Annotated in this window: 55 protein-coding genes and 1 pseudogene (2 of these 56 only partly in view); 31 read left to right on the top strand and 25 right to left on the bottom strand. The window is 65.0% G+C overall.

The genetic code is table 11. From position 1 onward, the window contains the following. A protein-coding gene (locus ACOOF5_RS15725) for an NAD(P)-dependent oxidoreductase (RefSeq protein WP_420440823.1) crosses the window boundary here: on the bottom strand, positions 1–47 show its beginning. It extends 226 nt beyond the left edge of the window; only the first 47 of its 273 coding nucleotides appear in the window; the start codon lies at positions 45–47; its stop codon lies beyond the left edge, outside the window. A gap of 59 nt (positions 48–106) precedes the next feature. On the opposite strand from ACOOF5_RS15725, the gene ACOOF5_RS15720 reads away from it, so the two are divergent. Then, complete coding sequence (locus ACOOF5_RS15720; RefSeq protein WP_420440821.1) at positions 107–379, top strand: ribbon-helix-helix protein, CopG family; 273 nt, start codon at positions 107–109, stop codon at positions 377–379. A gap of 42 nt (positions 380–421) precedes the next feature. On the opposite strand, the gene ACOOF5_RS15715 is transcribed toward ACOOF5_RS15720, so the two are convergent. Genes ACOOF5_RS15715 through ACOOF5_RS15700 form a run of 4 tightly spaced genes read right to left on the bottom strand, consistent with a single transcriptional unit; the run spans position 422 to position 3,597 of the window. Further along, positions 422–1,087, bottom strand: a complete 666-nt coding sequence (locus ACOOF5_RS15715; protein WP_420440819.1) for a maleylpyruvate isomerase N-terminal domain-containing protein — start codon at positions 1,085–1,087, stop codon at positions 422–424. Then, a complete protein-coding gene (locus tag ACOOF5_RS15710) occupies positions 1,084–1,812 on the bottom strand; it encodes a hypothetical protein (protein ID WP_420440817.1) in 729 nt (242 codons plus the stop codon). Before ACOOF5_RS15710 ends, ACOOF5_RS15715 begins: the two co-directional genes overlap by 4 nt. After that, on the bottom strand, positions 1,809–3,158 hold the full coding sequence (locus tag ACOOF5_RS15705) for an LLM class flavin-dependent oxidoreductase (RefSeq protein ID WP_420440815.1): 1,350 nt from the start codon (positions 3,156–3,158) through the stop codon (positions 1,809–1,811). The genes ACOOF5_RS15710 and ACOOF5_RS15705 overlap by 4 nt, the downstream gene beginning before the upstream one ends. 22 nt (positions 3,159–3,180) lie before the next feature. Then, positions 3,181–3,597, bottom strand: coding sequence for an ester cyclase (locus ACOOF5_RS15700; protein WP_420440813.1), 417 nt, complete (start codon positions 3,595–3,597; stop codon positions 3,181–3,183). A gap of 195 nt (positions 3,598–3,792) precedes the next feature. Between ACOOF5_RS15700 and ACOOF5_RS15695 the strand changes: the two genes are divergently transcribed. Then, a complete protein-coding gene (locus ACOOF5_RS15695; RefSeq protein WP_420440811.1) occupies positions 3,793–3,972 on the top strand; it encodes a hypothetical protein in 180 nt (59 codons plus the stop codon). A gap of 261 nt (positions 3,973–4,233) precedes the next feature. Here the strand turns inward: ACOOF5_RS15695 and ACOOF5_RS15690 are convergent, their stop codons facing one another. The 7 genes from ACOOF5_RS15690 to ACOOF5_RS15660 all read right to left on the bottom strand — a co-directional run bounded on the left by ACOOF5_RS15690 (position 4,234) and on the right by ACOOF5_RS15660 (position 9,954). After that, a complete protein-coding gene (locus ACOOF5_RS15690; RefSeq protein ID WP_420440809.1) occupies positions 4,234–4,641 on the bottom strand; it encodes a pyridoxamine 5'-phosphate oxidase family protein in 408 nt (135 codons plus the stop codon). A 35-nt stretch (positions 4,642–4,676) separates the two neighbouring features. Further along, the gene (locus ACOOF5_RS15685; RefSeq protein ID WP_420440807.1) at positions 4,677–5,558 is read right to left on the bottom strand and encodes a fumarylacetoacetate hydrolase family protein; all 882 of its coding nucleotides are present in this window, start codon (positions 5,556–5,558) and stop codon (positions 4,677–4,679) included. Between the two features lie 10 nt (positions 5,559–5,568). Further along, entirely contained in the window at positions 5,569–6,156 is a 588-nt protein-coding gene (locus ACOOF5_RS15680; RefSeq protein WP_420440805.1) for a carboxymuconolactone decarboxylase family protein, read from the bottom strand. Positions 6,157–6,251: 95 nt separating this feature from the next. After that, complete coding sequence (locus tag ACOOF5_RS15675; protein ID WP_420440803.1) at positions 6,252–7,154, bottom strand: LLM class flavin-dependent oxidoreductase; 903 nt, start codon at positions 7,152–7,154, stop codon at positions 6,252–6,254. 9 nt (positions 7,155–7,163) lie between these two features. Beyond that, positions 7,164–7,862: a VOC family protein gene (locus ACOOF5_RS15670; RefSeq protein ID WP_420440801.1), complete on the bottom strand. Its 699-nt coding sequence runs from the start codon at positions 7,860–7,862 to the stop codon at positions 7,164–7,166. Then, positions 7,859–8,692, bottom strand: coding sequence for an alpha/beta hydrolase (locus tag ACOOF5_RS15665; protein ID WP_420440799.1), 834 nt, complete (start codon positions 8,690–8,692; stop codon positions 7,859–7,861). The genes ACOOF5_RS15670 and ACOOF5_RS15665 overlap by 4 nt, the downstream gene beginning before the upstream one ends. Before the next feature lie 59 nt (positions 8,693–8,751). Further along, complete coding sequence (locus ACOOF5_RS15660) at positions 8,752–9,954, bottom strand: acyl-CoA dehydrogenase family protein (RefSeq protein ID WP_420440797.1); 1,203 nt, start codon at positions 9,952–9,954, stop codon at positions 8,752–8,754. Positions 9,955–10,082: 128 nt separating this feature from the next. Here ACOOF5_RS15660 and ACOOF5_RS15655 point away from each other — a divergent pair, with 128 nt between their 5' ends. From ACOOF5_RS15655 to ACOOF5_RS15630, 6 genes are all read left to right on the top strand, one after another. Then, entirely contained in the window at positions 10,083–10,781 is a 699-nt protein-coding gene (locus tag ACOOF5_RS15655; protein ID WP_420440795.1) for a GntR family transcriptional regulator, read from the top strand. Positions 10,782–10,972: 191 nt separating this feature from the next. Continuing rightward, positions 10,973–11,917, top strand: coding sequence for an ABC transporter permease (locus ACOOF5_RS15650; RefSeq protein WP_419838808.1), 945 nt, complete (start codon positions 10,973–10,975; stop codon positions 11,915–11,917). Beyond that, positions 11,914–13,830: a dipeptide/oligopeptide/nickel ABC transporter permease/ATP-binding protein gene (locus ACOOF5_RS15645; protein WP_420440793.1), complete on the top strand. Its 1,917-nt coding sequence runs from the start codon at positions 11,914–11,916 to the stop codon at positions 13,828–13,830. Before ACOOF5_RS15650 ends, ACOOF5_RS15645 begins: the two co-directional genes overlap by 4 nt. Next, the gene (locus ACOOF5_RS15640; protein WP_420440791.1) at positions 13,827–14,678 is read left to right on the top strand and encodes an ATP-binding cassette domain-containing protein; all 852 of its coding nucleotides are present in this window, start codon (positions 13,827–13,829) and stop codon (positions 14,676–14,678) included. Before ACOOF5_RS15645 ends, ACOOF5_RS15640 begins: the two co-directional genes overlap by 4 nt. A 32-nt stretch (positions 14,679–14,710) precedes the next feature. After that, positions 14,711–15,619, top strand: a complete 909-nt coding sequence (locus tag ACOOF5_RS15635; RefSeq protein WP_420440789.1) for an alpha/beta fold hydrolase — start codon at positions 14,711–14,713, stop codon at positions 15,617–15,619. Between the two features lie 49 nt (positions 15,620–15,668). Next, the gene (locus ACOOF5_RS15630; protein ID WP_420440788.1) at positions 15,669–16,430 is read left to right on the top strand and encodes a maleylpyruvate isomerase N-terminal domain-containing protein; all 762 of its coding nucleotides are present in this window, start codon (positions 15,669–15,671) and stop codon (positions 16,428–16,430) included. On the opposite strand, the gene cysC is transcribed toward ACOOF5_RS15630, so the two are convergent. From cysC to cysD, 3 genes are all read right to left on the bottom strand, one after another. Continuing rightward, a complete protein-coding gene (gene cysC / locus ACOOF5_RS15625) occupies positions 16,427–17,050 on the bottom strand; it encodes an adenylyl-sulfate kinase (protein ID WP_420440786.1) in 624 nt (207 codons plus the stop codon). The two genes, ACOOF5_RS15630 and cysC, sit on opposite strands and share 4 nt — an antisense overlap. 124 nt (positions 17,051–17,174) lie before the next feature. Then, positions 17,175–19,100, bottom strand: a complete 1,926-nt coding sequence (gene cysN / locus ACOOF5_RS15620; protein ID WP_420440784.1) for a sulfate adenylyltransferase subunit CysN — start codon at positions 19,098–19,100, stop codon at positions 17,175–17,177. Positions 19,101–19,120: 20 nt separating this feature from the next. Beyond that, positions 19,121–20,032 (bottom strand): sulfate adenylyltransferase subunit CysD, encoded by a 912-nt coding sequence (gene cysD, locus ACOOF5_RS15615; RefSeq protein ID WP_420441013.1) that lies wholly within the window; start codon positions 20,030–20,032, stop codon positions 19,121–19,123. A gap of 245 nt (positions 20,033–20,277) precedes the next feature. Here cysD and ACOOF5_RS15610 point away from each other — a divergent pair, with 245 nt between their 5' ends. From ACOOF5_RS15610 to ACOOF5_RS15575, 8 genes are all read left to right on the top strand, one after another. Continuing rightward, a complete protein-coding gene (locus ACOOF5_RS15610; RefSeq protein ID WP_420441011.1) occupies positions 20,278–20,529 on the top strand; it encodes a ribbon-helix-helix protein, CopG family in 252 nt (83 codons plus the stop codon). After that, positions 20,516–20,824 carry a type II toxin-antitoxin system PemK/MazF family toxin gene (locus tag ACOOF5_RS15605; RefSeq protein ID WP_420440782.1) on the top strand — a complete coding sequence of 103 codons (309 nt, stop codon included), beginning with the start codon at positions 20,516–20,518 and terminating at the stop codon, positions 20,822–20,824. Before ACOOF5_RS15610 ends, ACOOF5_RS15605 begins: the two co-directional genes overlap by 14 nt. Before the next feature lie 32 nt (positions 20,825–20,856). Beyond that, complete coding sequence (locus tag ACOOF5_RS15600; RefSeq protein WP_420440780.1) at positions 20,857–21,246, top strand: hypothetical protein; 390 nt, start codon at positions 20,857–20,859, stop codon at positions 21,244–21,246. 15 nt (positions 21,247–21,261) lie between these two features. Then, complete coding sequence (locus tag ACOOF5_RS15595; protein ID WP_420440778.1) at positions 21,262–22,392, top strand: methyltransferase domain-containing protein; 1,131 nt, start codon at positions 21,262–21,264, stop codon at positions 22,390–22,392. A gap of 95 nt (positions 22,393–22,487) precedes the next feature. Next, entirely contained in the window at positions 22,488–22,910 is a 423-nt protein-coding gene (locus tag ACOOF5_RS15590; RefSeq protein WP_420440776.1) for a DUF1330 domain-containing protein, read from the top strand. Between the two features lie 152 nt (positions 22,911–23,062). Then, the gene (locus tag ACOOF5_RS15585) at positions 23,063–25,183 is read left to right on the top strand and encodes a heavy metal translocating P-type ATPase (RefSeq protein ID WP_420440774.1); all 2,121 of its coding nucleotides are present in this window, start codon (positions 23,063–23,065) and stop codon (positions 25,181–25,183) included. A 59-nt stretch (positions 25,184–25,242) separates the two neighbouring features. Next, positions 25,243–26,328, top strand: coding sequence for a Zn-dependent alcohol dehydrogenase (locus ACOOF5_RS15580; RefSeq protein ID WP_420440772.1), 1,086 nt, complete (start codon positions 25,243–25,245; stop codon positions 26,326–26,328). A gap of 250 nt (positions 26,329–26,578) precedes the next feature. Then, positions 26,579–27,022: an SRPBCC family protein gene (locus tag ACOOF5_RS15575; RefSeq protein ID WP_420440770.1), complete on the top strand. Its 444-nt coding sequence runs from the start codon at positions 26,579–26,581 to the stop codon at positions 27,020–27,022. Between the two features lie 15 nt (positions 27,023–27,037). Here the strand turns inward: ACOOF5_RS15575 and ACOOF5_RS15570 are convergent, their stop codons facing one another. Continuing rightward, positions 27,038–27,649 carry a dimethylsulfonioproprionate lyase family protein gene (locus tag ACOOF5_RS15570; protein ID WP_420440768.1) on the bottom strand — a complete coding sequence of 204 codons (612 nt, stop codon included), beginning with the start codon at positions 27,647–27,649 and terminating at the stop codon, positions 27,038–27,040. Between the two features lie 91 nt (positions 27,650–27,740). Between ACOOF5_RS15570 and ACOOF5_RS15565 the strand changes: the two genes are divergently transcribed. Both ACOOF5_RS15565 and ACOOF5_RS15560 read left to right on the top strand, forming a co-directional pair. Further along, a complete protein-coding gene (locus ACOOF5_RS15565; RefSeq protein WP_420440766.1) occupies positions 27,741–27,935 on the top strand; it encodes a hypothetical protein in 195 nt (64 codons plus the stop codon). Beyond that, entirely contained in the window at positions 27,919–28,263 is a 345-nt protein-coding gene (locus ACOOF5_RS15560) for a type II toxin-antitoxin system PemK/MazF family toxin (protein ID WP_420440764.1), read from the top strand. The genes ACOOF5_RS15565 and ACOOF5_RS15560 overlap by 17 nt, the downstream gene beginning before the upstream one ends. A gap of 32 nt (positions 28,264–28,295) precedes the next feature. Here ACOOF5_RS15560 and ACOOF5_RS15555 read toward each other — a convergent pair whose 3' ends face one another. Further along, the gene (locus ACOOF5_RS15555; protein WP_420440762.1) at positions 28,296–29,099 is read right to left on the bottom strand and encodes an alpha/beta fold hydrolase; all 804 of its coding nucleotides are present in this window, start codon (positions 29,097–29,099) and stop codon (positions 28,296–28,298) included. Positions 29,100–29,255: 156 nt separating this feature from the next. Between ACOOF5_RS15555 and ACOOF5_RS15550 the strand changes: the two genes are divergently transcribed. From ACOOF5_RS15550 to ACOOF5_RS15540, 3 genes are all read left to right on the top strand, one after another. After that, the gene (locus ACOOF5_RS15550) at positions 29,256–29,708 is read left to right on the top strand and encodes a Fur family transcriptional regulator (protein ID WP_420440760.1); all 453 of its coding nucleotides are present in this window, start codon (positions 29,256–29,258) and stop codon (positions 29,706–29,708) included. Beyond that, positions 29,705–31,921: a catalase/peroxidase HPI gene (katG, locus tag ACOOF5_RS15545; protein ID WP_420440758.1), complete on the top strand. Its 2,217-nt coding sequence runs from the start codon at positions 29,705–29,707 to the stop codon at positions 31,919–31,921. The genes ACOOF5_RS15550 and katG overlap by 4 nt, the downstream gene beginning before the upstream one ends. A gap of 156 nt (positions 31,922–32,077) precedes the next feature. Next, positions 32,078–33,115: an LLM class flavin-dependent oxidoreductase gene (locus ACOOF5_RS15540; protein WP_420440756.1), complete on the top strand. Its 1,038-nt coding sequence runs from the start codon at positions 32,078–32,080 to the stop codon at positions 33,113–33,115. A gap of 72 nt (positions 33,116–33,187) precedes the next feature. On the opposite strand, the pseudogene ACOOF5_RS15535 reads toward ACOOF5_RS15540, so the two are convergent. Next, positions 33,188–34,078, bottom strand: a pseudogene (locus tag ACOOF5_RS15535) (redoxin domain-containing protein); the annotation flags it as partial. Positions 34,079–34,090: 12 nt separating this feature from the next. After that, positions 34,091–34,348 carry a hypothetical protein gene (locus ACOOF5_RS15530; RefSeq protein WP_420440754.1) on the bottom strand — a complete coding sequence of 86 codons (258 nt, stop codon included), beginning with the start codon at positions 34,346–34,348 and terminating at the stop codon, positions 34,091–34,093. A gap of 188 nt (positions 34,349–34,536) precedes the next feature. On the opposite strand from ACOOF5_RS15530, the gene ACOOF5_RS15525 reads away from it, so the two are divergent. Next, a complete protein-coding gene (locus ACOOF5_RS15525) occupies positions 34,537–36,804 on the top strand; it encodes a xanthine dehydrogenase family protein molybdopterin-binding subunit (protein WP_420440752.1) in 2,268 nt (755 codons plus the stop codon). Here ACOOF5_RS15525 and ACOOF5_RS15520 read toward each other — a convergent pair. Both ACOOF5_RS15520 and ACOOF5_RS15515 read right to left on the bottom strand, forming a co-directional pair. Then, positions 36,801–38,024: an LLM class flavin-dependent oxidoreductase gene (locus ACOOF5_RS15520; RefSeq protein ID WP_420440750.1), complete on the bottom strand. Its 1,224-nt coding sequence runs from the start codon at positions 38,022–38,024 to the stop codon at positions 36,801–36,803. The two genes, ACOOF5_RS15525 and ACOOF5_RS15520, sit on opposite strands and share 4 nt — an antisense overlap. Before the next feature lie 178 nt (positions 38,025–38,202). Continuing rightward, complete coding sequence (locus tag ACOOF5_RS15515) at positions 38,203–39,390, bottom strand: CaiB/BaiF CoA transferase family protein (RefSeq protein ID WP_420440748.1); 1,188 nt, start codon at positions 39,388–39,390, stop codon at positions 38,203–38,205. A gap of 329 nt (positions 39,391–39,719) precedes the next feature. On the opposite strand from ACOOF5_RS15515, the gene ACOOF5_RS15510 reads away from it, so the two are divergent. Together ACOOF5_RS15510 and ACOOF5_RS15505 are read left to right on the top strand one after the other, a co-directional pair. Further along, a complete protein-coding gene (locus ACOOF5_RS15510; protein ID WP_420440746.1) occupies positions 39,720–41,195 on the top strand; it encodes a 4-hydroxyphenylacetate 3-hydroxylase family protein in 1,476 nt (491 codons plus the stop codon). A gap of 46 nt (positions 41,196–41,241) precedes the next feature. Continuing rightward, positions 41,242–42,123, top strand: a complete 882-nt coding sequence (locus tag ACOOF5_RS15505; protein WP_420440744.1) for a TIGR03619 family F420-dependent LLM class oxidoreductase — start codon at positions 41,242–41,244, stop codon at positions 42,121–42,123. 17 nt (positions 42,124–42,140) lie between these two features. Here the strand turns inward: ACOOF5_RS15505 and ACOOF5_RS15500 are convergent, their stop codons facing one another. Continuing rightward, positions 42,141–42,779 carry a TetR/AcrR family transcriptional regulator gene (locus tag ACOOF5_RS15500; RefSeq protein WP_420440742.1) on the bottom strand — a complete coding sequence of 213 codons (639 nt, stop codon included), beginning with the start codon at positions 42,777–42,779 and terminating at the stop codon, positions 42,141–42,143. Between the two features lie 202 nt (positions 42,780–42,981). On the opposite strand from ACOOF5_RS15500, the gene ACOOF5_RS15495 reads away from it, so the two are divergent. Together ACOOF5_RS15495 and ACOOF5_RS15490 are read left to right on the top strand one after the other, a co-directional pair. After that, entirely contained in the window at positions 42,982–43,749 is a 768-nt protein-coding gene (locus tag ACOOF5_RS15495) for a helix-turn-helix domain-containing protein (RefSeq protein WP_420440740.1), read from the top strand. Positions 43,750–43,808: 59 nt separating this feature from the next. After that, the gene (locus ACOOF5_RS15490) at positions 43,809–44,648 is read left to right on the top strand and encodes a TauD/TfdA dioxygenase family protein (RefSeq protein ID WP_420440738.1); all 840 of its coding nucleotides are present in this window, start codon (positions 43,809–43,811) and stop codon (positions 44,646–44,648) included. A 306-nt stretch (positions 44,649–44,954) separates the two neighbouring features. On the opposite strand, the gene ACOOF5_RS15485 is transcribed toward ACOOF5_RS15490, so the two are convergent. The 3 genes from ACOOF5_RS15485 to ACOOF5_RS15475 form a co-directional block, all read right to left on the bottom strand. Then, positions 44,955–46,856, bottom strand: coding sequence for an alkyl/aryl-sulfatase (locus tag ACOOF5_RS15485; RefSeq protein WP_420440736.1), 1,902 nt, complete (start codon positions 46,854–46,856; stop codon positions 44,955–44,957). A gap of 17 nt (positions 46,857–46,873) precedes the next feature. Then, the gene (locus tag ACOOF5_RS15480) at positions 46,874–48,112 is read right to left on the bottom strand and encodes a cytochrome P450 (RefSeq protein ID WP_420440734.1); all 1,239 of its coding nucleotides are present in this window, start codon (positions 48,110–48,112) and stop codon (positions 46,874–46,876) included. Between the two features lie 122 nt (positions 48,113–48,234). Further along, positions 48,235–49,416 carry a TetR/AcrR family transcriptional regulator gene (locus ACOOF5_RS15475; RefSeq protein ID WP_420440732.1) on the bottom strand — a complete coding sequence of 394 codons (1,182 nt, stop codon included), beginning with the start codon at positions 49,414–49,416 and terminating at the stop codon, positions 48,235–48,237. A 50-nt stretch (positions 49,417–49,466) separates the two neighbouring features. Between ACOOF5_RS15475 and ACOOF5_RS15470 the strand changes: the two genes are divergently transcribed. The 5 genes from ACOOF5_RS15470 to ACOOF5_RS15450 all read left to right on the top strand — a co-directional run. Continuing rightward, positions 49,467–50,312 (top strand): TauD/TfdA dioxygenase family protein, encoded by an 846-nt coding sequence (locus tag ACOOF5_RS15470; RefSeq protein WP_420440730.1) that lies wholly within the window; start codon positions 49,467–49,469, stop codon positions 50,310–50,312. A 29-nt stretch (positions 50,313–50,341) separates the two neighbouring features. After that, positions 50,342–51,553, top strand: a complete 1,212-nt coding sequence (locus ACOOF5_RS15465) for a cytochrome P450 (RefSeq protein WP_420440728.1) — start codon at positions 50,342–50,344, stop codon at positions 51,551–51,553. A gap of 238 nt (positions 51,554–51,791) precedes the next feature. Next, the gene (locus ACOOF5_RS15460; RefSeq protein ID WP_420440726.1) at positions 51,792–53,462 is read left to right on the top strand and encodes an ABC transporter substrate-binding protein; all 1,671 of its coding nucleotides are present in this window, start codon (positions 51,792–51,794) and stop codon (positions 53,460–53,462) included. Between the two features lie 141 nt (positions 53,463–53,603). Beyond that, positions 53,604–54,548 carry an ABC transporter permease gene (locus ACOOF5_RS15455; RefSeq protein WP_420440724.1) on the top strand — a complete coding sequence of 315 codons (945 nt, stop codon included), beginning with the start codon at positions 53,604–53,606 and terminating at the stop codon, positions 54,546–54,548. Further along, on the top strand, positions 54,545–56,219 hold the 5' portion of the coding sequence (locus ACOOF5_RS15450) for a dipeptide/oligopeptide/nickel ABC transporter permease/ATP-binding protein (RefSeq protein ID WP_420440722.1). The gene runs 380 nt beyond the window's last position; 1,675 of the gene's 2,055 nt are visible here — the first part of the coding sequence; the start codon lies at positions 54,545–54,547; the stop codon falls past the right edge of the window. The genes ACOOF5_RS15455 and ACOOF5_RS15450 overlap by 4 nt, the downstream gene beginning before the upstream one ends.

The raw sequence follows: 56,219 nt of genomic DNA, 5'->3' as shown, positions 1-56,219 counted from the left end.
CATGTGGAGTTCCACCGTTCCCCGAGGCGGTTGAACTCGTGATCCACGCCATGCACTTGCGATCCGTGTTCTGCGACCTGCTCGCGAAAGGGGACGACCCGTCACCATGACCACGCGCACGACCAAGGCCGGAAGGACCCTCACCGAGGCCGACCTCGATGCCATCGCCGACGAAGTCGAGTCGACCGAGTACGACGTAGAGGCGCTCAAGACTCGCAAGCGTGGCCGTCCTGCCATGGGTTCGGGTCCCGCTGATGTTGTACCGGTACGGATCGATCCTGAGCTGAAGGCGGCAATCGAAGACCGGGCCGAAGCGGATCACACCACCACCAGCGAGATCATCCGGGCGGCTCTCCGCGAATTCCTCGATGTCGCCTGACTCCGAGCGGGGGTGCCGCCTTGGGCGGGCACTCAGCCGTCGCTAGAGGACGGGGAAGACTGCGGTGTCGCCAGAGCGTTCGGCTCGGGTCAGGGCATAGAGGACGCTCCAGTCGCCGTTGAGGCCTCGGGCGATGTCGATGCAGATCTCGATGATGATGGCTGGGCCGAGCGGGTCGGTGTTCGGGCGGTTCTGGCCGGTGCTGACGGCGAGATCGTCGAGATGGAGAAGCACCTCGATCAGCCTGGTACGGCAGAAGTCGTCGAGGGTGAGGAGTCGGCCCCCCAACGCGGCGACGAGGCGGTCGACGGGTTCGTCGGCCAGCCGTGATTCCAGGTCGGCGACCAGTTGGCGGCACTTGTCCACGGTTGCTTGGTGCCCGATGGCCGACTCGGCGGCGGAGACGTCCTTGATCTGTTCGTGGACGGGGGAGTCGACCGCAGCGTGGAAGTAGGTGACTGCGGTGAGGAGGTCGCCGTCAGGGCCCCGGTCGGGTGAGGTGCGGTCGAGATAGGCGATCGTCGCGCCGGCAGCGCGTACGAGGTGGGCGCAGAGTGCTCCGACGGTCATGCCTTCGAGAGCCGAGGGCTGGTCCCACTGTTCGGCTGTGGCTGGGGTGTCGATGAGGTCGGCTGATCGGGCGACGGCTTCGACGACGAGGGCCCGGACGGCCGCTGAGTCGATCGACGGGTTGGCTGCTGACGTCATGGGTTGATCTCGATTCGTTTCATAGATGGCCCGTTGGCGTCGGTATCGCCCCAGTACTCGGGCAGGCGGAGATAGCCCACTCGGGGCAGTTCAACATTGAGGGCGATGCCTTGGCGGGTCTTGAGTCGTTGGATGGTGCGGATGTGGGTGAGCAGCTCGTAGAAGACCATCCACAGCGAGCCTTCGAGGTCGTAGCGGAGGTAGCCGGGCCGGTCCGGGTCGGCGCCCGCTCCCCGGGGGAGCGTGGTGATGACGTAGGACCAGAACTCGGTTCCCCGGATGCTGGTCGTGTCGGAGCGGAGTTGCTCGATCGTGTTCTCGCCTACCACCCGTTCCTGCCAGCCGATGCCGATCTCCATCTTCGCGATGAGGTCGGGGACCTCCCAGTAGAGGTCCTCATCGAGCATCCGGTCGTACTTCATGTTCGGTCCGAGATGGTGGTGTTCCCACACGACCGGTTCGGGTTCGTCGCCATCGGGCCAGAGCAGGTGGCTGCATCTGCGGTGGGTGAACACCAGTGCGTCCCACGCCATGTGGGAGACCTGACGGCGGATCGACCACCACATCCACTCCTTGTCCGGGCTTGTGTCGTCGAAGTCGAGTTGATCCCCCGAAAGGCCATCGGTCTCAGCTCGCACCCACCCGACAATGCGGCGGTAGGGCGGCATGGCTCCGACCGTCGGATCATCGGGCATCTCGACGATGTCATGGTCGACCACTGTCATCGGGGTCTCCTCCGGGGGTGGGTGGGGTGCAGGTGACGCTGGCCGGCGCCGAAGAAATTCTCCCGAAAGGTCGAGCCCTCGTAGCCGGTGCGGAACCGGCCACGCCTTTGGAGCTCGGGCACCAGCAAGTCGACCACTTGGGTGAACCCCCAGGGGACCGGCGCCGTCGTCACATTGAACCCGTCGACGTCGGTGGTCTCGATGAATGCCTCCATCTGATCGGCGACGCTGGCCGGCGAACCCACGAATCCCAGCCCGCCGGCAGTTTCCGAGAGCCGTCGGGCGACATCGCCGACAGTCCAGATTCGCTCGGGGTCTTCCAGCTTCCAGCGCTCGACCTGGGTGCGGATCGCGTTTGCCTCGATGTCATCGATCGGTGTGTCGGGCGGGTGACCGCCCAAGTCGATGCCTGTCCAGCCGCCGTACAGAGCGAGGTAGCCGTCGACGGAGAACAGCCGTGACCACTCGTCGCGCATCTCCCGGGCTTCGGCATCGGTCTCAGCAACCACGACCCGCGCTACCTGCAGGGCCCTGATCTGTTCGGGATCGCGGCCTGCCGCTGCGGCCCGTTCGCGCAGCGATGCCACCACTGCAGCACCGCGGTCGTTGCCCGGCACCGACATGAAGACGACCTCGCCCGTGTTCGCCGCGAACTCCACACCGCGTGCCGAGTTGCCCGCCTGATACAGCACGGGAGTGCGCTGGGGGGAGGGCTCGACCATGTGGGGGCCTTCGACAGTGAACCATTCGCCGGCGTGGTTGATCTCGTGCACTTTGGCCGGGTCGGTGAACGTGTCGGCCTCGGCATCGAGAACGACGGCGCCGTCTTCCCAGCTCTGCTCCCACAGCTTCAGGCAGACATCGACGTACTCGTCGGCCCGGTCGTAGCGGGCGTCGTGGGGCAGGATCTCGCCGAGCCCTTGACGCTCGGCATCTGACAGGTACGAGGTCACGATGTTCCAGCCGACACGGCCGCCGGTGAGGTGGTCGAGGGTCGAGAACAGCCGAGCCGTGTGGTACGGAGCGTGGTGGCTGGTCGACATGGTCACGGCGAAACCGAGGTGCTCGGTGCACGCCGCCAACGCGGGGATCAGCAGGGTGGGGTCGATGCCGGGAATCTGGACCGCGCCGCGCAAGCCAGCCTCGCGACTCGCCCCATAGACGTCGTAGGTGCCCAGCACGTCGGCGAAGAAGATCCCGTCGAAGCAGCCCCGCTCCAGAGTGCGCACGAGGTCCTGCCACCAGCGAAGCGTCCGGTACCCCCACGACGTCTCATCGGAAGGGTGCTTCCACATCCCCTTGATCTGATGGTTCGGAGATGCCTGGATGAAGGCGCTCAGATGCATCTCGCCGGCGGTTCCGGTGGTGTCAGGCCCAGCCGAGCTGTTGCAGTGCGACGACCGAGTGCCAGATCTTGGTCATGTGGGAGATCTTGTCGCCCTCGAAGCGCATGTCGTACACGTAGTCCGAGCTGACCGACTTGCCTGTCGGCGGCACCGGTCCGCCCTCGCCGGTGTGGGTGGCGTTGAACACGGCGTAAGCCAGGACGCTGTTGTGCTCTTCGTCGACGGCCCACGACTTCAGGTCGTACGAGCCGTCTTCGAGAATCGTCAGCGTGGCCTTCATCCACTCGGCGTACGAGCGCAGGTCGGTGATGTCGCCGATCGCTTCGGACTGAGCGGCGAAGGACGCGTCGGGCGTGCAGTACTGGGCACAACCGTCCCAGCCCTGACCGGTCTCGCACGCGTCGAAAAATGCGGCGGCCGTCTCGTTCATCTGTGACATCTGGTGTCCCCCTCAGTCGCAGGCTCTGTGGCCCAAGCGAAGCCTGTCAGACAGGGTCGGGCATGTCCATGCTGCGCTGCGAGCGCTTCAGCTCAGCTGTGTGCGAGCAGGCGGAGTCGACGCCGGTCACCGTACTGCGGTTCGCCGCCGATTTGGCTACCCGGCGACGTGGCAGGTTCGGAGTACCGTGGGTTCATGATGCGACGGGTGTGGACCGCAGCGGAGCTTGAGGCGATGGCCCCTTCTGAGGTTGACGCCATTTTCGAAGACAGCATCATCTGGGACGTTGTTGATGCCCCGCAAGACCTGCTGGCCCGGTCCCGTGAGCGGGTAACGCGTCGGATCGACGAAACTGAGTCGACTCAGCAAAATTGAATGATCGTCGCGAGGTCAGGGCCGGGACTACCGGGTTCTGGTATCCAGCGGTGTGCTCGTGCGGGCGTTAGGCGTGGTCGGTCAGCTTGCACCTGATGGTGCGATCAAGTTGGTCTCGATTGACATCGATCTCGACTGGCACTAGCTGTGCGGTCCAACACCATCCGAAGCGAAGAGGGTGCGACGATGCCGGGCCGCCTGGATCATCTTGCAAGAGTCGCGGTGGGCGCATTCGGGATTGCGCGGACCTGGACACTGCGGCTACTCGTGGAAGATGGCGCTCGTCGGTGTGATGCGGATGACGGTGCGCTTCTGCTCATTCAGCATTGGCACGATGCCCGACGGATCGGGCCGTTCCTTGCCCATCAGCCGGGCGAAGACATCGGCCGTGAGCTCGGCACGCAGCGGGTCCTCCGAGATGGCCTCGGCGGTGCCGTAGACCACCAGATGGACCCGGCCATCGGGCACGCACAAACTCACCGACGGCTGGCGCACGGAGTTGTGCCACTTGGCCGTGAAGCTCTTGGCCGAGATCACGATGCGGCCTTCGTCGTCGACGACATAGCCGATCATTGATTGCTGAGGCGAACCGTCGGTTCGACCCGTCGCCAAGATGGCCCAAACGCGTTCCGCGAGGAAGGCGGTCTGCTGTTCATCAAGCACGGTCATGCGTCGTAGCTCCTTTTTGAATGCTGGACCGCACGTCAGCGCGGCGGGAAATTCGGGGTCGGGTGCCCGTGGTCGGATATCCGCACGCAGCGGTTGGTCATGGTGCCGACGCCCTCGACCGTTGTCGTGATGACGTCACCGTCAGCAAGGAACAACCCCTGAACAGCGCCGATGCCCTCGGGCGTGCCCGAGAAGATCAGGTCGCCGGTCTGCAGCGTCGTGATGCGCGACAAGTAAGAGACCAGCGTCGGAATCGAGAACATCAGGCTGGCCGTCGTGTCGTTCTGGCGTTCCTCGCCATTGATGTGGGTGGAGACACGCACTGAGTCGAGATCGGCGAACGAGTCTGTCGAGACCAGCACCGGTCCAATCGGACCAAAGGTGTCGAACGACTTGCCGAGATCGAAGTGCGGCGGCTTCGACGCCATCTGCATTCCACGGTCGGAAACATCCTGGCCGGCGGTGAGCCCGAGTACATGATTCCAGGCATCGGCTTCGTCGATGTCTTTGCCACCAGGGCCGATGACGACGACAATCTCTCCCTCGTAGTCGACGCGCTCGCTGCGCAGCTCAACGTCGTCGTTGGGCCCGACGATGCACGAGGGGAACTTGGTGAACACCAGCGGTGCCTCGGGCACCGTCATGTTGGATTCGGCAGCGTGGGATCGGTAGTTGAGCCCGATCCCGTAGGAGTTGCGTGGCGTCGGCACTGGAGCGTGCAGAACGGCGTCGGCAAGCGAACCGGTCGGTTGATGAGCACTGAGCCCGGTCGTCAGCTCAGCGAGCTGGCCGGCGGATTCGAGCGCTCCCATCGGATCACTTCCCAGCGACCCTTGCGAGACGGCCTCGAGGTCGTAGTACTCGTCGCCTGCCACGAGTGCAACGCGACCGGAAATGTTGGCGAGCGTGAAAGGCATCTGCCGCTCCCTAGGCGTGTCGGCCGATTTGCCAGCCGAGGCCGCTCAGGTGTTCGCTGCCGAACTCGCTGGGCTCTGATTCGAGCTGCGTGGCCATGGTGTCGTTCCAGCGGTTGAGGTAGCCGAACAGCGCGCACACAGCCACAATTGCGACGATCTGCTCCTCGCTGTAGTGCTTGCGGCACTCCTCAAAATCTTCGGCGGTGGCGGCATTCGGGCTCGAACCGGAGTGGAAAGCCAGCCGCAGCGCGGCCCGCTCGGCATCGGTGAAGAGGTCCGACGTCTCGAACTCCCACACGGCGGCGATCTTCGCGGTGTCGGTCCCCTGGTTGGCGGCAGTTGCGCCAGTGTGCGCTTGGCAATAGCGGCAGCCGTTCGCGGCGCTTGCGGCGTGAGAGACGAGGTTCTTCAGCTCGCCGTCAATGACCGGGTTCTGGAGAACGGCGCCGCCGAGTGCCAAGAATCCGCCCAGGATTTCGGGCACGTGTCCCATCGTGAAGAGCGATGTGGGAATGAATCCCATGTTCTCGCCGACTGTGCTGAAGATCTCCTCGAACTGGGGGAGGTCTTCGCGAGCAAGTGGTTGGACGTTTGGCATGTTCGCTCCTTTGCCGGATGCAACTTAGGTCAGAAATTTCGAAATATCAATCAGAAAGCGATATTGGTGGAGATTGTCACCCTAGGCGCCTCGGCTCATGCGAGTTCGGCCTTGACCTCGCCGCAAAGTTCGATCGTCTCGAGTGCGTCGGACTGCTCAACCATCATGCAGCGCAAGTTGGCTTCGCCGAATCCTTGTTCCTTGAGCAATCCGAGCTGTTCGACCACTTGTGCGACACTGCCGTAGGCGACGGCACCTCGTTCCATGCCGCGGTAGCCGCGCTCCATCAGCTTGTCGCCGATCTGATTGGCTCTCGCTGCGTCACGGAGCACCAGCACGTCCTTGCGAACAGCGGCGCGAGGCGTTGTGCCGGCGGCGCGGCAATAGGCCGTGTACTCGCGGAGAAGGCGTCCGGCTGTCTCCACGGTGGCGCGAGCGTCGGCGTACCACGCAGCGCCTTGCTCAGCCGCTCGACGAAGCGCCCGCGGCGCACTTCCGGCGATCCACAAGTCAATTCCATGGGGTGGCAGGGGAGCGATGCGGCCCTCGGAAACAGCGAATCGCTCGCTGCTGACGGTCTCGCCCGCCCACAGCGTTGTGAGGATTCGCAAGGCCTCGTCGAGATCGTCACCCCTCGTGCTGAGGGATTTGCCCATCGCTGCCGACTGGGCGGCGCCGTCGCCGATTGCGGCCTGCACTACGAACGGGACGTCGCTCATCGTGGCCAGGGTTGCCACCTGCTCGGCAAGCAGCACCGGATGCCAGAGCGGAATGAGGAAGAGGCACCCGATTGGTCTGGTGGGATCCCATTCGGCCATCAGCCGGCCGATCATCGGAACGTTCTGGTAGTAGGGGAACGGCGTCGCGTGGTGATCGCCGACCGTCAGCGAGTCGAGCCCGGCTTGACTCACGGCTCGGCCGCGTTCGAGGATGATCTGGAACCCGGCCTTGTGGTCGCGTACGGGCTGCCCCGTGCCCAGCGAGAAACCGATACGCATGGTCGCCTCCTAGGCCGGTCCGGACTCGGTCCGCACTGGCGGCGTGGTCTCGCTGAGCCGCTCCCACGCCACCTCATCGGGGATTGCCATGGTCGCATCGTGGCGCTCCACGGGGAGCAACGTGGCGTTCGGCCAGGCGTCCCGATTCGGCTGGGCGACGCCGCCGCCCTGCGACGCGTACGGCTCAGGATTCTTCAGTGCATCCAACTCAGCATCGGAAATGCCGCAGAGATCGACCACTTCGGGGTCGATCCACTGGTTGGCGGGAATGTCCGAACCGGTGGTCACCTCGAGGGCGAGGCCTTCGGGTCCGCCGAAGTAGATGGACTGCAGCATCCCATGATCGATTGGACCCATGACCTGAACGCCCTTGGCGCGAATGCGATCCCGCAACGCGAGGAGGTCGTCGAACGAGTCGGCATGTAGCGCGACATGTTGCATGGTGCCCGCCGTGACCGGCCCGGCGGCGTTCCCCGCGTGGGTGACGCCCAGCGTGATCTCCCCGGCGTTGTCTGGGTGCTGGACGAATGCGATATAGCTCTCACCGGAGAGCTCGACGAAGCCGTGGAAGGTGTCCTCCACGCCGTGCATCCAGTACAGGGCCTTGACGGCACAGCCCATGACGTCGGACCAGAAGGTGAGCTGTGTCTTCATGTCGCGGGTCGACAGTGCGAGATGATTGACCCCAGTGGGGTGAAGAACGGTCATCGGGTTTCTCCGTTGATCAGTCGTCGGCACCAGGCGGTGACGACATCGGTGTACTCGTGGGTGTGGAAGAGCATGAGTTGGTGCTTGCCCTGCGGCTTCATGTAGAACTCCACGGGGCCCGCGGTGGCATCCACCACTCGCTGAGCAACATCAGGCGGGAATGTGGGGTCATCCTCACCGACGGTGAACAGGATCGGTTTGGCGTTCTCAGACAGCGGAACCGCCGGGTCGTATCGAAACAGCGAACCCCACGACGACATGTCGTAGAACCACGTGTTGTAGGGGTCGGCTTTCTTCTGCTCAGCCGCGCCGACGTAGCCGTAGTCGGTGTCGAAGTTGAAGAATCGATCGATGTGCAGCACGAACTTGTCGCCCATGAGCGCGCTGAGCTTGGCGAATGCTTCGGTGCGGAACACGTTGTCCGGCTTCATCATCGGGCACGACGGAATCATGAAGCCCATGAGCACCGAACCCGGGAAGATGCCCGAAGCGGCCATCGCGCAGTAGGCCGCAGCAGCACCGAGCGACGATCCTTTGATGATGACCGGCAGCCCGGTGGTGTCGCTGATGTGCTCGCCGTAGGCAACTGCTGCGTCGACCCACTGCTCGAAAGTCCATTGACCCGGACGCTGGGAGATGCAAGAACGTCCGTGGCCGGGAGCGTCCATGCACCACACCTCGGCGCCCTGGGCTGAGTAGTGGGCGCCGAAGTTGTCGTAGATGCCGCCGTGAGAGGCGATGCCGTGCATCACCAGGAGCGCATGATCGGCGTTGTCTCCAGGGAATCGATACGAGAACACTTCCCCGAGCACATGTTCTTCTCGACGCATGGGGTTGGACCCTTTCGCTGGGTTGCCTAGTCGTTCAGGTTCGAGGGGGAGCCGGGTTGCTAGAAGCTGGGAGTGTCGGGTTCGAGACCGAGCAGGATCCGGCCGTACAACGCTCGGGCGGTCTCGAGCGCGAGGCCGCCGTGCATGCTCATGGCCTGGAGATTCGCCAGCGCCATGCCGATCGGGTTCGACGCCCGCAGACCCGATCCCCCCGTCGCCCTGAACAGGGCTGCGATTGCGTCCCCGCAGAGCGAGACGGCCTCGGCGGAGTCAGCCCTGACGCGGACTCGCTCAACAACCGACAGGGGAGTGTTGGAGCGTGCCGCCTCGTCCATCAGGTCGGCCGAACGGTACAGGTGGAAATGGGCCTGATCGATCTTCGCCGCGGCCTCAGCCATCAGCACGTGCGTGGTCGGGAATTCTCGCTGGACGTGTTCGGTGTAGGCGATCACCTTCGTGCCGATCAGATCGGGGAAGCTGCGCAGCGCGGCACGCGACATGCCGAGCGCACCGCCGGCAAGGGCCAAGATGAGCACCCCGAACGCTGCGAGCCCCGGCTGCCATCCGTCGTGCAGCTCTCGACCGGGCGAGTGGCCTGCGATCAACGCCGGGAGCGACAAGAAGCGGTGAGCGGGAATCGGATGGTCTTGGACGGTGACCGAGCAGGAACCGGTTCCGGAGAGCCCGCTGACATGCCAGTCGTCCTTGAACGTGAGCTCGTCGCTGGGAATCAGGAGGTCGCCAGCGTCGACGACCGCCCCGTTGTCGACGACTTCGGCGCCGATGAACAGCCACTGGGCGTGTTCGCTGCCCGATGCGAAGGGCCAGAACCCGCTGAGGCGATAGCTGCCGTCGACTTGCCGTTCTGCAGTGCCTCGTGGTGCGATCACGGCAGAAATCAGGGTGTCGGGGTCTTTGCCGTAGGTCTCGTCTTGGGCCTGTGCCGCGAAGTGCGACAGCATCCAGGAGTGGGCGTGCGTCACGCCCGCCACCCAAGCCGTCGATCCGCATCCCTCGGCCAGCGTGGAGATGACATCGAGGTGTGTACGCATTGGCATCTCAAAGCCGCCGTTGCGCTTGGCCTGGAGCACCTTCAGCAGTCCTTGCTCGCGGAGATCGGCGACGGTCTCGGGAAGCAGCCGACGGTTCGTGTTCGTCGCCGCAGCCCGACTGTCCAGGACAGGAACGAGCGCCCGCGCCCGCTCCACCAGCTCCTCAGCAGTGACTGAGGTGTCGGGGGCCTGTGCGTCGAGCGCGCTCATGGGCGACCTTTCCTCGGGGCGCATCGACTCTTGTGCAAGAATTTCGAAATGTCAAGTGTTGTGCGAGATTTCGTGGGAAAGCGAGCTGACTCTGTCCGTTTCGCCCTTATGCGGCTACTGTTGTGGTCATGGCGTCGACAACTGCTACCCGCGGCGAAGAGGTGTATCAGCGCATGCGCAGCGACATCGTCGCCGGCGAATTCCGACCGGGATCCAAACTCCGGTTCGCGATGCTGACCGGACGTTACGAATCGAGTGCGAGCGTCATCCGTGAAGGTTTGGCCCGCTTGGTAGAGCAGGGGCTCGTGCTCTCGGAGCCACAACAGGGCTACCGGGTTGCGCCCGTTTCGATCCGCGACCTCAAAGACCTCACGTTGGCAAGATGTGCCGTCGAATCCCAGGCGCTCAGGCTCTCGCTCGAACACGGTGACCTCGCTTGGGAGTCATCGCTCGTCGCGGCGATTCATGCCTTGGAGCGAACGCCGGTGGGCTCGAGACCTTCCTCGGGTGATCCGTGGCCGGTAGTCCATCGGCGCTTTCACGAGATCCTGCTCGAGGGCTGCCCATCACAGCGCCTGATCAACACGGCCCTCGGGCTGCGTGACGCAGGGGAGCTCTACCGGCGCTGGTCCGTTCCGGCCGACGACAACGGGAATCGCGACCTCAACCAAGAGCATCGAGCAATCGCCGACGCAGCGATCAACCGCGACGCCGAATCGGCATGCAGCCTCTTGGAAGAACACCTCAATCTCACCGCGCGCCTGCTCCTCGAACGAGGCTTGCAAGAGGGTTTCCTCGAGGATTCGGAGCTGATCGAGAGCGCCTGAGCAATCCGGCCCGTCGACTAGCACGGTCCAAATGTCGTAGTGTCACCTAGATATCGAAAATATGTTGAGTTGCCGAATTCGCGGAGGGTGACATGCGGTTCCGCAAACTGTTGGCGGACGGTGCAGCCGTTGACGAGGCCTACGGCATCGGCATTCGCGGCGTCACGCCGAAGTCGTAGGTCGTCACACCGTTGGTCCGAACGTTCGCGTACCGGCTGGCCGCGGCAGTACCTCTCGCTGTACTGGTCTCGTTCCTGGCCTTCGGGCTGGTCCATCTGATACCCGGCTCGGCATCTGAGACCATCCTGGGCGACGGCGCCACGCCGGAGGCGGTGGCCGAGTTGGACCGGCAGCTCGGCCTGGACCGCCCATTGCATGAGCAGTACTGGAACTGGGTCACCGACGCTGTCCGGGGAGACCTTGGCAGGTCCGTCATTACGTCCCGGCATGTCAGCGACACGCTGATCGAGCGGTATCCGGTGACGCTGTCCGTAGCTGGCGGCGGATTGCTGGTGGCGGTCGCCATCGGCGTGGCCGGCGGCACGGTGGCCGCGCTGCGGCAGGGTCGGCTCACCGATCGCCTGATCTCGCTGGGGACAGCGACCGGTTTGGCCGTGCCCAATTTCTGGGTTGCCGTGCTGCTCGCGTTCTATGTCGGTGTTCAGCTGGGGTGGCTTCCTGCGGTCGGTTATGTCGGCCCCACCGAGAGCCTGTTCGAGTGGGTCAAGCACCTGATCATGCCGTCGATTGCGCTCGGTCTGGGTTCCGCGGCGGTCGTGGCGCGGCAGATGCGCGGCGGATTGCTCGATGTGCTGGATCGCCCTTACATCACGGCGGCACGCGCCAAGGGTTTGCGATACCGGCGAGTCGTGGTGGTCCATGCCATGAAGAACGCATTCATTCCCGTGGTCACCGTGATCGGGTTCCAGGCATCGGTGATGCTGGGCGGAGCGGTACTGGTCGAGTTGATCTTCGGCATGCCAGGGATCGGCGTGCAAGTCGTCGGTGCCGTGCTTTCTCAGGACCTTCCCGTGGTTCAAGGCGTGGTCATGGTGGCTTCGCTGACGGTCATCGTCATGAACGTGCTGATCGACATGTCCTACGCCTATTTCGATCCCCGAGTGCGGCTGGCATGAAGTCCGCCTTGCGACGCCTTGTCACGCGGCCCGGCGGCTACATCCCGCTGATCTGGCTGATGCTGCTGACGTTCTGCGCGGCGTTCCCCGCCGTCGTCGCAACACACGAGCCGAATGCGGCGGACTTCACAGCAATCCTCGAGGGTCCAAGCGCAGAGCACTGGTTCGGCACTGACGATCTGGGGCGCGACAACTACTCCCGGCTGGTGCATTCATCCCGGACCGCCGTCGTGGCCGGCCTGCAGGCAGTAGGCACGGCGTTGATCCTCGGCGTGCCGATCGGGCTGTTCGTGGGTTACGCCGGCGGATGGTGGGACCGCATCGTCATGCGCGTCGTCGACGCTGTCTTCTCGCTGCCGGGCCTGATCCTCGCATTCGCGATCGTGGCCATCCTCGGGCCCGGAATCACCAACGCCATGATCGCGGTGGGGATCCTCTTCGCGCTGCGATTCATCAGGCTGACCCGAGCCATGGTTCTCTCCGTCCGAGAGGAACCGTTCATCGAGGCGGCGCAGCTGAGCGGAGCGCCGACCCACACCATCCTCGGGCGATACCTCCTGCCCAATATGTACGGGCCGCTGATCGTTCAGACGACGATCAGCCTCGCTGCGGTGCTGCTGATCGAAGCGGCCCTGAGTTTCTTGGGTCTGGGCGTGCAACAGCCTGATGCCACATGGGGGTCGATGCTGCGCGCCGCACGGTCACTGCAGCGGGACAACCCCATAACGCCGTGGCCCCCAGGCCTCGCCATCACGTTCACCGTGCTGGCTTTCAATGCGCTCGGCGATGCATTGCGCGATGTCCTGGCCGAAGGGCGGGGAGGGCGAAAGCAAGCCGCTCGGAGGGGTGTAGCTGTAGGCCTCGCTGAAGACGCAGCTACACATGATCACGAGCATCTGTCGGAGGAAGCGGCGCGCGCCGGAACCCTGTTGTCAGTGCGGAATCTGGATGTGACGGTCCCGACCGATACGGGGCGGGCACGGGCTGTCCGCGACGTGTCATTCGACGTGCAAGCCGGCGAGATCGTCGGACTCGTCGGCGAGAGCGGGTCCGGCAAGACGGTCACTGCACTGACGATCGCCGGCTTGCTGCCGCGGGGGCTCGCCGTGGATCCACGTTCAAGCATCACCTTCGACGGTCGCCAACTCGTCGGCATGACCGAATCGCAGCTGGCCGGTGTCCGGGGGACTGGGATCGGCATGATCTTTCAGGACCCGACGGCCTCGCTCAATCCGGCTCTGACGGTCGGCTTCCAGCTTGCAGAACCGCTCCGCATTCATGGCGGCATGACGCGCTCAGCGGCGGCCGAACGGGCTGCTGAGCTTCTTGATCGAGTCGGCGTGGCCAACCCTCGCCAGCGACTGAGGGATTATCCCCACCAGTTCTCGGGCGGCATGGCACAGCGGGTGATGACGGCGATGGCCTTGGCCAGCGAGCCGTCGCTCATCATTGCCGACGAGCCCACCACCGCCCTCGACGTGACGACACAGCAACAGGTTCTCGAACTGCTTGTTGAGCTCTGCGAAGACCTGTCGATGGCCATGCTGTTCATCACTCACGATCTCGGCGTGGTGGCCGAAGTGTGCGATCGAGCTGTGGTGATGTACGCGGGCGAGGCGGTGGAGACCGGCGATGTCTACGGCCTCTTTGCGCAGCCGTGCCATCCGTATTCACAGGCGCTTCTCGCCAGCGTGCCGCTCCTCGACGCTGACGACGATCGACTGGTCACGATTGGCGGTCGGGTGCCCGCTCCGAACGAGGAGTTTCCCGGGTGCCGGTTCGCGAATCGGTGCGAGTTCGCAGCAGAGATGTGCGAGGAAGGTCCGGTGAGCCTCAAGCCGCTGGAAGGCGAGGGTCGGCTGAGCAGGTGTGTGCTGGTCGACTCGGCTCCGGCGGATGGCGGCGAGTCGTGACTGGCACTGCGAACCAGGCGGACTCGCCACTGCTCTGTGTCGAAGATCTCGTCGTCGAGTTTCGAGGCGGCGGATTGTTCTCCGTCGGCGCCGAGAAGGTGCACGCGGTCCGAAGCATCTCCTTCGTCGTAGGCCAAGGCGAAGCGTACGGATTGGTCGGGGAGTCAGGTTCGGGCAAGACGACGACAGGTCGTTGCGTGCTGGGTCTCCAAGTGCCGACGGGTGGGCGCATTCTGCTCGGTTCCGACGACGTCGTTGAGCTGCGTCGACGCGATTCCGGTGCGCTGCACCGTCGCATCCAAGCGGTGTTCCAAAATCCGGTTGCCTCGCTGAACCCCGCGATGTCGGTGGAGGAGATCCTCGCAGAGCCGCTGCGCCGCCTCTTGGGGATACGCGATCGTTCGGCCGCCCGACGTCGGAGCAAGGATCTGCTCGACGAGGTGCGTCTGCCCTCGGACATGCTCGATCGCAGGCCGACGGAGCTTTCGGGGGGTCAGGCCCAGCGTGTCTCTATTGCCCGGGCATTGGCGCCGGAACCGAGCCTGATCGTTCTTGACGAGGCGGTGAGCGCGCTCGACGTTGCCACACAGGCTCAGGTCATCAACCTGCTGGCGGACTTGCGCGATGAGACCAGCGTCTCCTACCTGTTCATTGCCCACGACCTCGCGGTGGTTCGTCACCTGTGTGACCGCATTGGGGTCATGTCGACGGGTGAGATCGTCGAAGAGGGAACCGCATCTGCCATCTGCCACACGCCGACCGACGGGTACACCCAGCGCCTGCTCGCTGCGGTGCCAGTGCCGGATCCGACGGTGAAGCGGGTGCGACACGGCCTTGTCAGCAGTTAGCCGAATTCACTCTGGAAGGGAAAGGAAACCCCATGCGAAACCATGACGGCGAAGTCGAGAGGCTGTGGAACGACGACATCGTGACCCACCGATTCATCGAAGCTGCAGGGCTGAGTTGGCACGCCCTCACCGCCGGTGATCCGGAGAATCCTGAGGTTGTCGTGTTCTTGCACGGTTTCCCGGAGACCTGTTTCGCTTGGCACCACCAAGTTGCCGGGCTTGCTGATGAGTTCTGCACCATTGCGCTCGACCTCAAGGGGCATGGTCAATCCGACACGCGCCTCGACAGCAACTACGACTACGCAGCTCAGGCGGCTGAGCTGCCAGCGGTGTTCGACGCGCTGGGTCTCGATCGCTTCTTCCTCACCGGGCACGATCGAGGAGCCGTGATCGGCGATCACCTCTGCTCGGTTCCCGGCATGGCTTCGCGGATCCGGCGTTACATCCGCATGCAGCAGTCGGGCAACCGGCCCCACTCCGAGCCGCTCCCACCGCACGAGTTGTTCCGCAGCCCGATGGGCGCGGAGTTGCTTTCACAAGCAGCCATCCAGCGGCGCGCGTTCGGTCGGGACCCGATGCCGCACGGGCTGTCCATGGTTGCGAAACCGATCGCCCCTCAAGACATTGACCGCATCATCGAAGAGAGCACCCAGCCAGGTGTGCCTGAGGGAATGTCTGCCAGCTTCGTGTCAGCCGGATTCGACCGCGAGCTTGAGGATCGCATGAACGGGCTGTTCGCCGGGATGACGATGCCGGTGCTCTTCCTTCAAGGCGCCAAGGACCCCGGTCAGCAGCCGCATGAGTACGAGACCGTCACCGACGAGGTGGCGAACGGGCATCTTCAGTTCGTCGAGCTGGGTCACTTTCTCCACTTGGAAGATCCCCGGGTGGTGAACGCTGCCATTCGTGATTTTCTGACGCGAGACGACTTGCCGAGCTGATCTGCTGCGGTGTGACTACCTTCCGTGCGCAGGACGGGAGGGTTCCACGATGTCGAGTCACCTGGATCATGCAGCGAGGGTCGCGGCGGCACGGTCCGCCATTGATTACATCTGCGGTCGCAGCGAAGCCGAACTCGCAGCGCCGGTACCGAACTGCCCGGGCTGGACCGTCTACAACGCCGCGTCGCACATCGGCCGGGTGGGGATCGCCTGGAAAGAGATGATCACCTCTGCGCCGGAGGATCCCGAATCCCGGGCCAGGGGCTACGAGCGAGCCGGTCTCAAGCCCACCGGGACGTTGACGGCGGAGCTTGCATCGTGGGCGCATACGGCTATCGATCAACTCACCGACGATCTCGATCGGCGCTGCTACTTCTCGATGACCGGCGGGGAGGGCGACCCACGGTTGTGGGCATGGCACGCGGCATCCGAGCTCGGCATGCACCGACTCGATGTCGAGATGGCCCTGGGTCACGAGCACTCCATGACTCCGGTACAGGCACTCGACGCGGCGGACTACACGTGCCGGTTCTTCCTGCAGGCAATGCGTCGCGTCCTCGAACAGGACCCCGGCGGGCTCACCGCACGGCTCGTCGATGTCGGCGAGGTGGTCGGCATCGTGAACATCGAGCCATTGCCAAAGACGGCGTCGCCGGCAGCTGTCGTCATTGAGGGCCCGCCGATTCAGGTGCTTCTCGGACTGTGGGGCCGGCCACACTCGGGGATCGAAGTCACCGACGGCGACCCAGAGGTGTGGCAGCAGTGGCGAGCCCTGCCCAGCGAAGCCTTCCAATTCGGCACCTGGGACTAGCGCCGAGGCCCATTCGATAGAGGGAGCGCGGCGAGGAGGTGGGCGATGCAGGCGTCGAGGGGCTGGGTCGTGTCGATGGTGATCTCGGGTGACGGCGGGGGCTCGTAGGGGGCGGAGATGCCGCTGAACTCGGGGATTTCGCCGGCTCGGGCCTTCACGTAGAGGCCCTTGGGGTCACGGGCTTCGCAGATCTCGAGCGGGGTGTCGACAAATACCTCGATGAACGTGCCTTCAGGGTGGATGGCCCGCACTTGGTCGCGGTCGGCCGCATAGGGCGAGATGAACGCCGTCAGCACGACGATGCCCGCATCTTGGAACAGGCGGCACACCTCGCCGATGCGGCGGATGTTCTCGGTGCGGTCCTGCGGTGAGAAACCGAGATCGCGGTTGAGCCCGAAGCGGACGTTGTCGCCGTCGAGGACGTAGGCGGCAACGCCGCGCTCGAGCAGCGCTGCTTCGAGCGCGAACGCAAGAGTCGATTTGCCGCTGCCCGAGAGCCCGGTGAACCACACCGTCACGGCGCGATGGCCGAAGTGCGCCTCGCGGTCGGCGCCGTTCACCTGCCCTTCGGCGCGGACGATGTTGCGCGAGACGGGCTGGTTCCCGGCGCTCTCGCTCATGGCGTGCTCGGCTCTCGCAGAGGCTGAGCCGTGAGGCGAAGCCGTGGCCCGAGCGGCCCGTGAGCCCGTATCGAACAGACACCGGGAACAAAAGCGGGAGGCAACATGCGGCTCATCGAATGGTTCACGTTGCCGAAAATCCTCGAAGGAAACCGCGCTCGGTCAGCACCCTCACGATTTCCGCCACGCACTCATCCACGCCCTGGGCGGAGGTGTCGACACGCAGGTCGGCGTCGGCCGGCCGATCGTAGGGGGCTGAGACGCCGGGGAACCGCTGAATCTCGCCGCTGTCGGCCATCGCATACAGGCCATGGGGGTCACGTTCGCGGCACACATCGATGGGCGTGTCCACGAAGACCTCCACGTACCGGTCGGCACCCACGAGGTCACGCGCACGCTGGCGTACCTCGCCGTCGGGCGCCACGAGCGCGGCAATTGCGATCAAGCCTTGGCCGTTCACGAGCCGTGCGACCTCTGACACTCGGCGCAGGTTCTCCGAGCGTTCATGGGCGCTGAATCCCAGATCCCGCGAGATGCCCATGCGGACGTTCTCTCCGTCCAGGCGGATCGACACCTTGCCCCGGTCGAACAGCTCACGCTCGAGAGCCGTAGCCAGGGTGGATTTGCCTGCGGCTGTGAGCCCTGTCAGCAGGATGGTGCACGGCTGCTGACCGAACCGGATAGCCCGCTCGGCATCGCTGATCTCCGATCTCTGCCGCACGAGCGCAGCGTCGGGTGCGTGATCCCAGACCGACGCCGCGCCGATAATCATGCCCGCTGCGACGGTCGCATAGGAGAGACGATCCACCAGCACAAACGACCCGGTCGCACGGCTGCTGGCGTAGGGGTCGAATGCCAGCTCCCGGTCCGAGCCGATGACGCAGCGCCCGATGTCGTTGAGCCCCAGTCCCAACGCCTGTTCGTGCATCCCGGTGTCGACATCGACTCGGTAGCGCAAGCTGCGGACAGCGCAATTCGACACTGCGTTGGTGGTCTGCAGAAGATATGTGCCGCCGGGCGCCATCTCAGCCTCAGTCATCCATACGACCATTGCGTCCAGTTCGTGTGCCCGCTGCGGCTCGTCGCCCGGTGTCACGAACAGGTCGCCGCGGCTGATGTCGATCTCGTCGGTGAGCGTCAACGTCACCGCGCGGCCCGGGCCCGCGGCGTCGAGTTCGCCGTCGAACGTCACGATCCGCTCCACCGTTGAGCTGAGCCCCGACGGAAGCGCCACGATCTCTTCGCCGGGCCGGATGACCCCCGAAGTCACCGTTCCGGCGTACCCGCGGAAGTCGGCATCGGGACGGCTGACGAGCTGCACTGGCATGCGGAAGTGCTCCAGGTCGACACCGGATCCGATGTCGGCGGTTTCGAGATACTCCAGCAGCGGCGGTCTGTCAAACCATTCGAGGTTGTCGCTCTCGTTTACCACGTTGTCGCCGAGCAGTGCAGACATCGGCAGGAAATACAGCTCGCCGAAGTCGAGTGCCTTGGCGAAGGAGCGGTAGTCCTCGCAGATCTCGCCGAAACGCTCGTGCGACCAGCCCACCAGGTCCATCTTGTTGACCGCCACCACCACGTTGCGAATGCCCAGCAGGCTGGCGATGTAGCTGTGGCGCTTGGTCTGGGGAAGCACGCCGTGACGGGAGTCGATCAGGATGATGGCGAGGTCGCATGTCGACGCGCCCGTTGCCATGTTGCGTGTGTACTGGGGGTGCCCCGGAGTGTCGGCGATGATGAATGTGCGGCGTTCCGTGGAGAAGTAGCGGTAGGCGACGTCGATGGTGATGCCCTGCTCCCGCTCGGCGCGAAGCCCGTCCATGAGCAGCGCCAAGTTGACATGGCTGCCCGCAGAGCCCTGGGTCCCTGAGTCGGCTTCGAGGCTGGCCAGCACGTCCTCGTAGATCAGCTGAGAGTCGTGGAGCAGGCGACCGATCAGCGTCGACTTGCCGTCGTCCACGCTGCCGCACGTCAGGAACCGGAGCAGATCCTTGCGCTGATGGGACTCGATGTACGCATCGACGCCGGACGCCTTGAGTGCCGAATGCACGAGCCCAGGCTGGTCTGGCATCAGAAGTAGCCCTCGCGCTTCTTCTGTTCCATGGAGCCCGACTGGTCGAAGTCGATCACCCGGCCTTCGCGTTCGGACCGGGTGGCGACCAGCATCTCGCCGATGATCTCCGACAGCGTTGTGGCGGTTGACTCGATCGCCCCCGACAGCGGGTAGCAGCCGAGCGTGCGGAACCGCACTGTGCGCAGCTGCGGCACCTCGCCCTCGTCGAACACGAACCGGTCGTCGTCCACCATGATCAGCACGCCGTCACGCTCCACCACAGGCCGCTGCGCTGCGAAGTACAGCGGCACAATCGGGATCTCCTCGAGGTGGATGTACTGCCACACGTCGAGCTCGGTCCAGTTGCTCATCGGGAACACCCGAATCGACTCGCCCTTGTTGACCCGGCCGTTATAGAGGTTCCACAGCTCAGGCCGCTGGTTCTTCGGATCCCAGCGATGATGCGCATCGCGGAAGCTGAACACGCGCTCCTTGGACCGTGACTTCTCCTCGTCACGCCGGGCGCCGCCGAATGCGGCGTCGAAGCGGCCCGCATCCAGCGCTTGGCGCAGCGCCTGAGTCTTCATGATGTCGGTGTAATTCTTCGAACCGTGATCGAACGGGTTGATCCCTTGGGCCACGCCGTCGGCGTTGGTGTGGACGATCAGTTCGAACCCGATCTCGGAGGCCATCTCGTCCCTGAACGAGATCATCTCGCGGAATTTCCACGTCGTGTCCACGTGCAGGAGCGGAAACGGGATCGGGCCGGGGAAGAACGCCTTGCGAGCGAGGTGCACCAGCACCGAGGAATCCTTGCCGATCGAGTACAGCATCACCGGCCGCTCGCACTGGGCGACGACCTCGCGCATGATCCCGATCGCCTCGGACTCCAGCTGTTGAAGATGGGTCAGTCGCAGTTCGGGCGGCATGGTGACGCTCATATGGGTTCCCGGGACTTGTCGACCAGGGCCTGGCTGGTCCATGGCCTACGTCTACTGACCGCAACGGCCCGGCGGCAACGCGCAACGTCTCGCCGCGCCGCGGGTATCAGCTCGTGGGCAGCCATGTCCTCGTGCAGCGGCAGTCATCGTTCGTGCAGCTCAACGAGCCCACATCGAACGCTCCTTCCGCAGCGACACCTGTTGTCATACGAAATAGAGTTCACTGTATGACGATGACGATGTTGAGCTTTCGAGCCGATGAGGAAGACGTCGAACGAATCCGTCGATGGTCCCAGCGGCTCGGCGTCGAGCGCTCCGAACTGATGCGTGACGCGCTGCGCCGCCAACTCGCCCGGCTGGCCGCCGAGCATGAGGTTGCGCTGTATGAAGCCGATCCCGTGACTGAAGGCGAGCTGTCGCTTGGCGCGGCAGCAGATTGGGGGCCAGCCGAAGACTGGTCCGATTGGCTCGATGCGACGCGGTGAAGTCTGGTTCGCGGCCGCCCCTGACGGTGACAGGCCGGTCCTCGTGCTTACCCGCGATCCCGTGGCCGACCGGATCGGCGCCGTCGTCGTGGCGGTGCTGACCAGGACACGACGCGGGTTGGTTTCGGAACTGGAGCTCGCTTCCGTTTCCGACGGCGTGCCCACAGATTGCGTCGTCAACTTCGACAACCTCCACACCATCGGGCGCACACGCTTCAGACGGTTCGTCACCCGGCTCAGCGAGGGCCGCATGGAGCAGGCGTGTCGTCGCCTACGCGATGCCACTGGCTGCTGACGGGTCGAGCGAAAGTCTGGGAAGCTGTAGCGATGGGCGAGCCCACAGCGCCGCAAGCTCAGCCGGTCGAGGGGCGGAATTTTCCGACGACGGCACGCGGAGCGAGACCGACCTTCTTCGATGACGGGGGCGCGACCGATGCAGTCTTGGCGATCGTGACGGCCTTGGCGTCCGAGGTGTGGGCGTTGCGGGAACGGCAGCGCACGCTCGAAGCGGTGCTTGCCGAGGCCGGCATCGACGTCGCAGCCGCGATCGAGGCGTACCGACCCGACGACGCGGAAACTGCCGACCGGGCGGCTGAAGCGGCAGCGTTCGCCGGTCGCGTGTACCGCGTGTTCGAGGAGATGCGCGAAGAAGCGCTGGCCGGCGACACCGAGGACCGGTATCTCCAGATCGTCGACCGCGCATTCGCCGAGCTCTAGATGGGAGACAACCAGATGAGCCAGCAACGACACCCGCTTCTTCCCACCGAAACACATGACGAGACCGCTCGGGAGAGCTTCGTCCAAGCACTGAAGTCGCATATCGCGACCCGGGTCAGCCCCGGTGTGCGGGAGGTCTATGACGGCAGGGTCCGGGACCGGTGGGTCTGCGAGCACGGGGCCGAGCCTGCTGACCGCCATGAAGTCCGTGAGGCGCTGAGCTCGGACATGTATTACCGGCTGTGGAGTTCGGTACGTCGATCCAGTCAGCACCTGCTGTGGAGTTCGGTCGGCGATGCCATCGCTCGCCAGGCCGACGAGCTCGCAGAGCGTGCCCGTGCAGCCGATGTGGGGCTCGGGACGCTGCGGCTTGACCCCGATCTCGAGATCCCTTGGTACAACGCCGAGGTCGACATCCACGCCATGCCGGGCGGCTACCGGGGCGAGTACATGGACGGCGACGTGGGGGTCGGGGCGCTGTTCGACCGCGGCGTCTACGTCTACGCGATGGGTCAGATAGGTGCCCTCAACGACAACTACGGCCAGTCCGTCTGCCGGAATTTCCTGGCGGTCTCTCACCCTGAGTTCTCGCCGCGGCGGATTCTGGACATGGGCTGCACCTCGGGCAATTCCACGCTGCCCTACGTCGACGCGTTTCCCGCCGCAGAAGTCCACGCCATCGACCTGGGCGCACCGGTGCTGCGCTACGCCCATGCGAGGGCCGAGTCGCTCGGGCGGAAAGTTCATTTCTCTCAGCAGAACGCTGAGTGCACCGATTTTCCCGACGGCCATTTCGACCTGATCGTGTCCCACATTGTGATTCACGAGATGTCCCCCGCAGCGCTGCGGAACACCTTGGCCGAGTGCCGCCGCCTGCTGGCTCCTGGCGGGCTCATGGTGCACGGCGACTTCGCCGGATACGCCGGCGTCGACCCGGTCACTCAGGCGATGATCGACTGGGACACCTACTACAACCATGAACCGTTCTGGGGCCCGATGCGAGACATGGACCTCGTCGCCGAGTCTGTCAGCGCGGGCTTTGACGACGGTGCGGTCGAGATCACCGCGGTGCCGACGGGACGAGTGCTGCAGACCGGCAAGAAGCGGCAGACCGGGCAGCTCACGTTGCTCGTCGGGCACGCTTGACGGCGTCGCCGCCTTCGTGCAGCGCGGACGCATGGTCTGTGACCTTCGACGTAGTTGACTGACGGGGCCTATGCCCACGACAGGAGGGTGACCCGATGGAGGTCGTCAATGAAGTGATGCCCACGAGCCCCGAGCGCATCGACGAGATGATGCAGCCTGGGCCTGATGGGCCGATCTACATGGTCAACCTGCTGAAGTTCAAGGAAGCGGCCGAGTACGAAGACGGGCGTGAGACCGATCTGAGCGGCTACGAGGCATACCAGCTGTACGGGCGCGCGGTGTCGAGGATTATCCGTGACTACGGCGGCGAGATCCAGTTTGCGGCGGACGTGACGTTCCTGTCGCTCGGGCAGGTCGAGGATTTGTGGGACGAGGTCGCTATCGCCAAGTACCCGAACCGGGGGGCATTGCTGGCGATGTCGTCGTCGCAGGAGTGGCGCGACGCAGCAGTGCACCGCACAGCGGGGCTGGCCGGTCAGCTGAACATCGAGACGGTCGCCCAGTTCGTCCGCGGATGACCACGGCAACCGCCCGATCCGATCCAGAGGCTGAGCCGAACGGCGAAGCCGTGGCCCGAGCGGCCCGTGAGCCCGTATCGCATGAGGACGGGGAACAAGAGCGGGAATCAACAGGGGACCCGACGAGGGAGTTCGACAGTACGCGCCTGCTCGTGCATATCGACGGGATGACGTGCGCCGCGTGCGCGAGCCGGATCCAACACCGGCTCGACGAGATGGACGCCGTGGCGGCGGCACAGGTGAACTTCGCTACTGGGCGGGCCACGATCGCCCACGACGGGTCGCTCGACGAGTCGTACCTCGCTGCCGAGATCGCAGCGCTGGGCTACTCGGTCATTGCTGGGGGCGACGGCGATGCAGCCGAGCAGAGGCGCCAGACGGATCTGCTCACCCGGCTGGCCATCGGTGCGGTGCTGACGGTGCCCGCGGTGCTGATCTCCATGATCCCGGCGCTGCAATTCGACGGGTGGGAATGGCTGGCCGCCGTGCTGGCGACCGTCGTGATTGTGGGATCGGGGTGGCCGTTCCATCGAGCCGCGGCGGTGAACTTGCGCCATGGCGCCACCACGATGGACACGCTCGTGTCGATGGGGTCGCTCTCGGCTCTGGGATGGTCGCTCGCTGTGTCAGCCGCCGGCATCGGCGACGGTCATGTGTACTTCGAGACCGGCGCCGTGATCGTCACGCTGATCCTGCTGGGCAAGTGGCTGGAGCTTCGGGCCAAGCGCCGCTCGGGTGACGCGATCCGGTCGCTCGCCGATCTGGGCGTGAGGACAGCCCAACTGGCGGACGGCCGGGAGATCGCAATCGCAGATCTGGCCGTCGGCATGCGATTCGTGGTCCGGCCGGGGGAGCGGATCGCCACCGACGGCATGATCGTGGACGGGCGCTCCGCGGTCGATGCGTCGATGGTGACCGGGGAGCCGGTGCCGATCGAGGTTGGGCCTGGAGACGAGGTGATCGGCGCCACGATCAATGCCAACGGAGCTCTCGTCGTCGAGGCGACGAAGGTGGGCGCCGACACTGCGCTGGCACAGATCATCCGGCTGGTCAACGAAGCTCAGGGCAGCCGGGCAGAGGTGCAGCGGCTCGCCGATCGGGTGTCGTCGGTGTTCGTGCCCATCGCCATCGCCACTGGGATCGTCACGCTGACGGCCTGGCTGTTGCTGGGCAACGAGGCCAGCGCGGCTTTCAGTGCTGCGGTGGCCGTGCTGATCATCGCCTGTCCGTGCGCTCTGGGGCTGGCGACGCCGTTGGGGATCATGGTGGGAACGGGCCGCGGCGCCCAATTGGGTGTGATCATCAAAGGAGGCGAAGTCCTCGAGGACACCCGCGCGGTGGACGTGGTGCTGGTGGACAAGACCGGCACGCTCACCGAGGGGGCCATGACGCTCGCCGGTGTCCATCCGGTGCAGCTCTCTGCCGCCGAACGCGACGAAGTGCAGCGGTTGGCGGCATCGGCCGAGGCGCTGTCGTCCCATCCGATCGCCCAAGCCATCGCCGGCTCCGTCGACGTGCTGGTTGACGTGGACGAGTTCGAGACCATGCCGGGCTCGGGTGTGACCGCCTTGATCGGCGGCGTCGAGGTTCGGGTGGGCCGCCGCAGCCTGTTCGACGCCGTGCCCGGCCCCGTCGAAGCGGCTGCCGCAAGCGCCGAGGCTGCCGGAGCGACCGCCGTTCTCGCTGGCCGCAACGGGACAGCGGAGATGGTCCTGGTCGTCGCCGACCGCATCAAATCGACCTCACGAGAGGCAGTCGCGGCGCTGCGTGACCAAGGTCTCGGAGTCACGCTGCTCACCGGCGACAACGAGCGAACTGCCCACACCGTCGCGGCCAAGGTCGGAATCGAGTCTGTGATTTCCGAGGTGTATCCCGCTGACAAGGCCGCCGAGGTGGAGCGGCTCCAGGCGGCCGGCATGCGAGTGGCGATGGTAGGGGACGGCATCAACGATGCCCCAGCACTGGCCCAGGCCGACCTGGGCATCGCCGTCGGCACCGGCACCGATGTGGCGATCGAGGCCTCGGACCTCACCGTCGTGAGCGGCGATCTGCGGGCAGTTGCCGATGCCATCGCGCTGTCGCGTCGCACCCTGTCGACGATCAAGGGAAACTTGTTCTGGGCATTCGCCTATAACGCGGCGGCGATCCCGCTCGCGGCGTTGGGCATCCTGAACCCCATGATCGCCGCCGGCGCAATGGGCGTCTCGTCGCTGTTCGTCGTCACCAACAGCCTCCGGCTGCGACGCTTCACCGGCAGCCGCCAGACTGTCTGACTGCGTGACCGACGACAAATGGTCCGCTGCATGAACGCGACTGACCGAGAGGTATCCATATGAAGGCGGCAGTCCTGCACGAACCGCACCAGCCGATGGAGATCGCTGACGTCGCGACACGCAACCCAGGCCCACGGGAAGTCCTGATCGCGACCGCCTATGCCGGTCTTTGCCATTCCGATCTGCACTTCATCGAAGGGCTCTTCCCCCATCCGCTGCCCGCGGTGCTCGGCCACGAAGCTGCCGGCGTCGTCGAAGCTGTCGGCAGCCACGTCACCTATGTCAAGCCCGGCGACCATGTCATCACCTGCCTTTCCGTCTTCTGCGGCGAGTGCGAGCGCTGCCTGTCGGGCAATCCGTCCACCTGCTCGGACACCACGGTCAAGCTGCCGCCGGGCGCCAGTGATCGCCTGGAGTGGGACCGGCCCGAGTCGCTGCACGGCTTCCTGAACCTCTCGGCGTTCGCCGAGTTGATGCTGGTGCACGAGCACGCCCTCGTGAAGATCCGCGACGACATGCCGCTGGAGAAGGCGGCGCTGGTCGGCTGCGGGGTCATGACCGGCTTCGGAGCGGTCAACAACACGGCGCAGGTCCGCTGGGGCGAGACAGTGGCGGTCATCGGATGCGGCGGCGTCGGCATGGCCGCAGTCGAAGGAGCGCACATTGCGGGCGCCGGTCGAATCATCGCCATTGACACCAACTCCGACAAGCTGGAGCTGGCGCGCATGCTGGGCGCAACCGACGCAGTGAACCCGCTCGAGTCAGACCCTGTCGAGGCTGTGCTGGAGCTCACCGGCGGGGGAGTGCATCACGCCATCGAATGCCTGGGCATGAACACCACCGCAGAGCAGGCGTTCAATATGTTGGCCTTGGGCGGAACCGCCACGATCGTCGGCATGATCCCGGCGGATCAGAAGATCTCTGTGGACGGAATGCAACTGTTGCGGGGCCGCACGCTGAAGGGTTCGTCCATGGGATCGAACCGCTTCCGCATCGACATGCCGCGCCTCGTCGAGCTGTATCTGCAAGGCCGGCTGCATCTCGATGAGTGGGTATCGGCGGTGATCACCCTCGATCAGATCAACGAAGGCTTCGCCGACATGAAAGCCGGCAAGGTCGTCCGCTCGGTCATCAAATTCGACTGACTTCGCAGCGCCGCCGCCGATTGAGGTGCCGCACCGCGCTGCGGCCCCGTTCAAGTGGCGTCGAATTCGAAGCCTTCGTCGGGCCAACCCCAGGTGGCGCCGGTCACCTTCTTGACCGGACGGCCCATGCCGGCGAGCCGGGCGGTATGTGTTCGGGCACTTGGTCATGCCACCGCCGCTCCGAACGCAATTTCGTGGGTTGTATGTCGATAGCCTCTCGCTGCTCCTACTTCCGAACAGGATGACGAACATGGTTGAAACCACTGCCAGCACCAGCATCGACATTGCCGCAAGCCCCGAGGCGGTGTACGGGATCCTGACAGACCTGTCCCGCATAAGCGAGATCAGCCCTGAGTGCTACAAGTCGGAGTGGGAGGACGGCTCGACCGGTGCTGAGGTCGGAGCGAAGTTCCGTGGCTACAACCAGAACGGCGACATGAAGTGGGACGCGGGCTGCATCGTCGTAGCCGCCGATCCCGGTCGGGAGTGGGCGTTCGAAGTGCCTGCCCAGGACGGCCGCCGCACGCTGTGGCGCTACGAGATCGAGGCCATGCCGTCAGGCTGCCGGGTTACCGAGAGCTTCGATTCGCCGATTCTCGACATGGAGTTCTTCCAGAAGCACGACCGTCACAGCCTGCTGGTGAAGAACATCGCCCAGTCGTTGGAGAATCTCAAGGCCGTCGCCGAGGGCTAGCCCCCGCACGAGCGTTCAGCAGGCGCCCTCGACAAGCGCTGCGTCGGCTACCACGGCGCCGGTCCAGCAGTAGAGCAGCACCGTCGGTGTCGCGCCGAAATCCTGCTGGTGCGGCTGCCACGGTGCATGATGCACCGCAATACCGGGATTGGTGGTGCGGGGCACACCGTCGGTGCTGAAACAGGGCTCGCCGGCGAGCACGTGGTACAGCTCCTCGGCCTCGTGATGGTGGCTGGGGTAGTGCAGGTTCGGGCCCCACACGGCGATGCCGATTCGTACCGAGCGATGCTCGACGATCGAGTTCGGGCCGACCAGCTGCACGTAGCCGTAGTTGTCGTGGAACTCCTGGCTCAACACGCCGCGATAGCCGGCGGTCTGGATCCACGGCAGAGACGGCGCAAGGGTCAGGAATTCCTCGAGCACGGCGTCGACGGCGTCGTCGCCGCTGAGCTCAACGGCGTCAAGGTGCCGCAGCACCGGCAGATGGCGAGCCTCGACCAGAATGGGACTGCGGGCCTCGTCCAGCGCGTCGAGCACGTTGGCGACCATCGGAAACTCGGGCACCGCTGGGCGGCTGCGATGAAATTCGGCGATACGCCGAAGCAGATCGTCGACGACGCGCGCCACCCAAGCATTGTCTCATCCGTTTCCTGTCATCAGCGCGCATAAGGCCCTTTGGCCATAGGGGTCGTGCATGCATCCCTGTTAACGTATTTGCATGCAAAGCACCAGCGTCCGCATCGACGTCGTGACGCACCGGGAATTGAAGAAGCTCGCAGCGATGCTCGGCGCAAGCGTGGGCGACACGGTCAAATTGGCGGTGTGCCGGCTGCGCCAGGACGAGATCGGTGCGGAGTTGAGCGGGGAACTCGGCGAAACCGAGACCGCCTGGCTTGATGCTGACCTCGGGTGACGTCGTCGACCTCGATCTCGGCCTGCCTGAAGGGCGAGAAGCAGGTTTCCGCCATCCGGCAGTCGTGGTGACTGCCCAGCGCGTGCTCGACAATGAACCAAGTGTCGTACACGTCGTGCCGCTGACGTCAGCGCTACGAGGGTTCGCGTCCGAGGTGGAGCTCGAGCCCGATCCTCACAATGGGCTGGACACTGCCTCGGCGGCGCAGTGCCAGCACGTCCGGGCAGTATCCGCGGCACGGATTCGCGAAGCGCGGGGCAACGTCGGATCGGCCGCGCTCTCCCAAATCCGTGACGTCCTCGGACTCATCCTCGACATCACCACGTAGAGCGAACCTGGATTTGGGCGGATCGACGAGGCCTAGGAATTTAGGAACTCCAGAATCGCAGTCCACGCTGCAGGGTCCTGCAGCAGGAACATATGGCCCCCGTCGAAGAGCTGCATTCGTGCGTCGGGCAGTGCTGCGGCCAGATTCTCGAGATTTTCCGGCGGCGCTTGCCGATCGAATAGTCCGCCGACCACGTATGTGGGTGCGACGATCTCAGCGAGCCGTTCCCAGACGTCGTGGCGTGCGCGGGCCTCGAGCTGGCGGCGCGCACCCATCGCCGCGGCGGGGTCGTCCGCGTTCAATGGCGGGCCCGACATACGCGGGACCAGCTTGTCGTACATGGGCGCATACCTGGGCGGATTGGCGTCGGGTTCGTTGCGAACGTCGTGAATCGGCAGGACGGTGCGAAGCCGTTCTGCGACCGGAAGATCGGCGACTGAGAGCAGATCGAATGACGAACCGCCTGCGCCGCCCGATGATGTGCAGCACAGCACGAGTCGATCCACCCGGTCCGGATGCCGCAGAGCAACATGCTGGGCCACCATCCCGCCGAAGCTGACACCAACAAAGTGGGCGCAGTCCCAACCGAAGGCATCCATCAGCGCAACTGCATCGTCCGCGTAGTCCTCCATCGCATAGGGGATATCTGGCTTGCTCGTCTGACCGAGTCCCCGCTGGTCGTACATCAGCACTTCGTGATGCTGTTCGAGCGGGCCGCGACCGCGCAGCGGGTTCTGGCGCAAGTCACCCCCCGTCCCGCTCAGCCAGACGACCCGCGGTCCTTTCCCGTGGATCTCGAAGTAGATGCTCAGGCCACGCACGTCGATCAGGGACATGCCGGCTCAAACTAGTAGCGCGCGCCCTGGCCCCAAGGCCCAGACATCACACGTAGGAAGCGGTGATGCGCCGACCCAAAGCCGCGCCACCCGTTGTTGCCTGCGGTTCGACAGCCATGATATTAGACCAGGTCTAGAATTAGATATACTCGTTGCATGGCCCAAGGCACCTTGCAGATGCTAAAGATGCTACGGGAGCGTGGGATACAGGTGACCGCACAGCGATTGGCTGTGTTCGGTGCCGTCGCGGCTCGACCGCATGCCACTGCTGACGATCTGGTCGACGATGTGCGTGCCAGTATCGGGTCAATATCCAGACAGGCAGTATTCGATGCCTTGGGAATGTTGACCGAACAAGGTCTGATCCGGCGGATCCAGCCGGCACGGTCGGCGGCCCGATACGAGGACCGGGTCGACGACAACCATCACCACTTGGTGTGCCGCGGGTGCGCCCGGATGGTCGACGTCGACTGCGCCGTGGGATACCGGCCGTGCCTCGAGGCCGCCGACGACAAGGGCTTCGTGATCGACGAGGCCGAAGTCATCTATTGGGGCTATTGCCCGGATTGCACGACAACAGCTCAAACAACAGCCAAGGAGCAGCAATGAGTGACACCACCGCCACGACCGAAGCAACCTCGGGGGGCGGCAGATGCCCGGTGTTGCATGACCCCGCCTACATGGGCTCGCTGGCCAATCAGCAGTGGTGGCCCGAGCAGCTCAATCTGCGGCCGCTGGGCAAGAACTCGCCGCTGATCGACCCCACCGACGAGCAGTACGACTACGCCGCCGAGTTCGGGACCCTCGATCTCGCAGCCGTCAAGGTCGACCTCGCCGAGGTGATGACCACCTCACAGGATTGGTGGCCAGCCGACTTCGGCCACTACGGCCCGCTGATCATCCGCATGGCGTGGCACAGCGCTGGCACCTACCGCATCCACGACGGCCGAGGCGGCGGCGGCTCGGGCTCGCACCGATTCGCACCGCTCAACAGCTGGCCCGACAACGCCAACCTGGACAAGGCTCGCCGGCTCCTGTGGCCGGTCAAGCAGAAGTACGGCCGCAAGATCTCCTGGGCCGACCTGATGATCCTGGCCGGCAATGTGGCGCTGGAATCGATGGGCTTTGAGACCTTCGGCTTCGGCGGCGGCCGGGAAGACGTGTGGGAGCCCGAGGAGGACATCTACTGGGGCCCCGAAACCGTCTGGCTTGACGACGAGCGCTACAGCGGGGATCGTGATCTGGCCGACCCGCTCGGCGCCGTGCAGATGGGTCTCATCTATGTGAACCCTGAAGGGCCGAACGGCACGCCCGACCCGCTCGCAGCGGCGAGGGACATCCGCGAAACCTTCGCTCGAATGGCAATGGACGACGAGGAGACGGTGGCCCTCATCGCCGGGGGTCACACGTTCGGCAAGACACACGGCGCCGCTGACGGCGACGCGCACGTCGGCCCCGAGCCTGAAGGCGCCGCCCTGGAAGAACAGGGCCTCGGCTGGACGAGCACGTTCGGCAGCGGCAAGGCAGGCGACTCGATCACCAGCGGCCTCGAAGGCATCTGGACGCCCACGCCGGTGACGTGGGACAACACGTTCTTCGAGGTGCTGTTCGGCTATGAGTGGGAGCTGTCCCAGAGCCCGGCGGGTGCACATCAGTGGGAGCCCACCGATCCAGCTGCGGCCGACACCGTGCCCGACGCGCACGATCCGTCGAAACGGCACGCGCCGGTCATGCTCACGACCGACTTGTCGCTGCGGATGGACCCCATCTACGAGCCGATCTCGCGGCGCTTCCTTGAGAACCCCGACGAGTTCGCTGACGCCTTTGCGCGGGCCTGGTACAAACTCACTCACCGCGACATGGGTCCGGCCTCGCGCTACCTCGGACCGGAGGTGCCTGACGAGGTTCTGATCTGGCAGGACCCTGTTCCCGCTGTCGACCACGAGCTGGTCGACGACGTCGATGTCGCAGCGCTGAAAGCCACGATTCTCGAATCGGGCCTGTCGGTTGCCGAGCTGGTCAAGGCCGCGTGGGCATCGGCGTCGACGTTCCGTGACAGCGACATGCGAGGCGGGGCCAACGGTGCCCGAATCCGGCTCGCACCTCAGAACGGCTGGGAAGCCAACGATCCAGCCGAGCTGGCGGGCGTGCTCACGGCACTGGCCGGAATTCAGGCGGCGTTCAACAGCGCCCAGAACGGTTCGAAGCGAGTGTCGCTGGCGGACCTGATCGTGCTGGGCGGGTGCGCCGGCATCGAGCAGGCGGCCCGCAATGCCGGCCGCGACGTCGTGGTGCCGTTCTCGCCGGGCCGCACCGATGCCTCGGCAGATCAGACCGACACCGAGTCCTTCGCCGTGCTCGAGCCAACGGCTGACGGGTTCCGCAACTACTGGCGAGGCGGTGACAAGCGCCGTCCCGAGGTGATGCTGGTGGACCGTGCGAGCCTGCTGTCGCTGACGGCGCCGGAGATGACGGTGCTGGTCGGCGGCCTGCGGGTGCTCGGCGCCAACACCGGGGGCTCGTCTCTGGGCGTTCTCACCGACCGTGCCGGCTCGCTGACCAACGACTTCTTCGTGAACTTGCTGGACATGGGCACCGAATGGCAGGTGTCCGACACCGACCACGTCTACGAAGGCCGCGACCGCAACTCTGGTGAGCTCAAGTGGACAGCCAGTGCGGTCGATCTGGTGTTCGGCTCCAACTCGCAGCTGCGAGCCATCGCCGAGGTGTACGGATGCGACGACGCCGAGGCCAAGTTCGTGGCCGACTTCGTGGCGGCTTGGCACAAGGTGATGGACCTCGACCGGTTCGATCTGACCTGAGAACCCGCGGCTCGCGTCATGTCGGCGACATTCGCGAGGCGGCTCGGACGAATGGAGAGCTTCGACAGTCAGCCGCTGCTGCCGGGGGCCGCCACGACGTTCGCGGAGATCTGAGACGATGTCGTCCCTATACGAAACGGGGGATACATGAACGCGATGAGTGCTTCACCCGAGAAACCTGGGCTTGGCCTGCTGCTCGGCTTCGAGGACTCGATGGCCGACTTCGTCGAGCTGGCCCGAGAGGGTGAGGCCGCCGGCATGGACTCGATGTACACCGTCGAGGCCGGTCGCAGTGCCTTTGTGTCGGCAGCCGCCGTGATCGCTGCGACCGAGCGGGTGACGGTCGGCACCTACATCGCCAACGCCTATGCCCGCGAACCGTGGCTGACGGCGATAGCGGCTCGCGATCTCGACGAGATGAGCGGGGGACGGTTCACACTCGGCCTCGGCACCGGCAACCGCCATTTCAACGAGTGGTACATGGGCATCGACGAGTTCCGCCCGCTCGGCAAGCTGCGCGACTACATCGAGATCGTGCGCAGCGCGGTCGCCGGACGGGCGGGGGAGCCGGTGCGTTACGAGGGCGATCACCACCGCATCCGCTGGCGGGCCACCTGGGAGCCGACGAGGCCGTCGATCCCGGTGTACCTGTCAGCCTCGGGACCCAAGATGGTCCACTTGGCAGGCGAGGTCGCCGATGGGGTCGGCGTCGGGGTGATGTCCTCGGTCGAATTCATGCGCGACATCGTCGGGCCGACAGCGCGCCAGGCCGCCACTGAGGCTGGCCGCGACCCCGACGACGTCGGATTCCTGATGGGATCGTTCCTCAGCGTCAATCCGGACGAAGAACTGGCCCGCAACGCCACCCGGGCCACCATCTGCGGGCTGTTCCACCCCGTGCCGCACCCGTACTACGACTCGCAGCTTCGCCAGCTCGGCTTCGACGAGTTCGCAGACGCCGCGACCCGACTGATGCCCCAAGGGCAGCTACGCGAGGCCATGGATCTGGTGCCCGACGAGGTCGTCGACTCCATGAGCATCACCGGTACCCCGGCCCAATGCGCGGCTCGAATCGCCGACTACAGCGGTCTGACTTCGGAGATCATCCTGTTCCGGGTGCCTCAGCGCACTGATGCGCCTGGGCTAGCGGGCTACGAGTCGATGTTCGAGGTGGTCTCGCTCGCCAGCGCCTGACGGGGTGCGGCCCTGCTCGCGGGGCATCGTCGGTCGCTGCGAACTCGGCTTTCGGTTCCCGTCGACGCTGGATCAGGCGCCTTGACGGCGGTCGATCAGGCGCTGGAAGTGCTGTGCGCCGTTCATGGCCGGCACCCTGCCAACACCGGGTCCCATGTCGCCCAGAACCGGGAAGCCCGCCTCCACGCGGAAGCTGAACGGCATTGACTCAGGCAAGAAGCACTCGTTGTCGTCACAGGCCTGCCAGCGAATCCGGCCGTTGATCGTGACGTAACGACCGTTGTCGTCCTTTTGCATGTGTCGGGCGTTCTGCGCAATCGGAAGCCGCAGCACCACGTCCCCTTCGTAGGTCTGCAGCGTCTCGCCCGACCCGGCGAGAGTTAGGGGCGCAGTAGGCGGTGCCAGCATCTCGTAGGACAGGATCCCGTCGCTGTCGTCGAGGTCGATTGCTGCTGCCACCAGGCCCTCGGGTACAGGTTCGCCGTAGAGGTGCTGGCCCTCGGGAACCCGGAATGTCGCGACGATGTGGCGAGTGACTCCCATCGGCAGCCGATCACCGTCGACGGTCACCTCCGCGGTGACTCGATTGACCGGCTGCGGGTCGCCCGCAACTGCGGCCTCGAATTCATGGCCGAGGGCTGCGGCGAGCATCTGCTCGGGACCCGAGCGCACGGCGAAGTTGTGCTCGAAGAACTTCGCCACGATGATCCCATCGGCGTCGACGACATACGACCCGGGGAATGGGAGGCCATACCACGGGTGGTCATCGGGCGGGATCAGCGTGTTGAGAATCCCGAACGACTCGATGACCTCGCTGTCGGGGTCCGACAGCATGGTGAACGTGGTGTCGTGAGCTTTCGCGTAGTCGGCCAGCGCGTCGGGCTCGTCATAGCTCAGCGCATACAGACGGACACCCGCTGCCCGGTAGGCATCCATGCCTCGTTCCAGCTCGACCAGCTGGGTTCGGCACGGCGGTCACCACACTGCCGAGCGATAGAACACCACCACAGCTGGCTGGCCCGCACGGTCGGCGTGCACGTCCACGGTGCGGCCGGACTGATCGATAGCGACGATGTCCGGCAGGGGGGATCCCACCTCGGGTCCGGTCGGAAAGTCGCCCAACGGGATTCGCCGACTTCCGTTGCCGGGCGGCTCGGGCATATTGAAGCCCTCTGCATCCTCGAAGTACGGACCATTCGACGGGCCGCCCCGGGTGTCAAGTGTGATCTCCATCGTCCGCTCCGATCGTCGGTCGTGAGGCATCCAACTCCAGCGGTGATCATGACACGCCGGGCGTGCGGTGTTCCCGGGGGGGATTGGCGTATGGCGACCCGCTGACGGACTGCAGTTGGGCGAAGTCCAGCTCCAAACCGTTCCAGCGGCACGCGGGCCGCAGGCTCGTGGGGGGCTACGTTGCAGCCGTGGCTGATTCAGAATTCAACGGGCGGCGCGAAGACGAGCCGCTACTGCGCGGCGAGAGCACTTATATCGACGGGCTCGACGTGCCCGAGCTGGAGGGAGCCGCGCAAGCCGTGTTCGTGCGTTCGGCGGAAGCCCATGCCCGCCTCGCCTCCGTTGACGTAACAGCGGCCCGGGAGGCTGACGGGGTGATCGCCGTGTTCCTCGGACGGGAGGTGGACGGCTGGCCGTTCCCACCGCGGCTGCCGTCGATGAATCGGGACCTGTGGCGGCCGCTCATGGCCTACGACATGGTCCGTTTCGTCGGCGAGCCGATCGCCTTGGTGGTCGCCGAGACTCGGGCCGCTGCGGTCGACGCCGCGGAAGGTGTAATCGTCGATTACGAACCGCTGCCCCCAGTTGTCGACCTCGATGCCAGCCTCGACGGCGAGACCCTGCTGCATGAACATGCCGGGACGAACGTGGCCCTGGCTTGGGAACTTGACCTCGTCCCCGATGACGTGTGGGACGGTTGCGACGTCACTGTCGAGTTCGACCTGACACACCCACGACTCGGTCCGCACCCGATCGAACCACTCGCCGGCGCATCGAGTTGGGGCGACGATGGGCGCTGCACGGCGTGGGTGTGCTCGCAGCGTCCCGCCGGCGCCAAGCACGTCATCGAGACGCTGCTCGGTCTCGAACCGGGCACGGTGCGGGCCATATCGCCCGACGTCGGCGGCGGCTTCGGCGCCAAGGGTGGCTGGGGCTGCTACCCCGAAGATGTGGCTGTCGCGTGGGCGGCACGTGAGCTCGGGCGACCGATCCGGTGGGCTCAGACCCGCTCGGAAGCGTCGCTGGCGATGGGTCACGGACGAGCCTCTCGCCACCGGATCCGCATCGGCGGCAACCGTGACGGCACGATCGTCGCCTATTCGGTCGATGCCCTCCAGGACAGCGGTGCGTACCCCGCCATGGGCACAAACGTCACCACGAACCTTCGCAACAGCGGCACCGGCGTCTATGACATCGCTCACGCAACGCTGCGCGGCACCTCGGTGGTCACCAACACCACGCCGACGGTCGCGTTCCGGGGTGCCGGTCGGCCCGAGGCGGCGTGCTCGATCGAGCGGGCCGTCGACCGTTTCGCCCGGGCCATCGGCCGCGACCCGCTCGAGGTTCGCTTCGCCAATCTTGTGCAGGCAGATCGGTTCCCGTACCGCACCGCCGTCGGTGCCACCTACGACAGCGGGAACTACCCCGAAGCGCTTCGAGAGGCCGCCGCGATCGCCGACTACCAAGGCTTGCGCTCCGAGCAAGCCGAACGGCGTGCAGCCGGCGACAGCAACGTGCTACTTGGCATCGGCGTGAGCTGCACCACCGAAGTCACCGGTGGCGGCGAGGGGGAGCGTGCCACGGCTCAGCTCGCAGCCGACGGCACCGTCGACGTCGTGGTCGGCACATCGCCTCACGGCCAGGGCCACGAGACAACGTTCGCTCCGGTGGTCGCCGCCCAGCTCGGTATCGACGTCGAGCGCATCACCATCTCCCACGACGACACGGATCGTTCGCCCATCGGAGGGGGAACCATCGGATCGCGCTCGGCGCAGCTCGGCGGTGCCGCTGCACATGGGGCAGCTCTCGATTTGGTGGCCGCTGCCCGGGAGCGTGCTGCTGAGCTGCTCGAGGCCGATCCCGACGATGTCACGTTGGACAGCGGTCGCGGGCTGTTCCACGTGGTGGGCACTCCCGCCCGATCGCTCGGCTGGGCCGACTTGGGCGAGCTCAGCGTGGACCACCATTTCAGATCCCAAGGCGGCGCTGGCTCATTCTCCTTCGGTGCGTGCGTGGCCGCTGTGGAGGTTGACACTGCCACGGGCGAGGTTCAGGTGCGCCGGCTGGTGAGCGTCGACGACGCCGGCGTCATCTTGCAGCCCGTCCTGGCCCACGGGCAGGTGCACGGCGGCCTGGCGCTGGCGGTCGGCGCGGCGCTGTACGAGGAGATGTTCTACAACGACGAGGGCATTCCCATGACGGTCGGCTTGGCCGACTACCTGTTGCCCTCGGCTGCTGAGATGCCGTTCTTCGAATGCGAGGAGACCGTGACGCCGTCGCCGCTCAACCCGCTCGGCGTCAAGGGCATCGGCGAGTCGGGGACCGTCGTCGCGACCCCTGCGCTCCACAGCGCCGTGCTGGATGCTCTCGAGCCCTACGGCGTCGAGCACCTCGATCTCCCATTGACGCCCGAGAAGGTCTGGCGCTCACTGCACGCCGGCACCGCCGCCGGCTAGTTCGATCCCTCTGTTTCGTCAGCGCCGACCCGGGGCGTGAAGCCGCCCTTGGGGGTGCCGGCACCCTTGAGCGCTTCGGCGGCCCGCTTGTTCTCGAAGATCTTCGCCAGAATCGCCTTGCCTGCCCGGTCGAAGTACTCCCGGTTCTCAATCACGAACTCGTTCGATTCCTGCATCGGCGCGAGCTGGTCCTTTACGGCGGGCATGACGTGGCGTGCCACCAGGTCCCAGCTGCGGAACATGGCCTCGGGCTCGGCCCAGTCGTTGACGAAACCCATCATCACACCGAACCCGCCGGTGATCTCTTGCATTCGCAGGATGTTCTCGATGAGGTCGTCGGGTGTGCCGATGACGCCCGCCGCGGTGTCTGGGTTGGCGTAGAAGTCGATGGCGTCGGCCGTCGAGCCGAGGTGTTCGAGGCCCGGGCGCTGCAGCGTGTCGACGTTGTACTCGTTGTGCCACCGCAACAGCCCGTGCTCGACATCGCGCCGCGCCTGGTCGCGGGTGAGCGCCACGTGGAAGTTGAACATCACCCGCCAATTGGCACGGTCCACGACCTGGTCGTGCTTGGCGGCGGCCTCTTCGGCGAAGCTCCACTGCAGCGGCAGCGATGCCAAACCCTCGGTCGACATCGACCCGATTGACAGCACACCCATGCCGTACTTGCCGGCGAGGGTCATGCCCGACGGGCTGATCATCGATGCCGTCGTCATCGGTATCTCGTGCTGGTACGGCAGGATCTGCAGCTTGGCGTCATACAGCGAGAACCAGTCGCACTCATAGGTGAAACGTTCGCCGCCGGCAAGCAGCCGCTTGACGACCGGGATCGCCTCGTCCTGGCGGTCTCGCAACAGCATCGGGTCGATGCCCAGCGTGTGAGCGTCAGACGGCAACGCGCCTGGCCCGGTGCCGAGCATTGCCCGCCCGAGGCTCATCTGGTCGAGCTGGACAATGCGCTGGGCAACGTGGAAAGGGTGGTGATAGGGGATCGAGGTGACTCCGGTGCCGAGCTTGATGCGACCGGTGCGCATGGCGGCGCCGGCCAGGAACATCTCGGGCGAGCCGATGGTCTCCCAGCCGGTCGAGTGGTGCTCACCGCACCAGAACTCGTCATAGCCGAGACGGTCGAGCTGCGCGACCAAGTCGAGATCCCGCTGCAGCTGCAGCGCCGGGCTCTCGCCGGGGAGATGGTGTGGTGCCAGAAACGCTGCGAACTTCACCGTCGGGACCCTACCGAAGCCCGGCCATCGCCATCATGGGCAGCTTGTTGCGCTGACTCGCAGAGGCCAGCCGCCCCGACGTTGGCAGAGCAGCCCCTCATGGGTAGCAACCGGGGGCTGGCTCTCCCGCGACCGTAGTGATGGGCCTGCCTCGCTCTTGGTTGGATTTCGATGTATGTCAGGGCACGGTGACGACGCCTGCGTCGATGAGGCTGTCGATCTCGGCAGTGTCGTAGCCGATCTCAGTCAGGATCTCGCGTCCGTGCTCGCCGATGCCTGGTGCAGGTCGCCGGATGCTGGGTGGCGTCTCGGAGAACTGCTCGGGAGGCGGGATGACCCGGAACGGGCCGGCCACGGGATGCTCGTCGATCGGAAGCTGGTCGATGAGCTCGTCGAGGGTGGCTGCCTCAGTTGCAGGTATCCCGTGCTCTTCGCAGAATTCCAGCCAATCGGCCGTCGTGCGCTGGGTGAGCACCGTTGCGACGTCGCGATACAGGCTGTCGCTGTGTGTGACGCGCTCGATGGGCGTTGCGAAGCGTTCATCGGCTGCTAGATCGGGCCGCCCGCCGGCTTCGAAGAGCGCGACGTAGTGCGAATGGTCGTAGGGCAGGATGTTGATCCAGCCGTCGGCGGTCCGCTGAGGCCGACGCTCCGGCGTGAGGATGCGGGCGTAGCCGGCGTCCGCCACGGGAGGTTCGGAGATTGCGCCCGAGCCGTGCTCGGTGAGCACAAACGCTCGCATCACGTCGACCATCGGGACCTCAATGCACTGCCCCTGCCCAGTCTGAGCTCGATGAAAAAGTGCCGCTGCCACCGAGTTCGCAATGGTCAGGCCGCAGACCTTGTCGGCCACGAGGCTGGGCAGCAGCATCGGCTCGGCGCCCATGCGCCGGAAGAGATCGCCGACGCCGCTGGCCGACTGGATGATGTCGTCGTATGCAGGAGCATTCGCCTGCTCGCTGGATGACGGGTAGCCGTGGGCCCGGCAGAACACGATGTCGTTGCGGACGTCCCGGACTGCCTCATAGTGCAACCCGAGCCGCTGCAGCGGTCCGGGGCGAAGGTTGGTGATCATCACGTCGCAGGTGGTGGCGATATCGAGGAAGGCCTGGCTGCCACGGGGCTGCTTGAGATCGACGGAAATGCTCCGCTTGTTGCGCAGCAGATTGAGTGCGATTCCCGAGAACTCCTCGACGGGGCCGGACCCCATGGTGCGGTTTCGGTCGCCCTTGGCCGGCTCCACAAAGATGACATCAGCGCCAAGATCTCCGAGCGTGCGAGTGGCAGCCGGACCCATGAGCACCGACGACAGGTCAAGCACCCGAATCCCCGCCAGCGGACCTGTCACGTCCTCGCTCGTACTCATCTCACCTCTAGACGATGTTGCCTGTGGCCATTCGCAGGACGATAACCCGAAGGCGGTTGCTTCTTTGGAGTGCACCGCACACCGCCCGGGCATTGGGTTGTGTGCAGCGCTGGAGGCTCGTTCCATGCTGCTGGCTGTCGGGGCCTCGATCGAATCGATACGTCTGAGCAGCGGATCGGTGATTCTGACTGCAGTCGGTTCCAGATCGACGCAGACAGCTCTCCATTGAGTGCAGCCGAGAAAACTGACTAGAGTCAGTTCTCGGTCTAGCTCCGGGCAGTCAACCGGAGACAGGCAAAGCAGAGGCATTCAGAAGCGGGGGGAGCGAGATGGGGCTCAAGACTGGCGAGGAGTATCTCTCAACACTTGCCGATGGGCGGCAGGTCTACTACGACGGTCATCTCGTGACCGACGCGTCGGCCGAGCCGGGGCTGCGCAACACAGCGCTCACCGTCGCGCAGTACTACGACATGCAGCACCTGCCCGAGCTCAAAGACATCGTCACTTACGAGACCCCCGATGGCGACCGGGCTCACGTGTCGTTCATCGAGCCTCGATCCAGAGATGACTTGCGCCAGCGGGCAGCGGCGTTCGGCGTGTGGTCAGAGGTGACCGGCGGGCTCATGGGCCGGGCGCCCGACTACATGAACGCCTGCATGATGGCGATAGGCAACACGGGCCACGTCTGGGGAATGCACGACGAGCGGTTCGCCAAGAACGCCTACGAGAGGTACCTGCATTGCCGCCGCAATGACATCTGCATGACCCACACGTTCGTGAACCCGATGACCGACCGCTTCACGCCAATTGCCGAGCAGGAAAAGTTCGTCAACGCCGGCATCGTCGACACCAACGACGACGGAATCGTCGTCACTGGCGCCCGAATGGTCGGCACGCTCGCTCCCTTCTGCGAGGAGAATCTGAGCTTCGGCGCACCGCTGGGCCTCGAAGGCAACGGTGACGAGATGTACGCCCTCGGCTTCACCTGCAAGGTCAACCACCCCAACCTCAAGTGGATGTGCCGGGACAAGCTCGACCCGGAGCGCTCGCACTTCGACCGTCCCCTCACCGGCCGGTTCGAGGAGATGGATGCTCTTGCGATCTGGGAGGACGCCTTCATCCCGTGGGAGGACGTGTTCATCTGCAACGACGTCGAGGTCCACAACCTGTCGCTGTTCGGGATGAAGTTCTTCCAATCGCTCGGCCATCACGTCATCGTGAAGAACGTGGCCAAGACGCGGTTCCTCTTCGGGCTGGCGCACCTGATGGCGGAGTCGTCGCAGATCTCGCAGTTCGTCAACGTGCAGGACCGCCTCGGGGACATCTTGATGTGGCTGCACACCATGGAGTCGCTAGCGATTGCGGCCGTCGAGGGGGCCGAGCTGAACCCCGACAACGGGCTCTATTACGCCAACGAGAGCGCCATCCAGGCGGCCTTGCGGCTGTACCCCGAGGTGTATCCCCGCATCATCGACCACATCATCCAGCTCGGCGGCGGCGGGTACGTCTCGCTGCCGCAGGAGGCCAGCTTGGAGATGGCCGAGCTGGCGGTCGATCGCTACTACCAGGGTGTCTCCCAGGAGGCGAAAGACAAAGTTGCCCTGTTCCGGATGGCTTGGGATATCTGCGGGACCGGCTGGGGTGGACGCCAGGAGCTGTACGAGCGCTTTTTCTTCGGCGATACCCAGCGGATGAAGGGCTTGAACTACCAGTTCTACGACAAGGAAGATGCAGTGAAGATGGTGGCCCGGGTCCTGCAGCCACCGCAGGGCTCGGAGCGACTCGCCTGGCCCGACTGGTCGTAGCGGCAGGGTCGCATCGTTCCGGTAGGCGTTCCGCGAGAATGTGACCATGCGACTGGGCGCGGCTTTCGGCAACATCAACATGGGGACGGACTGGGGAGTGATCCGCGGTCTTGTGCATGAGCTGGAAGCCGCCGGTTTCGACGGCATCTCGACCAACGATCACGTGATCGGCGGCCATCCCGACCGGGCCGGAGACCAGAGGGTGCACACCTCAACCACGGGAGTTCACGAGCCGCTCGTGTACCTGAGCTTCATCGCGGCCGTGACCGAGCGCGTCGAGCTTGCGACGGGAGTCCTGCTGCTGCCTCAGCGCCAAACCACCTTGGTTGCCAAGCAGTGCGCCGAGCTGGATCTGCTCTCAGGCGGCCGCCTGCGTCTCGGCGTGGGCATCGGGCGTAACTGGATGGAGTACGAGGCGCTGAACGAGGCGTTCACCAACCGTGGCCGACGCATCGAGGAGCAGGTGGAGGTGCTTCGTCACTACTGGACCTCCGAGCACGTCACGTACCAGGGCCAGTGGCACAACCTCGACCGGGTCGGGCTCAACCCGATGCCGATACAGCGTCCTATCCCGATCTGGATGGGCTCGTACTTCGGTTTCGTGAACGAACGAGTGCTGGAGCGAATCGGCCGCATGGCCGACGGCTGGATGCCGCAGTTCCCACCGGCGGACCTCGAGCCGATTCTCGACCGGGTCAAGGCCTATGCACGCGACGCCGGGCGAGACCCTGAGGAGCTGGGCATCGAATGCGCCATCCGGACCCGGCCCGACGACGATCCGGCCCGCTGGGTCGACCTTGCCGAGGCGTACCGCGATCTCGGCGCGACCCATCTCAAGGTCTTCGCCGCTGGAGACTCCCCAGCCGAGATCGTCGCGATCATGCGTCAATGCTTGGATGCCGTGGGTCCGGTCGTGAAGGCTGCCTGAGTCCTACGAGAAAAGACTCACCGTTCGGCCGTCAACCCCCATAAGGAGACTCGCAGGCACTGGTCGAGTTGCGCAGCCATCTCGGCATACGAGAGTCTGCCGGTGACCAGGCGGCGCATACAGAGTTGCCATTGCGCGTAGATGTTGAGGGCCAACCAGTCCTTCGGAACGTCTGGAGCGAGTTTGCCATTCGCGCTGGCCTCCTCGAACAGATCGGCGAGTCGCGTAAGAAACGAATCGACCAGTGTGTTCGCGTCCGCGAGCCCGGATTCGCTGACGAACGGGAGCTCCTTGAAGAATGAACGTGCCAAGCGGAGATCCGCTTCGTGGTGTTTAGTGACGTGCAGCAACAGCGTCATGACCAGATCGACGAGTTCTGCCTCGGGATCGACAAGTTCAAACGCCTTGGTCCACGCTCCGCCGGCAACGTTAAGAAAGGCGCTGACGAGCAGATCCTCCTTCGACTCGACGTAGAGGTACAGCGTGCCGGCGCCGATCCCTGCGGCCTTCGCGATCTCTGCTGTCGTGGTGTCCTCGAACCCCTTCTCCTGGAACAGCGCGGTGGCTGCCGCCACGATGCGACGCCGCTTGTCGAGCTTGTTGCGCTCGCGCTTGCCCAGTTCGGCGTCATCGAGGTTCGCGGCCTCGCCGAGCATCGGAAATTCAGTGATCGACATTGCTCCACCACGCTAGCGAGGCCGAAATTGTCGACAATTCAGCGGCGACTCGATCAGGCCTTTGCGGTCGGCTCTGTTGTAGGCGTCGAAGTAGCGTCGCATCAGGGATTCGTAGGGGTGCATTTTCTTATAATGCCGCCGAGACAGGGGCCGCGAAGCGGACTAGACGAAGGGACCTGCAATGGCGACGGCGACGGCGTCCGAGACGATTGCGAGGGTCTTCAAGCCCATCCAGCAGTTCACACGTGGCTGGATGATGGCGGAAGCCACCGGGGAGTACGGCGTTCAGATCGGCATGCGCAGCGGACGTGAGTTCTGGATCGTCGGGCGAGCGGGAGTGATCGGCAGCGCCACGCCGGAGGTGGCAGCCGGCGCTATCGCCTTCCACGCACCCCAGCATGTGCACGAAGCTTGGACCCATCTTCCCAGGGACATGACCCATTGGCAGGTCGCTGAGCACTACATGTCGCGGATCACCACATGGGGCGACGCCGAGCTCACCCGTTTCGATCCTGGACGCTTGGAGCTCATCGACACCCTGGGCCGCCGGATCGCCGATGCTGCACCCGCCTCGCTGGGTGCGCTGTTCGCCGGCTGGCGCGCGATGCCCCAACCGGAATCGCTGGGCGCCCGGGTGGCGCTCACCACGCATCTGCTGCGCGAGATGCGTGGCGCCGCGCACCTGAACGCCATCATCGCCTGTGGTCTGACGCCGCTTGACGCGATCCTCGCCAGCACCAATGCGCCGCCGCGCACCGGGCCTGGCTATGCCGAACAGATGGGCTTCACTGGGCCGTTCCGTGACCCCAACGAAGTTCGGCAGGCCCGGCTCGAGGCGGAAGCGCTCACTGAGCGCTGCTTGGAGCCATATTTTGGCGTACTGTCGCCCGGGGAGCTGGCATCGTTCGGCGAGTCCGTCGAGGCCACACGCAACGCCATCGATATGTAGCTCGATGGCGGAACGGCAAGGGTTTGACGCGCCAAGGCGACCTCAGTAGACCTTGAGACATGGGGATCGACATCGAACCGACCGGCGCCGCGCTCGGGGCATTCGTGTCGGGCCTGGAACTCGGCAAGCTCGACGCCGACGCGTCCGACACGCTGATCGAAGCGCTCGGCGAGCATGGCGTGCTCTTCTTCCGCGACCAAGACGTGCCGCCCGAAGCCCATATCGCATTTGCTGAATCGCTCGGGGAGATTGACGTCAACGCGTTCTTCTCGCCCAACGAGATGTATCCCCAGATTGCCGAGGTGCGCACGCGCCCAGAGAACACCTACGTGATCGGCGAGGCGTGGCACACCGATCATTCCTATGAGGAAGCCCCTGCGCTCGGCTCGATACTCGTCGCCCGCCAGCTGCCGTCGCGTGGCGGCGACACGGCATTCAGCTCGATGTATGCCGCCTATGACGCGCTGTCCGACGGTATGAAGGAAACGCTGCGGGGACTGCGAGCGGTGCATTCGTCCTACGAGGCGTTCGGTGTCGGGTTGTCGAAGATGCCTGAGGCGGAACGTACCGAGCGCTTCAAGGACGAGTATCCGTTCGGTCCCGATGTCGTGCACCCGGTGGTCATCTCTCATCCCGTCAGCGGCCGTCCGGTGCTGTATGTCAACCGCTCGTTCACGACGCGTTTCGAGGGCTGGACCGAGCGGGAGAGCCGGCCGTTGCTGGAGTATCTGTTCGAGCACGGCTCGAGCGTCGAATTCACCTATCGGTTCTCGTGGGAGCCGGGCTCCGTCGCCATCTGGGACAACCGCTGCACCTGGCACAAGGCACTCAACGACTACCGGGGCGAGACCCGTCTGATGCATCGCATCACGTTGAAGGGCTGTCCGATCGCTGCCTGAGGTCGGCACCGCGACCGTCGTGCGCCGCGGCCGCAATCACCACTCGGTCGGCATGCGGTTCCTGTCCAACGTCGACACGGGCTTCTCGAACTGTCGGGGTGTGATCGCGCCCTCGGTGCGACGCATTCGCCGCACCAAGCCCCGCGGGCGTACCTCGACAAGTACCGGGGCCGTTACGACGAAGGCTGGGACGTCACCCGGGAGCATTGGTTCGCCCGCCAACACGCCGCCTCGTCGACCAGTGAATTCTCCACCCAGCATCTGTTGACCCGAGTATTGTGCTCCAGCCACAGCGCAACGGCGCCGCTAGGGCTCGATCAGTGGTGCCGTGGTGAAGACGGTCAACTTCTCGAGGAGTGAGCGCACCAGCTCGCGGCGGCCGGTTATTTCGGCTCGGTCCAGCGCCGTTGCGTCGTTGAGCGCTGCCGCCAAGGTCGCCCGGTCGATGTAGATCGTTGCGTCGGCGTCCGGGTCGATCGCATCAGGACGATGGTGCACTGCGGAGCGACCGATGCCCAGCACGTGGTCTTCGTCGAGATCGGTGAGGTGCACGTTGAACGTCACCGGCCCGACATCGAACGCTTCGGGGTCGAACCGGATGCCGATCACGTCGAAGAGGTGCTCGGCGCTCATGGCTTGGGACATGTCTCGGGTGGGGACACGGCCCCAGTCGGGCGTCCCTTCTCGCAGCTCCTTCGCGCCCATCAGGTAGGCGTTGCGCCACGTAGCCGACTCTGACTGATAACCGAGCTGCTCCAGAGCATTGGCTTGCAGGCTGCGGGCCTCCCGGTTCTGCGGGTCCGCGAACACCACGTGGTTGACGACCTGGGCCACCCAGCGGTACTCGCCGCGCTCGAAACTCTCGCGGGCCTTGGCCAGCACGGCATCGGTGCCGCCCATGAACTCCAGATAGTTGGCACCCGCTTCGACCGGTGGCAACGGATCGAGGTTGGCCGGGTTGCCGTCGTACCAGCCGAGGTAGCGGTTGTAGACCGAGCGGCAGTTGTGCGACACGGTGCCGTAGTAGCCCTGCACGTGAGACTCGTTGAACTCGACCGGCAGGCGCATCTGGGCCGCGATCTCGGTCGGCCGCAGTCCCTGGTTGGCCAGGCGCATCGTCTGGTCGTGCATCCAGCGATACAGGTCGCGCTGCATCGACAGGAACGCCCGCACGTCGGCATTGCCGAAGCGGGGCCAGTGGTGGCTGGCGAACATGACGTCGGTGTCATCGCCCCAGAGTTCCAGAGCTTCGGCGATGTACTTGCTCCACGCCAGCGCGTCGCGCGTCTGCGCTCCCCGGATCGGGTACAGGTTGTGCATCGTGTGCGTGCAGTTCTCGGCCATGCACAGCAGGTTCTTGTCGGGAAAGAAGAAGTTCATCTCTGCGGGCGCTTCGGCATCGGGCGTGTTCTGGAACACGATCCGGATGCCGCTGAGCTCACGCTCCTCCCCGGTGCGGGTGATGGTGTCGGTGGGAGCCAGCAGGTCCGATCGAGCCAGACCCATTGCCGAGCCCAGACCGCAGTCGACGTGGCCCAACGGCCCGGGCGGCAGCAGCGGCCCGAATTGGTACGCGGCCCGTCGTCCCATGATCGGGCCTGCGATGACGAATTCGCTCACGACCTCTTCGAGGAATCCCTCGGGTGCGACGATTTCGACGTCACCGTTGGCTACAGCGTCGGCATCGGTCACTCCGAGCACGCCGCCGAAGTGGTCTGCGTGAGAATGCGTGTAGATGATCGCCCGCACCGGGCGGGCACCCAGGGTGCGATTGGCGAGATCCAGCGCCGCCGCGGCCGACGGCCGGGTGGTCAGGGGATCGATGATCAGCCAGCCGTCAGTGCCCTCGAGGAACGTGATGTTGGCAATGTCGTAGCCGCGCACCTGCCACACGCCGTCGGTCACCTCGAACAGACCGTGATGGACGTTGAGCTGTGCCTGCCGCCACAGGCTCGGATGCACCGATGGCGGAGCTTCGGCTGATTCGTTGACGAAGGCGTGGCGGGCCACGTCGAACACCACGTGGTCGCCCATCGTGACGCGACCATCGTCGATCTGGGCGATCAGGCCGCGGGAGGCTCGTTCGAAATCGCCCGGGTCGTCGAAGGAGATTGCCGCTGCGCTATTGGCCGCAGCGGTGAACTCTGTCGGCGTTCGCGGCCCGGATGGACCGTCTCGGTGATCGTGGTCGTTGTCGTCTGGGGCCATGTCGTTGCTGCGAGGGATCAGCGTGACGATGGAAAACGAATCGGCAGGTGCCGCGGGCCGCGGACCTGCCCGCCAGCCCAGGTGACCTCTTCGGGCTCGCTCACTTCGAAGTCCGGAATGCGCTCGAACCAAGTGCGCAGTGCGACGTTCATCTCCAGGCGGGCCAGATTCGATCCTGCGCAGCGATGAATGCCCGCACCGAACGCGACGTGACGGTTGTGCGGCCGGTCCAGGATCACTTCGTCGGGTCGCTCGAAGACCTCCGGGTCGCGGTTGGCGCCAGGGAAGTTCATCAGCACCTTGCTGCCCTCGGGGATGGTCACGTCGCCGATCTGCACGTCGGCGACAGCTCGACGCGCCATGGTCACCGGCGCGTAGAAGCGCAGCAGTTCTTCGATGGCCGAGGGCCACAGGTCTGGCTCGGCCACCATCCGTTCGCGGTCGGCGGGATGAGTGCCGAAGTGCCACAGGGCTGAGCCGATCGAGCTCCACGTGGTGTCGATACCGGCGATGAGCTGCAGATTGAGCATGCCCACCACCATGATCGGATCGATGGGGTTGCCCTCATCGTCGGTTCCCGCCAGCAATGCCGAGACGAACCCATCGTCGGGATTGGCCTGCTTCTCCTTCACGACCTCGAAGAAGAACTCTCGGATCACGAGCCGGTACTTCCTGCGCAGGTCAGGCTTCGTGAGACCCAGCTCCAGAACGCAGCGCACCCAGTAGGTGAAGTCGTCCACCCTGCTCTCATCGATGCCCAGCAGGTGGGCGATAACACGAGGCGGGATCTGCTGGGCGTACTGCTCGGCGCCGTCGACGCGGCCCGCATCGATGAAACCGTCGATGAGGCGGTTCGCGAGATCCTCGGTGTACTTACGGTGCGATTCAGCGGCCTTTGGTGAGAAGTGCGGGAGCAGCAGCCGACGTGTCCAACCGTGAATCGGCGGATCCTCAGAGATCGGCGCAGCGTTGACGCCGTACTGCTGAAAGATCGGGTCTGCGAGCAGCTCTTCGACCAGCTCCGGTGGGGGAGAGGTCACCAGCACATCACTGCTCGAGAGCTCAGGGACCATCTTCGCCATGGCTTGGACGTCCTCGTACCGGGTCGGCAGGAAAGAGCCGCCCCAGCGTTCGGTGTGAGCGATCGGACAGCGGCCGCGCAGCTCCTCCCACACCGGTGCCGGATCGGTCACATAGCCCGGGTCGTAAATGTCGTAGTCGGTGTCCCAATCGTCAACTGGGGCTGTATCGGTCATCTCGTCGTTCCTTCTTGTTGCTGTCGCTGTCGAGTTGTTCAGTTCTTTGGGATGTCTCGGAAGGGTGTGCTGCGGTCGTGACCGGGCTCGCGGGGAAGCCCGAGTGCGGAAGGCGTCTGGACTCACAGCGATGGGTGCTCCTCGAAGTCGAGCATGCGAGCGAGCAACGTTGCCGCCAGTGGCTCGAGCTCCCGCATATCTCGGCGGAGGGCGGTTTCGAAGAGCGTCTCAAACAGTGTCCATGCGAGCTGCGCAGCTGCCACCAGCAAGTAGCGGCAGCGTTGGGGCGGACTCGGCTGGCCATACCGAGTGCGGTGGCGGTCGAGCAGTGCGCCGACGACCGGGAAGTGATCACCTTCGAGCGCCAGCTTGGAGTCAAGTGCGACGTGAGTCAGCGCACGCACGTAACCCGGGTAGTCCCGCATGGAGAAGAAATCCGGCATCGAGCCCGAGCCGGACTCGGCTGCGTAGAACTGGTCGCGCATCTGACGTGACGCTTGGGCCAGCACTTCGCTTGCAGAGCCGAAGTAGTGGTGGATGAGCCCGTAGTTGACGCCTGCTCGCGAGGCCAGCTGGCGTCCCGAGATTGAGGCGGGTGTTCTGTTGGCGAGGAGCTCGACTGCCGCTGCCACGAGACGGTTCTCGACGCGCGCTCGGCCCGTGGTGCGAATTCGGGCCAATGGAGAGTGCCCCCGAACGTGCAGTCGGCGCGGTGGGATCGAGCCACCGGCGAACGGTCCGCGGCCAGCGTGCAGACGCTCGACCGCAACGACCAGTTCGCGGTCGACGATTCCGGCATCATCGTCGAGTCCGGCCGACCGCACGAGCGGTGTCCGGTGGATGCTCACGCCGAGCTGCAAGGCACACGACAGGGCGACCGACGTGTCGAGCGCATCGGGGGTCAGCTCGGGCCGCAACACCCGCAGCCCAGCGCGGTAGCGGTGGACGATCGGATTCTCGGGCCGCAACGCGAGCGTCGCCTGGTCGAGCTGGTTCTGGGCCAGCACCCGGACGAATGCGTCGTGCCGCATCACCGTACCGGCGGTGGGCACCAAGGCACCTGGCGGGAATGCATCGTCCACGAAGGCATCGCTGCGGCGGTCGAGCACACGTCGGCACAGTTCACGCTTGGAGCCGAAGTGTCGGTGAATCTGTGCGTAGTTGACGCCGGCCGCCTCCGCGATGCGCCGACCCGAGACTGCCGAGGGTGGCTCGGCCGAGAGCAGTTCGGCAGCGGCCTCCACCAACGCGACCGCGGGATGAGGTCCCGTTGCACCGCTGTCGTCGGCCTTCACCGCAGCCATATGGCTAATCTACGCTCTGAGCACCAAAACTTGCTGCGGGGGGAACTGACGTGCGTATCAACGCCGTGAAACCGAAGGCCTACAACCGATTCAAGGTCGAGCCGCTGACTGGCACGATCGGTGCCGAAATCGCGGGTGTTGACCTGCGCGAGCTCGACGACGAGCTGATCTCCGAATTGCACGATGCATGGATGGATCACAAGGTGCTGTTCTTCCGGGACCAAGATCTGACCCAATCCCAGCACGTGGCTTACGGCAAGGCTCATGGCGAGCTGGAGATCCACCCCTTCACCCGCAATGCGACTGAGCATCCCGAGATCATCGTGCTCGAGTCCACGCCGTCGAGCTTCCAGGCGGCTGAGACGTGGCACTCCGACGTGACGTTTCGTGAGTGTCCACCTCTCGGATCGATCCTGATGGGGCGGATCATCCCTAGATACAGCGGTGACACCTGTTGGGCGAACATGGAGTTGGCCTACGAACAGCTGCCTGACGACGTCAAGAGCCAGATCGATGGGCGCTATGCGATCCACTCGTTCGTCAAGGCGTTCGGGCGAAACATGAGCGAGAGCGAGCGGGAAGAGACTCGTGCGAAGTATCCCGATCAGAAACACCCGATCGTTCGGACCCATCCTGTCACCGGTGCCAAGAGCCTGTACGTGAACCGGACATTCACCCTCACGATTGACGGCATGACGGCCAACGAGAGCCGCTCGCTGCGTCGACGTCTGTACGCCCAAGCCTCCGAGCCCGAATTCCAGTGCCGGTTTCGCTGGCGCCCCGGGTCGATTGCCCAGTGGGACAACCGCTGCACTCAGCACTATGCCGTTCCCGATCATGGTGGGCTGCATCGTCGAATGGAGCGCGTGACCCTGCTCGGTGACCGGCCAGTCTGAGCCCAAGATCTGAGGACAGGAACGCTGCCGTGACCTACACAGACGACACTGCTTCGGCCATCCCGCCGGTGGACGATTTCGCCACAGATTGGGACTTCAACGATCCTTCTTGGGTGAACGATCCGTTTCCCATCTGGGACGACCTTCGTGAACGTTGTCCGATTGCGCACTCGACGCGGTTCAACGAGGGCACGTGGCTCCCGCTGCGCTACGACGATGTGGTGGCGATCGCCAATGACACGGAGACCTTCTCCAACGTGCACCATGGCATCCGCCGCGGCGGCACTGCTGATCGTGGCTATTTCCCGCCGATCAACAGCGATCCACCCGAGCACCTGGAGATTCGCCGCACCCTGCTGCCGTTCTTCGCACCGCGACGGGTCGAGCAATGGCGTGAGCACATAGCCGCGGACTGCGAGGAACGCATCCGAGTGATCGTCGAGCGCGGTCATGGCGACGCAGCCGTCGAATACAGCCAGCACATACCGGTCGGGGCCATTGCCGCGATATTGGGAATCGATCCCGCTGACGGCGAGCAGTTCCGCACTTGGGTCCGACAAGTTCTGCAGATCGGGCTGGACGATGCCGCGGCGATGCAGCAAGGGGTAGCGGAAATCCGCGATTACATGGCTCAAGCGATGACCGAGCGACGCAAATCTCCCGGCAATGATCTGATCAGCCATCTCGTCACTACCGAGATGGAGGGAGAACCGCTTCCCGATCACCTCATTGAGCGAATGCTCGTACTGCAGTTGGTCGCCGGCATCGATACGACGTGGAGTTCCATCGGAGCGGCTCTGTGGCACCTGGCCATTCACGACGACGACCGGCGCCGGCTCGTCGCAGAGCCCGAGTTGCTGCCGACAGCGATCGAGGAGCTGCTGCGTGCGTACGCGCCGGTCAACGTGGCGCGACGGGTCACTGCCGACGCGGACGTGAACGGCGTCGCCTTGCACGATGGCGATCACGTGATGATGACCTTTCCGATCGCATGTCGGGATCCGCAGAAGTTCGATCGAGCTGACGAAGTAGTCCTCGACCGCGCCGAGAACCGCCACGTCGCCTTCGGCTCGGGAATCCACCGATGCCTCGGCTCCAATCTGGCTCGCCTCGAAATGGAGCTGGCGCTGGAAACCTGGCTCCGACATATCCCGGAGTACTCGATCGCCCCGGGCGCTGATGTCACTTGGTCGACAGGGCAGATCCGCGGGCCCCGATCGATCCCGATCGTGGTCGACTGACGGAAAGCGTGCCCGGCGTTCCTGGCCAAATGAGCCGCAGAATTCGGCATCGGAGCTGCAGCCCGGCCGCTTCGCTGAACCGACTCTTGCTCAAGCGTCACAGAGTCGTAGCACCCCGCCAAGCGCGAGAGGGTTCAACGTCACTATTGTGCAGCCGATCGGCTAGCGCCGCGGACCTCAGGGGCGGCGCGGAGAATTCTGGGAGGGCAATCTCGTGAGAGGGCCTACACGGCGCGTGATGCGTCTCATGACAGTGCTGCTGGGGTTCGCCTTGGTGGCGGGCGCCTGCGGGGGCGGAGATTCCGATTCGGGATCCGGGACTGCCTCAGCGACGAGCGCGGCGCCGGCAACTACGGCGGCGACGCCGGCTCCCGCGACAACCCAGGCTCAGACCCAGGTGACGATTGCGGCCGTCGAGCAAACCACCACGACACAAGGTGCAGTGACTACGACCGAGGCGCCGTTGCCTGAACCCGAGGGCACGTTGCGCATGGTCGAGTTCTCCCCGGTGACGAGTTTCAACCCTGCCGCATCGCAGCCAGCGCAGAGTGCGTATCACTACCCGGCCTATGACACGCTCACCCGTCAGCGCAACGACTTCAGCTTGGCGCCATCGCTCGCCACCTCGTGGACGCAGCCGTCCCCGAACATCTGGCGCTTCACCGTTCGCGATGATGTGGTGTTCCACGACGGTGCGGCCTTCAACGCCCAAGTGGCGGCGGACAACATGCGGTACCACGCAAGCTTCCCGGGCAATCCGAACGCAGCAACGTGGGCGGCATTCGTCGAGGCCCGGGTGATCGACGACACCACTTTCGAGGTCGAGTTCTCGGTGCCCGCACCGCAATTCCCGCTGGAGATGTCCATGGTGATGGGCATGATGATCAGCCCAAATGCGCTCGACGGTCGCGACCTCACCCGTGACCCGCAGGGTTCGGGGCCGTGGATCTGGTCCGACTCCGACAGCCAGGCCGGCGTGACCGAGGTGTACCACCTCAACCCGAACTACTGGAATCCGGCCGACCAGGGCGTCGAGACCGTAACGGTGACAGCAGTACCCGACAACAACGCACGCCTCAATGCGCTGTTGACCGGCGAGGCTGACATCATGTCCACGACGCGTGACGCGCAGATCGACGCCGGTGTGGAAGCCGGCAACGTGCTGATCTCGGTGCCGAACTTCTTTGCGTATCTCATCGTGAGTGATCGTGCTGGTGAGTTCGACTCGCCGCTGGCCGATGAACGGGTGCGGCGAGCGATCTTGCACTCGCTGGACCGCGACGCGTACGCCGATGCCATGCACTTCGGCAAGGCGGACAGCCTCGGCGGCATCTACCCGCCGGCGTTCAGTCAGTTCAACGTCCCCGAACTCGACACCAAGTACAGCTACGACCCCGACGAGGCCCGGCGCCTGCTGGCCGAAGCGGGCTACCCCGACGGGGTCACCATCCGGATGCCGATCATGCCGGCCATCAACCCGATCGTGGAATTCGTAGTGCAGATGTTGGGGGCGTCGGGCATCAACGTCGATCTGATCCAGATCAACAACGGCGAGCTGGGACCTGGAACCGCAGGCGCCCAATGGGGCATCTCGTGGTTCCGTGACCTGCTCGTGCACCCCGCCCGTGATCTCGGCAAGTTCATGGGTGAGAGCGGTCGCTTCAATGCGTTCGGCCTCGGCGACCTCGACGATCTCGAGGCCACGCTGGTGGGAGCGCTGAACGCGTCGACACCTGATGAGGGCTACGAACTGTACGCCGAGGTCATGGAGGGTCTCATCGACCGTGGCGTGGTGATGCCGCTGGCCCACGGCGGTCAGAATGCCCTCTACGCCCCGCATGTATCGGGTGTGTCGCTGGGGCTGAACATGCAGGCGCCGATGCCATACGGCGTTCGGATCGACGGCTAGGGCCCGCACGTCAAGAGACCTCAAACCGTCAGGTAACTTTCGCTGACCCGGCGGCACATTGCATTCGGCGCACCGTCGTGGTGGCCGGGCCGCAGCGGCCCGGCCACCACGATTGCCGTTGCAGAGCAAGGGGGGTGCTAGGTGATTCGTCTGTTGATCAGCCGAGTCCTCGCGGCAATACCGCTGATGCTCATGGTGGCCACGTTGGTGTTCTTCTTGGCCCAGCTCAACCCTGTCGACCCGGCGGCCACGATCATGGGCGACGATGCCGACTTGGAATCGCTTGCCGAAAAGCGTGCCGAGCTCGGGATCGATCGCCCGCTCGTGGTGCAGTACTGGGACTGGCTGAACAGCGCGGTGGTCGGCGACCTTGGCACCAACTGGTTCAACGGCGAGGAGATCACCACCGAGCTGCGTGATCGCATTCCGGTGACGCTGTCAATGGTGTTCGGTTCGCTGATCGTCGCTTTGGCCATCGGCAGCGCTTTCGGGGTGCTGGCTGCTCTCAAAGCCGGAAGATGGACTGACCGCACTATCACAGTCGCCTCGTCGCTGGGGCTCGCTGTGCCCAACTTCTGGATCGGCTTGGTGCTTGCGTACTACGTCGGCGTGAAGCTGCAGTGGCTGCCAGCCATCTGGCCGACGACACGGCCAGACTCGCTCGCCAGGTGGGTCGAAGCCCTGATCTTGCCGTGCGTTGCGCTGGGGATCTCGGCATCGGCCGCCATCGCCCGCCAAGCCCGCTCCTCGATGATCGGGGTGCTCCAGCGCGACTACGTGCGCACGGCGCTGGCCAAGGGATTGCCGGTGCGCCGCGTGGTGTCACGCCACGCCATCCGCAATGCGGCGATTCCGGTGGTGACGCTCGCGGGCTTTCAGACGTCGGCGCTGATCGGCGGTTCGATCTTTGTCGAGTTCGTATTCAACGTGCCCGGACTCGGCCGCTTCGGGGTCGATGCCATCCTGCGCCAGAACATGCCCGCCCTCCTCGGGTTCGTGTTGGTCACCGCTGCTGTGGTCGTCATCGTCAACATCATCCTGGATCTCAGTTACGCCTGGTTGAACCCGAAAGTGAGGCCGGAGTGAGCGACGCACTGGCTGAGCTTGGCGGCTCTGTCGATGCAGGCGATCTTGCGGGTCCGGCGCCGATGCCCGAAGAATCGGCCGCGGGCGCCACCCGGAGTCGTTTCTGGGCGCGTCTGCTCCGCAACAAGGTGGCGATGACGGGTGCGATCTACCTCGTCATTGTGGCCATCGCGGCGATCTTCGCCCCGCTGCTCACTTCACATGACGAGACGTTCGCCACTCGCTTCCAGGACATCTTGTTCAGCCCGGGGGAGGCCGGCTACCTGCTCGGTACCGATCATGTCGGTCGCGACATCCTGACGCGCATCTTCTTCGGGGCCCGATACGCCTTGATCGCAGGTGCCGAGGCAGTGCTCGTGGCGCTGGTGATCGGCGTCCCGTTCGGGCTGGCTATCGGCTATTTCCGCGGCTGGGCCGACCGCATCGGGATGCGGTTCGTGGAGATCGTTGTGGCGGTCCCCGCAGTCGTGATGGCGATGGCCATCATCACCGGGCTGGGTACAGGTCTCACCAACGCCATGCTGGCGATCGGTCTGGTGTTTTCGATGATCATCACCCGCCTGGTGCGGGCGGAAGTCTTCGCCGCCCGCGAAGAGTTCTACGTGGACGGCGCCCGAGCCGCGGGGGCGTCAGACCGTCGTGTCATGTGGCGGCACATCCTTCCCAATGTGGCTCCGCCGCTCATCGTGCAGACCACGCTGCTGTTCGCACAGGCGGTTCTGGCCGAGGCTGCCCTCAGCTTCCTGGGCATCGGGGCAAATGCCAGCCAGGCGAGTTGGGGCCGAATGCTGCGCGATGCGGAGCTCAGCATCGACCGCACGATCTGGCCGGCCATCCCGCCGGGTATCGCCATCTTCCTGACTGTGGTGGCGTTCAACGTCTTCGGCGACGGGCTGCGTGACGCATTTGCCCGCGAGGCTCGCGGCGGGCGAGTTGGCGTCGGCGATGTCATTCCCAAGCAGCGCACTGCGGCAGCGGCGCCCCCACGGCCTCCCGGCAGCGACGAGCCCTTGCTGAGCCTGCGAGGACTCGACATCGTCTTCCCCAAGCCCGGTGACGGCATCGACATGACCGTCGTCAGGAATGTCAATCTCGACATCGGCCGTGGCGAGGTCATGGCGCTCGTCGGCGAATCGGGTTCCGGCAAGACCATTACGGGGCTGTCGTTGATGGGCCTGGTGCCCGACCCGGGTCAAGCCTCGGCGGAGTCCATCATGCTGGACGGCCGTGAACTCGTCGGGATGGATTTCAACGACCTCCGGTGGATTCGAGGCCGAGAAATCGGCATCATCTTCCAGGAGCCCTCAGCTGCGCTGAATCCGGCCTACACGGTGGGCCGCCAAGTAGCGGAGCCGCTGAGGGTCCATCTGGGCATGACCAAGCGCGAGGCCCGCGAGCGGGTCATCGAACTCTTCACTGAAGTCGGCATACCCGAACCTGACAAGCGCATCGACTCATTCCCGCACCAATTCTCAGGCGGCATGGCGCAGCGGGTCATGATTGCCATGGCGCTCTCGTGCGGGCCGAAGCTGCTGATCGCGGACGAGCCGACGACGGCTCTGGATGTGACGGTTCAGGGCCAGATGCTCGACCTCGTCGGGGAGCTGGCCCGTTCGCGTGGCCTATCGGTCTTGCTGATCACTCATGACTTGGGCGTCGTGGCCGACCTAG

The organism is Candidatus Poriferisodalis sp. (assembly GCF_965214215.1).
Classification (GTDB): domain Bacteria; phylum Actinomycetota; class Acidimicrobiia; order Acidimicrobiales; family Poriferisodalaceae; genus Poriferisodalis.
This window is presented reverse-complemented; position numbering and strand designations above follow the sequence as displayed.

Coding starts and splice junctions, on each gene's coding strand:
- ACOOF5_RS15690 (WP_420440809.1), bottom strand. CDS start 4,641: ATGACCGTGCTTGATGAACAGCAGACCGCCTTCCTCGCGGAACGCGTT.
- ACOOF5_RS15590 (WP_420440776.1), top strand. CDS start 22,488: ATGGAGGTCGTCAATGAAGTGATGCCCACGAGCCCCGAGCGCATCGAC.
- ACOOF5_RS15720 (WP_420440821.1), top strand. CDS start 107: ATGACCACGCGCACGACCAAGGCCGGAAGGACCCTCACCGAGGCCGAC.
- ACOOF5_RS15540 (WP_420440756.1), top strand. CDS start 32,078: ATGAGTGCTTCACCCGAGAAACCTGGGCTTGGCCTGCTGCTCGGCTTC.
- ACOOF5_RS15480 (WP_420440734.1), bottom strand. CDS start 48,112: ATGACCGATACAGCCCCAGTTGACGATTGGGACACCGACTACGACATT.
- ACOOF5_RS15495 (WP_420440740.1), top strand. CDS start 42,982: ATGGCGACGGCGACGGCGTCCGAGACGATTGCGAGGGTCTTCAAGCCC.
- ACOOF5_RS15660 (WP_420440797.1), bottom strand. CDS start 9,954: ATGAGCGCGCTCGACGCACAGGCCCCCGACACCTCAGTCACTGCTGAG.
- ACOOF5_RS15675 (WP_420440803.1), bottom strand. CDS start 7,154: ATGCGTATCGGTTTCTCGCTGGGCACGGGGCAGCCCGTACGCGACCAC.
- ACOOF5_RS15490 (WP_420440738.1), top strand. CDS start 43,809: ATGGGGATCGACATCGAACCGACCGGCGCCGCGCTCGGGGCATTCGTG.
- ACOOF5_RS15715 (WP_420440819.1), bottom strand. CDS start 1,087: ATGACGTCAGCAGCCAACCCGTCGATCGACTCAGCGGCCGTCCGGGCC.
- ACOOF5_RS15605 (WP_420440782.1), top strand. CDS start 20,516: ATGCGACGCGGTGAAGTCTGGTTCGCGGCCGCCCCTGACGGTGACAGG.
- ACOOF5_RS15580 (WP_420440772.1), top strand. CDS start 25,243: ATGAAGGCGGCAGTCCTGCACGAACCGCACCAGCCGATGGAGATCGCT.
- ACOOF5_RS15700 (WP_420440813.1), bottom strand. CDS start 3,597: ATGTCACAGATGAACGAGACGGCCGCCGCATTTTTCGACGCGTGCGAG.
- ACOOF5_RS15600 (WP_420440780.1), top strand. CDS start 20,857: ATGGGCGAGCCCACAGCGCCGCAAGCTCAGCCGGTCGAGGGGCGGAAT.
- ACOOF5_RS15565 (WP_420440766.1), top strand. CDS start 27,741: ATGCAAAGCACCAGCGTCCGCATCGACGTCGTGACGCACCGGGAATTG.
- ACOOF5_RS15635 (WP_420440789.1), top strand. CDS start 14,711: ATGCGAAACCATGACGGCGAAGTCGAGAGGCTGTGGAACGACGACATC.
- ACOOF5_RS15685 (WP_420440807.1), bottom strand. CDS start 5,558: ATGCCTTTCACGCTCGCCAACATTTCCGGTCGCGTTGCACTCGTGGCA.
- cysC (WP_420440786.1), bottom strand. CDS start 17,050: ATGAGCGAGAGCGCCGGGAACCAGCCCGTCTCGCGCAACATCGTCCGC.
- ACOOF5_RS15595 (WP_420440778.1), top strand. CDS start 21,262: ATGAGCCAGCAACGACACCCGCTTCTTCCCACCGAAACACATGACGAG.
- ACOOF5_RS15705 (WP_420440815.1), bottom strand. CDS start 3,158: ATGCATCTGAGCGCCTTCATCCAGGCATCTCCGAACCATCAGATCAAG.
- ACOOF5_RS15710 (WP_420440817.1), bottom strand. CDS start 1,812: ATGACAGTGGTCGACCATGACATCGTCGAGATGCCCGATGATCCGACG.
- ACOOF5_RS15575 (WP_420440770.1), top strand. CDS start 26,579: ATGGTTGAAACCACTGCCAGCACCAGCATCGACATTGCCGCAAGCCCC.
- ACOOF5_RS15505 (WP_420440744.1), top strand. CDS start 41,242: ATGCGACTGGGCGCGGCTTTCGGCAACATCAACATGGGGACGGACTGG.
- ACOOF5_RS15550 (WP_420440760.1), top strand. CDS start 29,256: ATGGCCCAAGGCACCTTGCAGATGCTAAAGATGCTACGGGAGCGTGGG.
- cysD (WP_420441013.1), bottom strand. CDS start 20,032: ATGCCGCCCGAACTGCGACTGACCCATCTTCAACAGCTGGAGTCCGAG.
- ACOOF5_RS15670 (WP_420440801.1), bottom strand. CDS start 7,862: ATGACCGTTCTTCACCCCACTGGGGTCAATCATCTCGCACTGTCGACC.
- ACOOF5_RS15510 (WP_420440746.1), top strand. CDS start 39,720: ATGGGGCTCAAGACTGGCGAGGAGTATCTCTCAACACTTGCCGATGGG.
- ACOOF5_RS15645 (WP_420440793.1), top strand. CDS start 11,914: ATGAAGTCCGCCTTGCGACGCCTTGTCACGCGGCCCGGCGGCTACATC.
- ACOOF5_RS15530 (WP_420440754.1), bottom strand. CDS start 34,348: ATGGAGATCACACTTGACACCCGGGGCGGCCCGTCGAATGGTCCGTAC.
- ACOOF5_RS15560 (WP_420440764.1), top strand. CDS start 27,919: ATGCTGACCTCGGGTGACGTCGTCGACCTCGATCTCGGCCTGCCTGAA.
- ACOOF5_RS15680 (WP_420440805.1), bottom strand. CDS start 6,156: ATGCCAAACGTCCAACCACTTGCTCGCGAAGACCTCCCCCAGTTCGAG.
- katG (WP_420440758.1), top strand. CDS start 29,705: ATGAGTGACACCACCGCCACGACCGAAGCAACCTCGGGGGGCGGCAGA.
- ACOOF5_RS15500 (WP_420440742.1), bottom strand. CDS start 42,779: ATGCTCGGCGAGGCCGCGAACCTCGATGACGCCGAACTGGGCAAGCGC.
- ACOOF5_RS15475 (WP_420440732.1), bottom strand. CDS start 49,416: ATGGCTGCGGTGAAGGCCGACGACAGCGGTGCAACGGGACCTCATCCC.
- ACOOF5_RS15630 (WP_420440788.1), top strand. CDS start 15,669: ATGTCGAGTCACCTGGATCATGCAGCGAGGGTCGCGGCGGCACGGTCC.
- ACOOF5_RS15665 (WP_420440799.1), bottom strand. CDS start 8,692: ATGCGTCGAGAAGAACATGTGCTCGGGGAAGTGTTCTCGTATCGATTC.
- ACOOF5_RS15515 (WP_420440748.1), bottom strand. CDS start 39,390: ATGAGTACGAGCGAGGACGTGACAGGTCCGCTGGCGGGGATTCGGGTG.
- ACOOF5_RS15655 (WP_420440795.1), top strand. CDS start 10,083: ATGGCGTCGACAACTGCTACCCGCGGCGAAGAGGTGTATCAGCGCATG.
- ACOOF5_RS15610 (WP_420441011.1), top strand. CDS start 20,278: ATGACGATGTTGAGCTTTCGAGCCGATGAGGAAGACGTCGAACGAATC.
- ACOOF5_RS15555 (WP_420440762.1), bottom strand. CDS start 29,099: ATGTCCCTGATCGACGTGCGTGGCCTGAGCATCTACTTCGAGATCCAC.
- ACOOF5_RS15485 (WP_420440736.1), bottom strand. CDS start 46,856: ATGGCCCCAGACGACAACGACCACGATCACCGAGACGGTCCATCCGGG.
- ACOOF5_RS15695 (WP_420440811.1), top strand. CDS start 3,793: ATGATGCGACGGGTGTGGACCGCAGCGGAGCTTGAGGCGATGGCCCCT.
- ACOOF5_RS15460 (WP_420440726.1), top strand. CDS start 51,792: ATGCGTCTCATGACAGTGCTGCTGGGGTTCGCCTTGGTGGCGGGCGCC.